The sequence below is a fragment of the Gluconobacter sp. Dm-73 genome (assembly GCF_018256215.1).
GTDB classification, from domain to species: Bacteria; Pseudomonadota; Alphaproteobacteria; order Acetobacterales; family Acetobacteraceae; genus Gluconobacter; species Gluconobacter cadivus.
Genome location: NZ_JAERLW010000010.1, coordinates 1 through 57671, shown reverse-complemented (window position 1 = coordinate 57671; position 57671 = coordinate 1). Strand labels below are relative to the sequence as shown.

The 57671-nt window shown below is 62.0% G+C and carries 51 protein-coding genes and 3 tRNA genes (1 of these 54 running past the window's edge); 30 read left to right on the top strand and 24 right to left on the bottom strand.

The window, feature by feature from the left end:
• A protein-coding gene (gene parE / locus JK176_RS11310; RefSeq protein WP_211587944.1) for a DNA topoisomerase IV subunit B crosses the window boundary here: on the bottom strand, positions 1-1325 show its 5' portion. Its footprint begins 691 nt before the window's first position; only the first 1325 of its 2016 coding nucleotides appear in the window; its start codon is at positions 1323-1325; its stop codon lies off the left edge, out of view.
• An 80-nt stretch (positions 1326-1405) separates the two neighbouring features.
• Positions 1406-1966 carry a hypothetical protein gene (locus JK176_RS11305; protein ID WP_099286058.1) on the bottom strand — a complete coding sequence of 187 codons (561 nt, stop codon included), beginning with the start codon at positions 1964-1966 and terminating at the stop codon, positions 1406-1408.
• A 216-nt stretch (positions 1967-2182) separates the two neighbouring features.
• On the opposite strand from JK176_RS11305, the gene JK176_RS11300 reads away from it, so the two are divergent.
• Positions 2183-2824, top strand: coding sequence for an Ig-like domain-containing protein (locus tag JK176_RS11300; RefSeq protein WP_228125546.1), 642 nt, complete (start codon positions 2183-2185; stop codon positions 2822-2824).
• Positions 2825-2956: 132 nt separating this feature from the next.
• Here JK176_RS11300 and JK176_RS11295 read toward each other — a convergent pair whose 3' ends face one another.
• From JK176_RS11295 to gltX, 9 genes are all read right to left on the bottom strand, one after another.
• Positions 2957-4105, bottom strand: a complete 1149-nt coding sequence (locus JK176_RS11295; protein ID WP_211587943.1) for an OmpA family protein — start codon at positions 4103-4105, stop codon at positions 2957-2959.
• 155 nt (positions 4106-4260) lie between these two features.
• Positions 4261-4602, bottom strand: coding sequence for a DUF1491 family protein (locus JK176_RS11290; protein ID WP_211587942.1), 342 nt, complete (start codon positions 4600-4602; stop codon positions 4261-4263).
• A gap of 25 nt (positions 4603-4627) precedes the next feature.
• On the bottom strand, positions 4628-6364 hold the full coding sequence (locus JK176_RS11285; protein WP_211587941.1) for a S41 family peptidase: 1737 nt from the start codon (positions 6362-6364) through the stop codon (positions 4628-4630).
• 177 nt (positions 6365-6541) lie between these two features.
• On the bottom strand, positions 6542-9238 hold the full coding sequence (gene topA / locus JK176_RS11280) for a type I DNA topoisomerase (protein WP_211587940.1): 2697 nt from the start codon (positions 9236-9238) through the stop codon (positions 6542-6544).
• Positions 9239-9263: 25 nt separating this feature from the next.
• Positions 9264-10448 carry a DNA-processing protein DprA gene (gene dprA, locus JK176_RS11275; protein WP_211587939.1) on the bottom strand — a complete coding sequence of 395 codons (1185 nt, stop codon included), beginning with the start codon at positions 10446-10448 and terminating at the stop codon, positions 9264-9266.
• Between the two features lie 47 nt (positions 10449-10495).
• The gene (gene plsY, locus JK176_RS11270) at positions 10496-11128 is read right to left on the bottom strand and encodes a glycerol-3-phosphate 1-O-acyltransferase PlsY (RefSeq protein WP_211587938.1); all 633 of its coding nucleotides are present in this window, start codon (positions 11126-11128) and stop codon (positions 10496-10498) included.
• Complete coding sequence (locus tag JK176_RS11265) at positions 11125-12411, bottom strand: dihydroorotase family protein (RefSeq protein WP_211587937.1); 1287 nt, start codon at positions 12409-12411, stop codon at positions 11125-11127. The genes plsY and JK176_RS11265 overlap by 4 nt, the downstream gene beginning before the upstream one ends.
• Positions 12408-13349 carry an aspartate carbamoyltransferase catalytic subunit gene (locus tag JK176_RS11260; RefSeq protein ID WP_211587936.1) on the bottom strand — a complete coding sequence of 314 codons (942 nt, stop codon included), beginning with the start codon at positions 13347-13349 and terminating at the stop codon, positions 12408-12410. The genes JK176_RS11265 and JK176_RS11260 overlap by 4 nt, the downstream gene beginning before the upstream one ends.
• Entirely contained in the window at positions 13342-14760 is a 1419-nt protein-coding gene (gene gltX / locus JK176_RS11255) for a glutamate--tRNA ligase (protein ID WP_211587935.1), read from the bottom strand. Before gltX ends, JK176_RS11260 begins: the two co-directional genes overlap by 8 nt.
• A 178-nt stretch (positions 14761-14938) precedes the next feature.
• Here gltX and JK176_RS11250 point away from each other — a divergent pair, with 178 nt between their 5' ends.
• From JK176_RS11250 to JK176_RS11240, 3 genes are all read left to right on the top strand, one after another.
• Positions 14939-15526, top strand: coding sequence for a cupin (locus JK176_RS11250; protein WP_211587934.1), 588 nt, complete (start codon positions 14939-14941; stop codon positions 15524-15526).
• The gene (locus JK176_RS11245; RefSeq protein WP_211587933.1) at positions 15523-16248 is read left to right on the top strand and encodes an NADPH-dependent F420 reductase; all 726 of its coding nucleotides are present in this window, start codon (positions 15523-15525) and stop codon (positions 16246-16248) included. Before JK176_RS11250 ends, JK176_RS11245 begins: the two co-directional genes overlap by 4 nt.
• A gap of 72 nt (positions 16249-16320) precedes the next feature.
• Positions 16321-18522 (top strand): ComEC/Rec2 family competence protein, encoded by a 2202-nt coding sequence (locus tag JK176_RS11240; RefSeq protein ID WP_349291925.1) that lies wholly within the window; start codon positions 16321-16323, stop codon positions 18520-18522.
• A gap of 11 nt (positions 18523-18533) precedes the next feature.
• Here the strand turns inward: JK176_RS11240 and nth are convergent, their stop codons facing one another.
• The gene (nth, locus tag JK176_RS11235; protein ID WP_211587932.1) at positions 18534-19232 is read right to left on the bottom strand and encodes an endonuclease III; all 699 of its coding nucleotides are present in this window, start codon (positions 19230-19232) and stop codon (positions 18534-18536) included.
• 183 nt (positions 19233-19415) lie between these two features.
• Here nth and JK176_RS11230 point away from each other — a divergent pair, with 183 nt between their 5' ends.
• Together JK176_RS11230 and JK176_RS11225 are read left to right on the top strand one after the other, a co-directional pair.
• Positions 19416-21233, top strand: coding sequence for an ABC transporter ATP-binding protein (locus tag JK176_RS11230; RefSeq protein ID WP_249194470.1), 1818 nt, complete (start codon positions 19416-19418; stop codon positions 21231-21233).
• Between the two features lie 133 nt (positions 21234-21366).
• Positions 21367-22746: an amidohydrolase family protein gene (locus JK176_RS11225; protein WP_211587931.1), complete on the top strand. Its 1380-nt coding sequence runs from the start codon at positions 21367-21369 to the stop codon at positions 22744-22746.
• Here the strand turns inward: JK176_RS11225 and JK176_RS11220 are convergent, their stop codons facing one another.
• The 3 genes from JK176_RS11220 to rph form a co-directional block, all read right to left on the bottom strand.
• Positions 22747-23970 carry a cation:proton antiporter gene (locus JK176_RS11220; RefSeq protein ID WP_211587930.1) on the bottom strand — a complete coding sequence of 408 codons (1224 nt, stop codon included), beginning with the start codon at positions 23968-23970 and terminating at the stop codon, positions 22747-22749.
• 173 nt (positions 23971-24143) lie between these two features.
• A complete protein-coding gene (rdgB, locus tag JK176_RS11215; protein WP_211588006.1) occupies positions 24144-24740 on the bottom strand; it encodes an RdgB/HAM1 family non-canonical purine NTP pyrophosphatase in 597 nt (198 codons plus the stop codon).
• Entirely contained in the window at positions 24740-25462 is a 723-nt protein-coding gene (gene rph / locus JK176_RS11210) for a ribonuclease PH (protein WP_211587929.1), read from the bottom strand. The genes rdgB and rph overlap by 1 nt, the downstream gene beginning before the upstream one ends.
• 83 nt (positions 25463-25545) lie before the next feature.
• Here rph and hrcA point away from each other — a divergent pair, with 83 nt between their 5' ends.
• From hrcA to JK176_RS11170, 8 genes are all read left to right on the top strand, one after another.
• The gene (gene hrcA / locus JK176_RS11205; protein WP_194268713.1) at positions 25546-26616 is read left to right on the top strand and encodes a heat-inducible transcriptional repressor HrcA; all 1071 of its coding nucleotides are present in this window, start codon (positions 25546-25548) and stop codon (positions 26614-26616) included.
• A gap of 107 nt (positions 26617-26723) precedes the next feature.
• Positions 26724-29357: a penicillin-binding protein 1A gene (locus JK176_RS11200; RefSeq protein WP_211587928.1), complete on the top strand. Its 2634-nt coding sequence runs from the start codon at positions 26724-26726 to the stop codon at positions 29355-29357.
• Between the two features lie 39 nt (positions 29358-29396).
• Positions 29397-30528, top strand: a protein-coding gene (gene prfB / locus JK176_RS11195) for a peptide chain release factor 2 (RefSeq protein WP_211587927.1) whose coding sequence is annotated in 2 segments (ribosomal slippage) — positions 29397-29465 and positions 29467-30528 — 1131 coding nt in all. Because the reading frame shifts where the segments join, the coding sequence is not laid out codon by codon here.
• Between the two features lie 397 nt (positions 30529-30925).
• Entirely contained in the window at positions 30926-31549 is a 624-nt protein-coding gene (locus tag JK176_RS11190; protein WP_211587926.1) for an energy transducer TonB, read from the top strand.
• A 140-nt stretch (positions 31550-31689) separates the two neighbouring features.
• Complete coding sequence (locus JK176_RS11185; protein ID WP_194262806.1) at positions 31690-32784, top strand: MotA/TolQ/ExbB proton channel family protein; 1095 nt, start codon at positions 31690-31692, stop codon at positions 32782-32784.
• A 4-nt stretch (positions 32785-32788) separates the two neighbouring features.
• Positions 32789-33214: a biopolymer transporter ExbD gene (locus JK176_RS11180; protein ID WP_062028222.1), complete on the top strand. Its 426-nt coding sequence runs from the start codon at positions 32789-32791 to the stop codon at positions 33212-33214.
• A gap of 73 nt (positions 33215-33287) precedes the next feature.
• Complete coding sequence (locus JK176_RS11175) at positions 33288-33722, top strand: biopolymer transporter ExbD (protein WP_099286074.1); 435 nt, start codon at positions 33288-33290, stop codon at positions 33720-33722.
• Positions 33723-33725: 3 nt separating this feature from the next.
• Positions 33726-34967, top strand: a complete 1242-nt coding sequence (locus JK176_RS11170) for a tetratricopeptide repeat protein (protein ID WP_211587925.1) — start codon at positions 33726-33728, stop codon at positions 34965-34967.
• Positions 34968-35019: 52 nt separating this feature from the next.
• Here the strand turns inward: JK176_RS11170 and flgH are convergent, their stop codons facing one another.
• Entirely contained in the window at positions 35020-35766 is a 747-nt protein-coding gene (flgH, locus tag JK176_RS11165; RefSeq protein WP_194262808.1) for a flagellar basal body L-ring protein FlgH, read from the bottom strand.
• 284 nt (positions 35767-36050) lie between these two features.
• Between flgH and JK176_RS11160 the strand changes: the two genes are divergently transcribed.
• From JK176_RS11160 to JK176_RS11150, 3 genes are read left to right on the top strand one after another with little or no spacing between them, the layout of a single operon-like run.
• Positions 36051-36959, top strand: a complete 909-nt coding sequence (locus JK176_RS11160; protein WP_249194462.1) for a GDP-mannose 4,6-dehydratase — start codon at positions 36051-36053, stop codon at positions 36957-36959.
• Positions 36960-37012: 53 nt separating this feature from the next.
• Complete coding sequence (locus JK176_RS11155; protein ID WP_249194461.1) at positions 37013-37195, top strand: DUF4089 domain-containing protein; 183 nt, start codon at positions 37013-37015, stop codon at positions 37193-37195.
• Complete coding sequence (locus tag JK176_RS11150) at positions 37192-38526, top strand: AtzE family amidohydrolase (RefSeq protein ID WP_211587924.1); 1335 nt, start codon at positions 37192-37194, stop codon at positions 38524-38526. Before JK176_RS11155 ends, JK176_RS11150 begins: the two co-directional genes overlap by 4 nt.
• A 1-nt stretch (position 38527) precedes the next feature.
• Here JK176_RS11150 and JK176_RS11145 read toward each other — a convergent pair whose 3' ends face one another.
• Genes JK176_RS11145 through JK176_RS11135 form a run of 3 tightly spaced genes read right to left on the bottom strand, consistent with a single transcriptional unit; the run spans position 38528 to position 42271 of the window.
• The gene (locus JK176_RS11145; protein ID WP_211587923.1) at positions 38528-39790 is read right to left on the bottom strand and encodes a cation:dicarboxylate symporter family transporter; all 1263 of its coding nucleotides are present in this window, start codon (positions 39788-39790) and stop codon (positions 38528-38530) included.
• On the bottom strand, positions 39784-41349 hold the full coding sequence (locus tag JK176_RS11140) for a gamma-glutamyltransferase family protein (protein ID WP_283091979.1): 1566 nt from the start codon (positions 41347-41349) through the stop codon (positions 39784-39786). Before JK176_RS11140 ends, JK176_RS11145 begins: the two co-directional genes overlap by 7 nt.
• Before the next feature lie 37 nt (positions 41350-41386).
• Positions 41387-42271, bottom strand: coding sequence for a LysR family transcriptional regulator (locus JK176_RS11135; protein WP_211587922.1), 885 nt, complete (start codon positions 42269-42271; stop codon positions 41387-41389).
• 102 nt (positions 42272-42373) lie between these two features.
• Between JK176_RS11135 and JK176_RS11130 the strand changes: the two genes are divergently transcribed.
• Together JK176_RS11130 and JK176_RS11125 are read left to right on the top strand one after the other, a co-directional pair.
• Positions 42374-43609, top strand: coding sequence for an allantoate amidohydrolase (locus JK176_RS11130; protein ID WP_211587921.1), 1236 nt, complete (start codon positions 42374-42376; stop codon positions 43607-43609).
• Positions 43606-44838 carry an alanine--glyoxylate aminotransferase family protein gene (locus tag JK176_RS11125; protein WP_211587920.1) on the top strand — a complete coding sequence of 411 codons (1233 nt, stop codon included), beginning with the start codon at positions 43606-43608 and terminating at the stop codon, positions 44836-44838. The genes JK176_RS11130 and JK176_RS11125 overlap by 4 nt, the downstream gene beginning before the upstream one ends.
• Before the next feature lie 34 nt (positions 44839-44872).
• Here JK176_RS11125 and JK176_RS11120 read toward each other — a convergent pair whose 3' ends face one another.
• Entirely contained in the window at positions 44873-45058 is a 186-nt protein-coding gene (locus JK176_RS11120; RefSeq protein WP_194262814.1) for a hypothetical protein, read from the bottom strand.
• Between the two features lie 171 nt (positions 45059-45229).
• Between JK176_RS11120 and JK176_RS11115 the strand changes: the two genes are divergently transcribed.
• The 5 genes from JK176_RS11115 to JK176_RS11095 all read left to right on the top strand — a co-directional run bounded on the left by JK176_RS11115 (position 45230) and on the right by JK176_RS11095 (position 50330).
• Positions 45230-46156, top strand: a complete 927-nt coding sequence (locus tag JK176_RS11115) for a glyoxylate/hydroxypyruvate reductase A (protein ID WP_211587919.1) — start codon at positions 45230-45232, stop codon at positions 46154-46156.
• Between the two features lie 79 nt (positions 46157-46235).
• Positions 46236-46311, top strand: a tRNA-Thr gene (locus JK176_RS11110).
• A gap of 234 nt (positions 46312-46545) precedes the next feature.
• The gene (locus tag JK176_RS11105; RefSeq protein WP_194262816.1) at positions 46546-48030 is read left to right on the top strand and encodes a paraquat-inducible protein A; all 1485 of its coding nucleotides are present in this window, start codon (positions 46546-46548) and stop codon (positions 48028-48030) included.
• Positions 48027-49709, top strand: a complete 1683-nt coding sequence (locus JK176_RS11100) for an MlaD family protein (RefSeq protein WP_194262817.1) — start codon at positions 48027-48029, stop codon at positions 49707-49709. Before JK176_RS11105 ends, JK176_RS11100 begins: the two co-directional genes overlap by 4 nt.
• Positions 49710-49712: 3 nt before the next feature.
• On the top strand, positions 49713-50330 hold the full coding sequence (locus JK176_RS11095; protein ID WP_211587918.1) for a membrane integrity-associated transporter subunit PqiC: 618 nt from the start codon (positions 49713-49715) through the stop codon (positions 50328-50330).
• Positions 50331-50413: 83 nt separating this feature from the next.
• On the opposite strand, the gene nusG is transcribed toward JK176_RS11095, so the two are convergent.
• The 3 genes from nusG to JK176_RS11080 form a co-directional block, all read right to left on the bottom strand.
• Positions 50414-50944, bottom strand: coding sequence for a transcription termination/antitermination protein NusG (nusG, locus tag JK176_RS11090; RefSeq protein WP_062028195.1), 531 nt, complete (start codon positions 50942-50944; stop codon positions 50414-50416).
• A 9-nt stretch (positions 50945-50953) separates the two neighbouring features.
• The gene (gene secE / locus JK176_RS11085) at positions 50954-51208 is read right to left on the bottom strand and encodes a preprotein translocase subunit SecE (RefSeq protein ID WP_249194460.1); all 255 of its coding nucleotides are present in this window, start codon (positions 51206-51208) and stop codon (positions 50954-50956) included.
• Between the two features lie 62 nt (positions 51209-51270).
• Positions 51271-51347 (bottom strand) — tRNA-Trp (locus JK176_RS11080).
• Positions 51348-51518: 171 nt separating this feature from the next.
• Between JK176_RS11080 and JK176_RS11075 the strand changes: the two genes are divergently transcribed.
• Positions 51519-51592, top strand: a tRNA-Gly gene (locus JK176_RS11075).
• Positions 51593-51619: 27 nt separating this feature from the next.
• Here JK176_RS11075 and JK176_RS11070 read toward each other — a convergent pair.
• Positions 51620-52156, bottom strand: coding sequence for a hypothetical protein (locus JK176_RS11070; RefSeq protein ID WP_211587916.1), 537 nt, complete (start codon positions 52154-52156; stop codon positions 51620-51622).
• Positions 52157-52486: 330 nt separating this feature from the next.
• Between JK176_RS11070 and atpH the strand changes: the two genes are divergently transcribed.
• From atpH to atpC, 5 genes are read left to right on the top strand one after another with little or no spacing between them, the layout of a single operon-like run.
• Positions 52487-53059, top strand: a complete 573-nt coding sequence (gene atpH / locus JK176_RS11065; RefSeq protein WP_086648570.1) for an ATP synthase F1 subunit delta — start codon at positions 52487-52489, stop codon at positions 53057-53059.
• A complete protein-coding gene (atpA, locus tag JK176_RS11060; protein WP_062028188.1) occupies positions 53059-54594 on the top strand; it encodes a F0F1 ATP synthase subunit alpha in 1536 nt (511 codons plus the stop codon). Before atpH ends, atpA begins: the two co-directional genes overlap by 1 nt.
• A gap of 9 nt (positions 54595-54603) precedes the next feature.
• On the top strand, positions 54604-55494 hold the full coding sequence (locus tag JK176_RS11055) for a F0F1 ATP synthase subunit gamma (RefSeq protein WP_194268727.1): 891 nt from the start codon (positions 54604-54606) through the stop codon (positions 55492-55494).
• A 22-nt stretch (positions 55495-55516) separates the two neighbouring features.
• A complete protein-coding gene (atpD, locus tag JK176_RS11050; protein WP_099286092.1) occupies positions 55517-56980 on the top strand; it encodes a F0F1 ATP synthase subunit beta in 1464 nt (487 codons plus the stop codon).
• 4 nt (positions 56981-56984) lie between these two features.
• Positions 56985-57401 (top strand): ATP synthase F1 subunit epsilon, encoded by a 417-nt coding sequence (atpC, locus tag JK176_RS11045; protein WP_211587915.1) that lies wholly within the window; start codon positions 56985-56987, stop codon positions 57399-57401.
• Positions 57402-57671: the final 270 nt, after the last annotated feature.

Here is a 57671-nt window from a genome sequence, read left to right as displayed (position 1 = left end):
GTCAGCTTGCCGGGAAGGCGCAGCTTGCGTGTGGCGCTTTTGCGGGCCGTGTCCTTGACTTCACGGCGGCGCAGACGCTCTTCCGCGCGTTCCACCATAAAGGCCAGCAGGCTGTCCGCCTGTTGCGGATTCCCGCCCAGCCAGTGATCCACGCGGTCGCGCAGCGCCCCTTCGACCAGTCGCGATGCCTCCTGAGAGGTCAGTTTGTCTTTGGTCTGGCCCTGAAACTGCGGATCGCGAATGAAGACCGAGAGCTTGGCGGCCACGGAGCCGAGAACGTCTTCCGCCGAAATGGCGGCGGCCCGCTTGACCTTGCGCTGATCGCCCCAGGCACGCAGGCCCTTGACCAGCGCGGCCCGGAATCCGGCCTCATGCGTGCCGCCCTGAGGCGTGGGAATCGTGTTGCAGAACGAGGACAGCGTTGCCGTCCCGCTCTCAAGGAACGCCACGGCCCATTCCACGCGCCCGCCCGTGCGTCCGTCTGAGGCGATCGGCAGATCCACATCTCCCGCCCAGAGCGGTGTCAGCAGATCCGGATCAGGCCCGAGTTCCGCTGAAAGCGCATCTTCCAGTCCGTTGGGGAATTGGATGGTAGCTTCAACCGGCGTCTCGTCGCCCGCTTTGATGAGGGATGCTTCGCATTTCCACTGGATCGTTACCCCCCGGAACAGCGCCGCTTTGGAGCAACACATCCGGTAGAGCCGGGCAGGGGAGAAATGATGGTTGCCGAAGATTTCCGGATCGGGCGTAAAGCGTACCGTCGTACCGCGCCGGTTGGGCGCGTTGCCGACTTCCGCCAGCGGTGCCAGCGAGACACCGCGCACGAAATCCTGCCGGTACAGTGTTCTGTCCCGCGCGACCTCGACTTCCAGCTTTTCGGACAGCGCATTGACGACCGAACTGCCCACGCCGTGCAGGCCGCCGGACGTGTCATAGGCCTTGCCCGAGAATTTTCCGCCCGCATGCAGCGTGGTGAAAATCACTTCAAGCGCGGATTTGTCGGGAAATTTCGGGTGAGGGTCGGTCGGGATGCCACGGCCGTTGTCGCGCACCATGAGCGTGCGCGGGCCTTCCAGCCGCACGTCGATGGTGGTGGCATGACCCGCCACCGCTTCGTCCATCGCATTGTCGAGGATTTCGGAGGCGAGATGGTGATACGCGGTATCATCCGTGCCGCCGATATACATGCCCGGACGGCGCCGGACGGGCTCAAGCCCTTCCAGCACCTCGATGTCGTGGGCACCATATTCCGTATCGACCGGCCCCTTGCGGGATGTTCCGGCCTTGGGTTTGCCTGTCTTGCCTGACTCGAACAGATCGCTCATGTCTGCGTTGTCGCCGCCCCGCTAAGGAACGTCAAGCAAACGCTTCGAGGCAGGGAGAGCAACGGCTTCAGAACAGGGTCTCAGGCGCGGTTCGTGCGGCGTGTTGCGGCCTTTTTTGTCACGCCCTTGCGAGAGTGGCGGTCCACAGTTGCCGGGGCTTCGCAGCTCTCATAGGAAGCAGGCTGGGCCACATCCTTGGCTTCGGCGTAATGGGCCAGATCGGCAGAGCTTTCGAGAGCATTGATTTCGTCGAACATTGCTTCGCGCTGCTGGCAGAACACCGTGCCGGATTTCAGGCCACCGAGCGACTGGATGTCGGCAAGCTGCGTGATGTAGTCGTCATGCTCGACCTGCGCGCGACGGCCATAGGTCGTGCGGAAATAGCTGTTCAGGCGCTCGTCTGCATTCAGCAGGGCAGGGCGGAACTTGTTGACGAAGGCATTGTAGCGGTCCTGCGCCTTGCACGACAGCGCCGTCACCATCAGTTCGGACTTCAGTCCGGCCACATCGAAAGCCTCGTGGGCGGGCGAATTGCCGCAGTCCGCAGCGCGGGCGGACAGGGGATGAACGGCAGCAAGCGTAGCGCAGGAAAGCCCCACAGCAAGCAGGCCCTTGACGGAACGACGGAAGATCGACGGCATTGACAGACTCCACAAGGCCGGATCGACCGGCCACAACCACTGGAACAGACTACCCGCGGTCGACCCCCGGCGAAAGCTGATTCTGCGTCTGAGGAACGTGCGGCAAGCCCTTCATCTGAAACATGATTTCATGGCAGAAAAGGGGCGTGACGGCCTTCAGGGGCAATTTATCGGCCCTGTGGCACAAAATACCGTCAAAATGGCTGGAGCACTCGGATGCAGCCTTTCGCCCCGTGCCGTCCTGCTCTACATGCGAACGTCTGTCTGCTGCGGAAACGCGGCCTGTCCTGTCACGATGCGTTGGAGTTGACCGTGCGTCTGCGAGGTTCTGCCATTACCCTGGGTTCGGCACTGGCCGTGTCCCTGCTTCTCTCCGGCTGTGCCCAGCAGCCGATCGTTCAGCGTTCCGTGGCTCCGAATCCTTTCGGCTACCAGCGGACATCCGCCGTCTGCCACGTCTCGTCCGTCAAGAAGGCTGCCGATGGCACGATGAGTGTGGACATGACGGTCCGCAGCGATGACGGCCTGTGCTCCATCGCCATCCAGCAGCCGCTGGGAGGCAATTATGCCTCTTTCGGTGTCAATCCTCCGCCGTCACACGGCAAGGCCTTCCTCTACAATTATGACGGCAAGACCTATGTGGATTACACGCCCGCTACGGCTTATGCCGGAACGGATTCGTTCACGGCCGAACTGATCCCAGGGAATGGCCAGAAGCGCGAGCATCTGACGATTCACGCTACGGTCGATGCAACCGGTGTGGTCGTCGCAAAGCCGCCCGCAGTCGTTGCCCCCACACCGGCCAAGGCTACGGCCAAGAAGGCGCCTGTCCGTCACACGACGCACCGCAAGAAATAAGACCCATTCCAGTCATGGACAGGGCGGAGAGGCTTCTCTCCGCCCTTTTTTGTGCCTAACAGACACAAAAAAAAACGGCGGCTCCAAAGGAAACCGCCGGTAGACCGGAAAGGCTGGGCTTGTCCGTAGCTCTTACTTGAAATCGATTTCCACGCGCCGGTTCTGCGGCTCGCGTGTATTGGCTGCCGTGACCACCAGCGGATGGCTCTCGCCGAAACCCTGTGTCGCGATCATTCCCGCCGCTACGCCATCCCGCACCAGCTCTTCCTTGACGGCACTTGCACGACGCTGGGACAGCGCCATGTTGTAGGCTTCGCCACGCTGGCCCGGATGCGCTGCCGAACTGTCGGTATAACCGCTGACCTCGATATGCGTGACCTGAACGGACGTGGAGTTGCGCGCTGCTGCCGCGACCACGGCTTTTGCCCGTGCGCTCAGCGTGGCCGAATCCCAGTCGAAGAATACCAGATAGGTCCGGGTCGGTGCAGGGCCCGGGATCGGCATTGGCGCTTCAACTGGCTTCGGCGGCGGCGGAGCTGGATTGAACTCGTAGCGTAGACCCAGCATCAGCGAGTGGTTGAAGTCTGTCCGGGTGTCGCGGTTGCCGCTGGATACGCCGAATTCCTTCGTCTTGTCCCAGCCGCCATAGATGCCGGTGGCCGTGGCATGATGTCCGTTCGGCCCCATCAGCGTGTAGAATCGGTATTCCGCGGTAGCCGACAGACCCACGACCCACGGAACAGGGAAGGAGAGACCGAAAATACCCTGATAGGCAAAGTTCCCAGCCGTGCCGCCGACATGCTGGTCAAAGGCGCCGTTCGGAGCATGAACATAGGTGTTCATCGCCTGCCAGCCATAGCCGATACCCGCGCCGAAATACGGGAAGACCCAGGACTTGCCGATATCCATGTCAAACAGCGCATTGGCCATGACGCCATAGCCCTGCTGACGCCCGCCGACAGAGGACGGGAACGTGCTGGAGCGGAACTGCTGCAAGCGGTTGTTGCGGTAGTTGCCTTCGACCTCGACGCGGAAGCCGTTTCCGAGGCCATAGCCCAAGCTGCCGATTCCGGTTACGCCCGCCTGATAGTGGTCACGCCCGCTCGGGAAGACAGGCGACAGACGGACTGTCTGGTCCTGATTGAAGCTCGCACCGCCTTCACCGGCAACATACAGTCCTTTGACGGGCTGTGCGGTTGCGGCACCCATGACGAGCATCGAAACGCCTGCAGTGAACCCGGCACGGGTTAGCCAGGTCCTGACAACGGATCGGTGCGTCATGTCCATTTTTCTCCAACCAGCCAAATCTGCCAACCTTACCGTGTGTGTTCTTGCCGAAAGCTCGGACGATGGCAACGCATCACACAGCATAATGCCGCATCATGCAGTTTTCTTTATGGCAGGTTCGCCATGTGCTGTGTCTTCACTCCCACAGTTTACGCCTCTTCGTCCAGATCGAGCCTGCGCGATCCGAGGGTCCGCTCGATGGGCAGGGAGACGTCGCGCATCTCAAGCTCAACGATCCACAGATCGGGATCATACTGTTTCTGCCGTTCCAGATAGGCGTCTACACTGGCGGTATCGCTCGCATCCACGCGGGTCCAGCCTGATCCGTCTTCCCGCAATACACCGGTCCCGCCAGACCGGTCCGTCAGGACGATCAGGACCGCACCGGCATCCTCGTCTCCTTTTTTCAGAACCATGGCCGAGGTTCCGTCCGAAGAAATACGGCGCAGGACAGCCCGTACCCAAAGTCCCGTTTTCAATCGTGCGCCCATAACCGTTTCCGTTCGTCCTGCAAGGTTAGTGGAGAGGCGCGCTGTTCTCGTCGGGAACAGACTCCAGAGCCGCCTTATAGGCGGCAGGGGAAGACAGCAGCGCCTTTGCTGCGTCCATGTCGGCATCCGAGCCGATGGCGGCCGGACAGTGCTTGCGGATCTCGAGGATTTTCGCGACCGGGACCGGATAGCGGGCGGCTCGGGCGGTCTGCACGGCCTCGCCCTGAAGGCTGTTTCCCGCTTTCAGGGCGGAAAGCTGTGCCTGAAGCGCGTCCGCTCCAAGCGACGTGCAGATCTGCGGCATCACACCCAGCCCCTGGATCGGCCAGCCCAGTGGGGCCTGATTGCGACTCCACGTCACGAACAGTTCGCCGCCATTCGGCATCTGCCCGATCACCTGAACGAGCCCCTTGCCCAGCGTTTCGCTCCCGATCACGACGGCGCGCCGGTGATCGGCCAGTGCGGACGCCAAAATCTCGGCAGCGCTCGCCGTGCGTCCGTCCACGAGAACCACCACGGGCGTTCCGTTGGTCATGTCCCCGCCCTGAACGGCCCAGATATGGTTGGCCAGAGGGTTCCGGCCCTGCGTGGTCACGGCGACGCCATGATCGAGCAGGAGGGCCGCAGTCGTTACGGCCTGTTGCAGGACGCCCCCGCGATCGCCGCGCAGATCGAGGATGATGCCCGCAGCCTTGCCTTTCCCCGGAGGCGGGGCAGGGGCGTCCGGGGTCGGCTCGTCCACGACCTGATCGATATACTGGCTGATTTCCTCGGCTGTCTGGGTCGAGAAGGACGTGACGCGCAGAACGGTGAAGGGACCATCGGTGGACGCAAACACGGTTTCGGGCGGAACCTGAACCCGTTGCAGTTTGAAGGTCGTGGGTCGGTGTCCCTTTGCGGCGATTCCCAGCGTAACGGCGCTGTGTTCGTCACCTTCCAGCCACTCCTGAACGGTTGCGGCATCCTGACCATGCGTGGAGCGTCCATTGATCGACACCAGATGTTCGCCCGTATCGATGCCTGCTTCCCATGCGGGACCGTTGGCGTTGACGGCTGTAATTACGATGTTCCGTCCGCTCTGCCCGAGGCTCAGTCCGACCGTGCCGGTGCTGCCCGTGCGCCGCGTCCGGTCCGACGTGGCGGGAGAGGGGCCGAGATAGCGGGAATACGGGTCGAGATGATTGAACAGCTCGTCGAAGAAGCCCTGCAACAGCGCGTCTGATCCGGCATCCCGCAAGGTAGAGGAATGCTGCCAGGCCGCCTGCATGGCCGCCGTGACCAGATCCGCCCATGCGGAGTGGCTGTTCGTTGAGGGCAGAGCGCGGCTGAACAGGACGGTCTGGCCCTGAAGGACGCTCAGTGTCGCGGTGGATGGTGTATCGGCAGGTTTTTCAGCCGCGACGGCCGTTTCGGACGTATGGACGACGGCAGGGGCTGCGGCCGAGGGCGTGATCGTGACAGACAGGGTCGGGTCGATGGCCGTCAGACCACCCAGTCCCCAGACGCAGAAATCCCGCGCGGAATGGGCCTCCAGCGTTCGCGGCTCCAGAAAGCCGAGCGCTGCGACCAGAACGTCCCGCGTGATGGGAGCCGAAAAAACGGGAGGTGCGGGCGGGGGCGGAGCGGCTGTAGGCGTTGCGGGAGGCGGGGCATTGCCGGTCGGTGTCTGGGCTTTTGCGGTGCCGCTCTGAACTGCGAGAACCATGAGGCAGAACGCCAGACACAGCGCCATACGACATGCCGCCTTGCGGCTGCGCGGCATGAAAAAGGTCACAGGGCGGGCGACATGACGCAAGACGGGGTCCTTGGAGACGGGACGGCAAAAAACGGCTGCTCCCGTAACGCGACCACGCCACAAACTTCAGCCACGGTAAAGACTTGCCAGATCAAATCTGGGGTCGGCAGTGCCATCTGGCAACACTGCCGAGCCGATCTGTTTTCAGTCTTCCGACGACGTGTCGGAGACAGTCTTACGCTTCCGCGGCGTTGTGGTTTTCGTCTTTGTGGCGGATTTGGCCGGGATACGCTTCGTTACCGTCTTCGGAGCGGCCTCATCCCCTTCCGCAGAAGCAACGGCTTTCTTGGCCTTTGTGGCCTTCGGAGCTGCTTTTTTCGCCGAAGTTTTTTTTGCGCCACCTTTCAGTGGTTTGCCCTTTTCCGCCAGAAGCGCCACGGCCTCATCGAGCGTGACCTCCTCCATATCCTGCCCCTTCGGCAGGTTGGCGATCAGCTGACCATGCTGGGCATAGGGTCCGAACCGTCCCTTGCGGATCATGACCGGTTCGCCGTCTTTTGGATGGGCTCCCAGATTTCGGATGGACGCCAGCTTTTTGGCCAGCGAATCCACAGCCCGGTTCAGCCCGACCGTCAGAACATCGTCGTCTTTGTCGAGCGTGCCGTAGATCGCACCCATCTTCACATATGGCCCGAACCGTCCCAGACCGGCCTCGATCTTCTCGCCCGTTTCAGGGTGAAGCCCGACCAGACGCGGCAGGGACAGCAGCCCCAGCGCCTGTTCCATGGTCATGGTGTTGCCGTCGATTCCCTTGGGAATGGTCGTCCGCTTGGGTTTGGCTTTCTTGTCCTCGGGATTGGGTTCGCCGCGCTGGATATACAGCCCGTACGGCCCGCGACGGATCGAGATGTCCTCGCCGGTATCCGGGTCCTGACCCAGAATTTTCGGACCGTCATTCAGCCCTTCGGTGTCGCCTTCTTCGGCCACCAGACGGCGTGTGAACTGGCAGGTCGGATAGTTCGAACAGCCGATGAAGGCGCCGAACTTGCCAAGCCGCAGGCCCAGCCGCCCGGTTCCGCAGGATGTGCAGACGCGCGGATCGCCACCATCGGGGCGGGGAGGGAAGAAATGTGGCGCGAGGTCTTCGTCCAGAGCGTCGATGACGTCCGAGATTTTCAGATCTTTGGTTTGTGCCACCGCCGCCGAGAAATCATGCCAGAACGCGGCCATCACATCATGCCAGTCCGCGCGGCCGCCCGAAATGTCGTCAAGCTGCTCTTCAAGCGAGGCCGTGAAGCCCGAATCCACATAGCGCTCGAAGAAGGACGTCAGGAACGCCGTGACCAGCCGTCCACGGTCCTCGGGGATGAAGCGCCGGGCATCCAGCCGCACGTAATTGCGGTCCCGCAGCACGCCCAGAATGGAGGCATAGGTCGAGGGACGGCCAATGCCGATCTCTTCCATTTTCTTGACGAGCGAGGCTTCCGAATAGCGCGGGGGGGGCTGGGTGAAATGCTGTTCGGCCTCCACGGCGCCGGTAGTCAGGCGGTCGCCTTCCTTCATCGGAGGCAGGAGCTTGCCGTCTTCGTCTTCGACCTTGGTGTCGTCCCGGCCTTCGATATAGAGCTTGAGGAAACCGTCGAATGCGATGGTCGATCCCGTGGCGCGCAGAAGCGTCTGACCGCTGGCATCGGCGAGCGTCACCGCGACCTGATCCAGTTCCGCGGACTGCATCTGCGAGGCGACGGAGCGCTTCCAGATCAGTTCGTACAGCTTCTTCTGATCGGGCGTCAGCGCATGGCCGACCTGCTGGGGCGTCAGGAAGACGTCCGTCGGACGGATGGCCTCATGGGCCTCCTGCGCGTTCTTGGCCTTGGTGGAATAGGCGCGCGGGAAATCCGGCACATAGTCGTCGCCGAACGTCTCGCCGATATGCCCGCGGATGGAGCCAATGGCTTCTTTCGCCATCGTCACGCCGTCGGTTCGCATATAGGTGATCAGCCCGGTTGTTTCGCCGCGCAGATCCACGCCTTCATAAAGCTGCTGGGCCGTACGCATCGTCGTCTGCGCGCTCATGCCGAGCTTGCGGGACGCCTCCTGCTGGAGAGTTGATGTCGTGAATGGCGGGGGCGGATTGCGCTTGGTGCGCTTGCGCTCGACGGAGCGGACCGTGAACTGGCCGCCCAGAACCGTATCGCGCGCTCCGAACGCCAGTTGTTCATTGTTCAGATCGAACTGGTCGAGCTTTTCGCCCTTCAGATGGGTCAGGCGAGCCTGAAAGGCGGCCTTGCCGGGTGTCGTGAAGCCGCCAGTGACGGTCCAGTATTCCTTGGGGCGGAAAACCTCGATTTCGGCTTCGCGCTCACAGATCAGACGCAGTGCGACGGACTGCACGCGCCCGGCACTCCGGCTGCCCGGCAGCTTGCGCCACAGGACGGGGGAGAGCGTGAAGCCCACCAGATAGTCCAGCGCACGGCGGGCGAGATAGGCGTCGATCAGCGGGCGGTCCAGCTCGCGCGGAGCCGCCATCGCTGCCGTAACAGCCGATTTGGTGATTTCGTTGAAGGTGACGCGATGGACGTCCACGTTCTTCAGAAGCTTTTTTTCTTCCAGAACGCTGCGGACATGCCACGAAATCGCTTCGCCTTCGCGATCCGGGTCAGTGGCGAGATAGAGGTTTTTCGCCCCCTTCAGCGCCTTGGTGATGGCCGAGATCTGCTTTGCGCCACGTTCGTCCGTTTGCCAACTCATGGCAAAGTTCTCGTCGGGGCGCACGCTCCCGTCTTTGGGCGGCAGATCCCGCACATGTCCGAATGAAGCGAGCACGGTATATCCGCTTCCCAGATACTTGTTGATCGTCTTGGCCTTTGCCGGGCTCTCGACCACCACAACGTCCGTCATCGCCACTCCGGTATTCCGCGTCACTTCAGTTCGGCAGCAACGCCACGCGTCCGCCGGGCACAAACTCCACGACCCCGCCAAGCTCAAGCTCGGCCAGCGTCGCAAGCACTGCCGACACGGAGAACTGGCAGCGGCGCACCACATCGTCAACTGCTACAGGCGTCACGGAGAGAAGAGACCGCACGCTTTGCTGTACCAGATCGGGGTCGATCCAGCCGGTGTCGGGGAGGTCGCCCCATGCGAGCGAAGGTTCGGAAAAGCCGGTCAAAGGCGGGTTGTGGCGCGCTGGACGCTGCCACGGCGCGGGTTCGCGTTCTGGAAGCTCCGTCGGCAGGGCCTGAAGAATATCGGCGATATTTTCTGTCAGGGTCGCCTGACCGGTTTTCAGCAGATGATTGCCGCCCCGTGACCGCGGATCGAGCGGCGAACCTGGCACGACCAGAAGCTCGCGGTTGTAGGACTGGGCGAGATCCGCCGTAATCATTGTACCAGAGTCTAGCGCTGCCTCAATGATCAAACATCCCGACGAAATCCCGGCGATCAGGCGGTTGCGTCGCGGGAAATGGCGGGCCTGCGGGGCGGTTCCGAGCAATGCTTCCGTCACCAGACAACCTTTTTCAGCAATCTGCTGCTGAAGGGATGCATTCTCCGGCGGATAGGCATGATCCAGCCCTCCTGCGATCGCACCGACCGTCAGGCCGGGATACAGTGCGGCGGCGTGTGCTGCCGAGTCGATACCCCGCGCCAGACCGGAAACCACGCAGATTCCGGCATGGGCCATTTCGGCCGAAAGGCTCTCTGCAATCCGGATTCCCGCAGCCGAGGCATTGCGCGCACCTACCACCCCTACAGACCGCATCGACAGCTTCCGGACATCCCCGAGCGCGAACAGCACCGGTGGCGCATCCGGCACATGGGACAGGAGTAGCGGATAGTCCGCATCCCCCCGGACCAGCATTTTCCCGCCCAGTTTTTCAAGGCGTTCCAGTTCGTCCGTCATGCGAGAAACGGACGGAATGGCAGGGTCGTCCCGCCGCCCTGCTTTACGCATGCGTCCGGGCAGTGCTGCCAGAGCGGCTCCCGCGCTGCCATATTGCGTCATCAGTCGCGCAAAGTTGATCGGACCGACGCCCGTCGTCTGCGACAGACGCAGCATGTCGATTCGGTCTGCGGCAGAGATGACGGGAGAGGCGGCTGCGGAATCTGTCATAAGGTCTTTCTCCTTAAGACAGATTCCTTAATAGGCGCTTAAAAATATTAGGAACGGGGCGCCTGATCCACGTTCACGCGCGGCTCCTGTCCCGTCAGAAGGCGCGCAATATTGCTCCAGTGACGCGCCCAGATCAGCAGCGAGATGAGCAGCGTCGCCACCGGGATGGGGGAGTGCAACGCGCGTCCTGACAGCAGCACCATCAACATCGGCGCGAGCAGAAACGCCGCCAGAGCCCCGGCTGAGGAAATCCGGCTCAGGCGTGCGACCAGCAACCAGACCACACAGCAGCCCAGCCCGACCGGCCAGGACAGGACCCAGATCGTTCCGAGCCCTGTCGCAACGCCCTTCCCGCCCCTGAAGCCGAGCCAGACCGGAAAGCAGTGCCCGATAACGACAGCGACGGTCGCCACGGCCATGGTCATGTCGCCCGCGCCGGGGAAGAAAAACCGTGCGATCAGGACAGCCGCAGCTCCCTTAAGCGCATCCAGCAGCAGCGTGGCCGCCGCCAGACCGCGTCGTCCCGTGCGCAGGACGTTGGTTGCGCCGATATTGCCCGAACCGATCTTGCGGATGTCGCCGCCGCCTGAAAGCGCTGTCAGCAGCAGCCCGAACGGGATGCTTCCGATGACGTAGGACACGAGAAACAGCAGAATGAGCTGTGCCTGAAAGCCGCTCACGAGCGTGCCTCCGCCAGCCCGTCAGCCGTGAAGACTTCCACGCCGCGCTTGAAGGTCCGCAGGACACGGCCTTTCAGATTCCGGCCGTCAAACGGTGTGTTCTGTGCGCGTCCCGGCAGGTCTCCGGCGACTACGGTCCACGAGCCTTCCGGATCGAACAGGCACAGATCGGCATCGCTCCCGACTGCCAGCGTCCCGGCTTCAAGGCCCAGCAGGGCAGCCGGAGCGGAGGTCAGCAGACGCAGCGCATCCACAAGCGGCAGCCCCGCGCCGAGCGTGACGCCCAGCAGCGTGACCAGTCCGGTGCCGCCAGCACGGGCCTGCGCGAAAGGCAGCCGCTTGTCATCCGCATCTGCCGGGGCATGGTCGGAGGCCACGGCGTCAATCGTTCCGTCTGCCAGCGCGGCACAGACGGCCTGCCGGTCCGCGTCGTTCCGCAGGGGCGGCGAGAGTTTCGCGTAGGTGCGGAAGTCGCCGATATCGTCTTCGGTCATGGCGAAATAGGGCGGTGCCGTATCGCAGGTCACGCGTACGCCCCGGCTTTTGGCCGCACGGATCAGGTCCAGCCCCTCTGCCGTCGAGACATGCGCGAAATGCAGCCGTGCCCCGGTCATGGCCGCCAGACGCAGATCGCGGGCGATCATGATGGCTTCGGCTTCCGCCGGAACCTGCGGCAGGCCCATCCGCACCGCGCGTGCTCCGGCCGTGGCACAGGCCCCTTTGGCCAGAGACGGATCTTCCGGATGCTGTACCACGATGGCGTCGAGGAAGCGCGAATAGGATAGCAGGTTACGCATCTGTTTGGCGTCTGAAATCGCGCGGGTCCCGTCCGTGAACGCGACGGCTCCGGCGTTGCGCAGGAGCCCAAGTTCGGCCATTTCGCCGCCCTCGCAGCTGCGCGTCAGTGCGCCGTAAGGATGGATCGAGACCATACCCGTCTCTTCGCCCCGGACCCGCAGCAGATGCACGAGGGCCGGGTTGTCGATCGGGGGAGAGGTGTTGGGCAGGACCGCCATGGTCGTGATGCCACCTGCGATGGCAGCCCGCGCCCCGGAAGACACGCTCTCACGGTATTCCGAACCCGGCTCTCCGAGTGCGACGCGCATGTCCACCAGACCGGGACACAGCACGGCCCCTGCGCCATCAATGACCCGCGCGCCTTCGGGAACCGACCCGTCTTCGCAGGCGACAATCTTTCCCTGACGCACCACAAGTCGTCCGATTTCGTCCCGGCCCGAAGCGGGGTCGATCAGGCGGACATTTTCAAAAACGATATCAGTCATACCGGCATCCGTGCCCGGGACAGACGGTCCAGAACCGCCATCCGCACAGCCACGCCCATCTCAACCTGTTCGGAAATCACGCTCTGATCCGAATCCGCCACATCCGAGGCGATTTCGACGCCACGGTTCATCGGTCCCGGATGCATGACGAGCGCGCCCGGCTTTGCTAGCCTCAGACGGCGGCGATCCAGCCCGAAGAAATGGAAATATTCCCGCGCACTCGGCACCAGACCGGCCCCCATGCGCTCCTTCTGAAGCCGCAGGGACATGACGACATCCGCGCCATCCAGCGCCTTGTCCATGTCGGAATACATCTCCACATTCCCCAGGCTGGCCATGGCTCCCGGAAGCAGCGTCGGTGGGCCGACCAGCCGCACTCGGTTTCCGAATGCCGTCAGCAGATGGATGTTGGAGCGTGCCACCCGGCTGTGCCCGACATCGCCGCAGATGGCGACCGTGAGGCCCTCAAGGCGGCCGAAATGCCGGCGGATGGTCAGGGCATCCAGCAGCGCCTGTGTCGGATGTTCATGCGTGCCGTCGCCCGCATTGACGACGCTGGCTTCGACTTTCTGCGACAGCAGTGCCGGTGCGCCGGACTGCGCGTGGCGGATGACCAGGAGGTCGCAGCGCATGGCGTTCAGCGTCGCTGCCGTATCCAGAAGCGTCTCGCCCTTGTTCACCGAACTCGTGGCGACGGACATGTTGATGACGTCCGCGCCAAGCCGCTTTCCTGCGAGTTCGAAACTCGTGCGGGTGCGGGTGCTGTCTTCGTAAAACAGATTGATGACCGTCCGCCCCCGCAGCGCATCACGCGGCGCGGAGCGCGAGCGGCTCAGCAGCGCGTAGCTCTCCGCCAGATCGAGGAACGGCACGAGCTGTTCGGCCGACAGCCCCTCGATTCCCAGGAGATGCCGGGGGACGGAGGGCCGCTCAGCCATCGTTGGATGCAGAAGCAAGAACGGCTGCGATGCGGGCCAGAGCTTCGTCCTGTCCCAGCGCCGCGAGTGTCAGGTCAATACCCGGAGACGTCGTGGAGCCGGTCATGGCCGCGCGCAGCGGCTGGGCCACGGAGCCGAGCTTGATCTCGTGCTTTTCGGCATAGGCGCGCAGAGTGGCGTCGATCGCTTCGGGCGTGAAGTCCTTGAGAGCAGCCAGATCCCTGCCAACGCCTTCGAGAACCTTGCGTCCGTCCTCGCCGAGCAGCTTTTCAGCCTTGGGTGTGAAGGTCAGGGGCAGGGTGAAGCCTGCGAAAGCGGCATTGTCCGCCAGTTCCACGAGCGTTTTGGCGCGTTCCTTGAGGCCCGGCATCATCGCAAGGATGCGCGCGCGGGTCTTGTCATCCGTCACAACGCCGTCGCGGCCTGCAAGACGCTGCATGACGTCGTTTGTCAGACGCGCATCATCGGCGACGCGCATCCAGATTCCGTTCAGATGCGCCAGCTTGACGTAATCCATGCGGGACGGGGAGCGGCCCACGCCATCCAGATCGAAGAGCTTGATCTGTTCCTCGCGGGACAGGACTTCGGCATCGCCATGACCCCAGCCCAGACGCAGCAGGTAGTTGCACAGAGCTTCCGGCAGATAGCCTTCCTCGCGGAAATCCACGACCGACTGTGCGCCATGTCGCTTGGACAGCTTGGCGCCGTCGGGGCCGTGGATCAGCGGCAGATGTGCGAAATGCGGTAGGTTCCAGCCCATGGCGCGATAGATCATGGCCTGACGGAAGGTGTTCGTCAGATGATCGTCACCGCGCATGACATGGGTGATGTCCATATCGTGATCGTCCACGACCACGGCATGCAGATAGGTCGGCGTGCCGTCCGAACGCAGCAGGATCAGGTCGTCCATTTCGGAATTCGCGACCCGGACTTCGCCCTGCACCAGATCCTTGATGATCGTCTCGCCGTCACGCGGGGCCTTCAGACGAACGACATACGGCGCGCCAGCGGGCGCTTCGGACGGATCGCGGTCGCGCCATGTGCCGTCGTAACGGGGCGGGCGCTTCTCGGCCATGGCCTTCTCACGCATGGCGGTCAGCTCTTCGGGGGTGCAGAAGCACTTGTAGGCCTGACCCTTTTCCAGAAGCTCAAGTGCCACTTCCGTATGGCGGTCCTGCCGGGCGGACTGGAAAACCGGTTCCGCATCCGCCTTGATTCCCATCCAGGCCAGACCGTCAAAGATCACGTCCACGGCTTTTTGAGTGGAGCGTTCCTTGTCGGTGTCCTCGATCCTCAGAAGGAATTCGCCGCCGTGATGACGGGCAAAGAGGAAATTGAACAGGGCGGCGCGGGCGTTGCCGACATGCAGCAGACCCGTCGGGGAGGGGGCAAATCGCGTACGGATGGTCATGCCGCCGTCATATCATGCTCTGACCCGCGCTTCCATCCGCCTGCGCCAGTGGGGCTGCGGTGCTCCGTCACGAGCCCGCGCTTTACAAAAAGCTAAGGTTCTTCAAGCGCGTGTGATTTCCAGACGCCTCCCGAAGCGGCCTATTGTGACGTTCAATAGTCCGGGTGGTGCCTTTCCAATGAACAGACGCGATTTTAATGCCCTGCTGGCAGGGCTGGGTCTGACCTTCGGAGAGGGGAAGATCCATCACGCCAGCGCCACGACCTCCCGTGTGGATATCTTTACGCTGCGCGCCAATGACTGGGTTCCGAACAATCCGGAGCTTCCTGTCATCGTCTATCGCAATGCGCTCGAAGCCGGGCCGGATCGCGAGGCGGTGTATGAAGACCTGTTCAGCCGGAACGGCTGGCCGCCGCAGTGGCGCAACGGTGTCTATCCGTTTCATCACTATCACAGCCTGGGTCATGAAGTTCTGGGCTTTTCCAACGGTTCCGCACGCCTGATGCTGGGAGGGCCGAACGCCCGGACGGTCGAGGTGCGCGGTGGCGACATCGCCGTGCTTCCGGCCGGAACGGGGCACTGCAATCTCGGATCGGACACGGAGTTCACCGTCATCGGCGCCTATCCACCTAACCAGTCTTTCGACATTCTCCGCGCCGCACCTACGGCGGAGCAGAGTGCCCGTATTCACGGCCTGTCCTTCCCGAAAACCGATCCGGTTCAGGGTGCAGCAGGTGTTCTCGCACGGGAGTGGCACCCATCATGACGGGTTTTCCTCTCAGGCGCCGTCCTTTCCTCGCAGCACTCGCGGGGCTGGCCACGGTCAGCAGCGCCAATGCGGTCGAGGCGACGAGCCAGAAAATGCGGATCGGCATTATCGGCACAGGTCATGTCGGCACGACGCTGGCGGAGCTCTGGGTTCATGCGGGTTATCCCGTCATGGTGTCGTCGCGCTCCCTGAGCGAGGCGCAGTCTCTGGCCACATCGCTGGGCCCGCTCGCCACGGCCGGAACCCCGGCGCAGGCGGCGGCCTATGGCGATGTGGTGGTGCTGGCCGTCCCCTATGGTGCTATTCCGCAGCTCGGCCCGCAGCTCAGCCGGACGTTGTTGGACAAGGTTCTGCTTGATCCGTCCAATCCCTATCCCTGGCGGGATGGGGCGATTGCGGACACGGCGCAGCGGGACGGGGCAGGGGTGACGACACAGCGTTATTTCCCTTCGGCGCATGTGGTGCGGGCCTTCAACTCCATCGACATGACCACGCTGCGTTCCGAGGCGCATCGCGCTTCGCCGCTTCTGGCGGTTCCGGTGGCGGGAGATGATGCGCAGGCTGTCTCGCAGGTGACGACGCTGGTGAGGGCGGCCGGATTCGACCCTGTCGTGACCGGCAATCTTGCAACCGCAAGGCTGTTTCAGCCGGGGAGCACCGGGTTTGAACTGGAGCGGGATGCCGCGGGTCTGAAACAGGTGCTGCATCTTCCGCAGTAGATTGGGCCGCAGGAGGCGCTGACCTTAATCGGGGAGGCGCGTCCTGCGGGAAAATCCGTTACGGTTCTGTTTGTGAAGAAAGAACCCCTTTCCGTCCCGGACCTCGATCCGCGCGAACTACTGGAGCGCGAAGAAGGCCTCGACCTTGTGCCGAAGCTGCCTTCGCCCCTGATCCGGTCTGTTCTGGATCAGGGGCGGCAGATGATCTGCTGGCTTCCGGTGGCAGTCGGGCTGGGGGCCGTGTTCTATCTCGTCCTGCCGTTTGAGCCTTCCATCCTGTCTGTTGTGTTTGGCACTCTTTCGATGGGGCTGTCAGGGGCCGCGTGCCTCTGGTGGGGCTGGCAGCGGCTGTTTCCGCGTTTGCTGGGGTTTACGCTGCTTGCTTTGGCAAGCGGTTGTGGCGATCTGGCTCTTCAGGCCCGGATGCAGCCGCCCATGCCGGTGTTGCCGACCCATGCCACCGTTCTGACGGGCCGCGTACAGTCGCTGGAAATCCTGCCGCCCCGGAATGATGACGAAGATGATGGGCATCGCATCACTCTGGCCGATGCCGTGTTCGACACGCCCGTCGATGCAGGAATGGCTCCGTTACGGCGCACGCTGCATCTTCGCCTGCGGGACGATGACGATCTGTTGCCCGAGCCGGGAAGCACGATCAGCCTGCGTGCTATGTTGCGACCGCCGCCACCGCCGTCATGGCCCGGCGGACGCGATCTTCAGCGCGAGGCATGGTTTTCGGGACTGGCGGGAAGCGGTTATGCGCTGGGGCCGGTTAGTCTTTCAGGCGCAGCGGTCCGGGTTTCATGGATCGAGAGTTTGCGAGAGTCTGTTGCGTTCCGCACTGCGGCTGTGCTGCCTGACCAGACCGCAGCCATTGCGGCCACGCTTCTGGCCGGTGAAGCCGGGGGCATTGACCAGCAGACGCGGGAAGCATTTTCCGCATCCGGGCTGGCGCATCTTCTGGCCGTTGCAGGGCTGCATCTGGGGCTTGTGATGGCGGCTGTGATCGTGACGTTGCGCTGTGGTCTGGCATCGATTGAATATGTTGCTCTGCGCTTGCCCTGTCGGCAGATCGCCGCCGTTTGCGGGCTGCTGACCGGGGCGGGCTATGTGCTGTTGACGGGCGCGCATCTACCCAGCCTGCGGGCGCTGGGCATGGCGAGCCTCATGACGCTGGCTATTGTGACCGGGCGGCGCGTTCTGTCCATGCGGTCTTTGTCCATCGTGGCGCTGCTGATCCTGCTGGTTTCGCCGGTGTCGGTTGTGGATGTGTCGTTCCAGATGTCTTTCGCCGCCGTGATGGGGCTGATTGCGGGCTATGGCGCACTGCGCGAACCGCTCATGCGTCTGCGCGGGGAAGGGCAGTGGTATCGGGTTGCCGCGTCTTATGGCGCGGCCCTGACGGTGACGAGCCTTCTCGCCGGGTTGGCGACGTTGCCCGTCAGCATGGCGCATTTCGGGGCGTTTCAGCCATGGTTCGTGCTGGCCAATCTTGCGGCCGTGCCGCTGGCGGCTGTCTGGATCATGCCGGTTGGGCTTCTGGCGCTTGTTGCCATGCCGTTTCATGCCGAAGCGCCGTTTCTGAAACTCATGGGTGTGGGCATCCGCATCGTACAGGTGCTGGCGGAGCGGGTGGCGGCGTTTCCGATGGCGCATCAGCCTGTTCCGGCCATGCCGGGCTGGGGGCTGCTGCTTGTGATGCTTGGGCTCTGCTTCCTGTGTCTGTGGAAAGGCCGGATTGCTCTTGCCGGTCTGCTGCCGGTGGTGATCGGGGTGGCGTCGATCTGGCTGGCCCCGAAGCCTGATATTTTCGTGTCGGCGGATGCGGGGCTGATGGCGGTGCATCGCCCGGATGTGCTTCTGGTTGGTCCGCATTCCGGTCTGGAAGAACGCACGCTGGAAGACTGGCAGCAGGCTCTGGCGCTTCCGGTGGCGACTCTGCCGCCGGAGTGTCTGATCGGTTTGTGCCGGATCAGCATTGGCGCGCAGACTGTGCTGCTGCGTCCGCATGATTTATCGGACGGTGCTCATCTCCCGACGGTGCAGCAATGTGACGGGGTGAGCCTATTCATCAGCGCCTCTCCCGCTCGCAAAGGCTGCGCGGATGTGCCGTTCATTGACCGGTTTTCGGTCTGGCGCGACGGGGCTTATGCCGTGTTCGCCGGACACAGTCTCACGATTGTTTCGGACCGGAGCTGGCGGGGGAACCGGCTCTGGGTTCCGCCTGTGGGTTGGCACGGCATGCCCAATCTGCCGCTGGCGCAGTCCGAGTAAAGTCGGAGTTTTCAGGCCGTGGCTGTTTTGCGTGCGGACGGGGCCACCATGCGTTTGTCCGGATACAGACACCATGTCGTGGCCGGGCAGCGCCAGCATTCGGGCGCGCGGGCCTTGCAGACATAGCGCCCGTGCAGGATCAGCCAGTGATGTGCGGGGCGGAGCATGTCCTTCGGGATGCGGGCGACCAGCCCGTCCTCGACCTGTCGCACGGTTTTGCCGGGAGCCAGACCGGTGCGGTTACCGATGCGGAAGATGTGGGTATCGACCGCCATCGTGTCCGCGCCGAATGCAACATTCATTACGACATTCGCCGTCTTGCGCCCCACACCGGCCAGCGCTTCGAGCGAAGCACGGTCGGATGGTACCTGTCCTGCGTGACGCTCCAGCAACTGATGGCAGAGCAGGTCCACATTATGTGCTTTCGCCCGCCACAGGCCGATGGTGCGGATGTGTCGCGCAATGCCCTCTTCGCCGATGGCTGCCATGGAGGTTGGGTCGGGGGCTTCCTCGAACAGGCCTTTGGTCGCTTTGTTGACGGATTTGTCCGTCGCTTGTGCTGAGAGCACGACGCTTACCAGAAGTTCGAACGGATTGCGGAACACCAGTTCGCTTTCCGCATCGGGATTGGCTTCGGCCAGTGCCGTGATGAAGGCTTTGGCGGCCGCCTTGCTCATGGCCCGCTTGGCGGTTGCGGGGGCATCGGTCATGACGGGCACTCCAAGAGGGTGTGAGGCTGGGGGTGTGTTGCGTCTGGTCCGGACACACAGCAAGATACGGCAAAGTTCTGAAAACTCCATGCCATTACACCGTGGCCTGTTCTGCATGACATCGCAGACCGGCAGACGGCGGAGCGCCCTGTGCCTGATACCGTGTCCGATACCCCTCTTCCCATGAGTCGCCAGCAACAGGAGGGCCGCAAGCAGGAGGTGTCCTTCACGGACGTCCTGTCTTTCGTCTGTAGCCGCTGGTGTGACCATCCCCTTCTGCTGGCCAAGACCCTCGGCGGCGTTGCCCTCGCCACGCTGGCCGATGTCTGCACGCCGGTTCTCGCAGGCCGTCTGGTGGAGGATATTTCCCGCCATGCCGCTGGCCCGGCTGTGGAGAAAACCTCGGAACTGCTGCATTTGCGCGATGATGCGGGGCTGATGGTCGCGGGGCTGATCGTCCTCGGGCTGATCGGGCTGTTCGGACGGCGCTCCTCCTTCATCGGGATTTCGCATCTCACGCTTGCCATCATGCACCGCGTTGCCAATCAGGCGTTCGATCGGGTGCAGCGGTTCTCGACGGATTGGCATGCCAACAACTTCGCGGGTTCGACCGTCCGCAAGCTGACGCGTGGGATCTGGGCGATTGATACGCTGGACGACACGCTCCTGCTTCTGATCGCGCCGGAAGTGCTGGTTCTGGGCGGGACGACGGCGGTTCTGATGGTCCGCTCGCCGCTGATGGGGTCGGTTCTGGCGGTTTCGGTGGTGCTGTTCGCTATGCTCTCCATCCTGCTGACCTTGCGCTATGTCGCGCCCACCGCCCGTGCGTCCAATGAATGGGACACGAAAATGGGTGCGGCCATGGCGGATGCCGTGACCTGCAATCCGGTGGTCAAGGCATTCGGTGCGGAAAACCGCGAGGACGACCGGCTCGACAGCATCATCCGGGGCTGGCGTCAGCGGACCCTGAAAACCTGGGTCCGGGGCACGAATAGCGCCAATCTTCAGGCTCTGGCCTCGCTCGCCATGCGGATGCTGCTGATCGGGCTGGCCGTCTGGTTGTGGTGGGGAGGGAACGCTGGTCCGGGGGATGTGGCGTATGTTCTGACCATGATGTTCCTGGTGCAGGGGTATCTGCGCGATCTGGGGCAGCAGGTCAGTCAGGTGCAGCGCTCGGTGAATGAGATGGAGGAACTCGTGGCGATTTTCCGCCGTGATCCTGCCATTCAGGACGCAGACGATGCCCAGAAGGCGCGTTTCACGACAGGGGCGATCCACTTCGAGCATGTGGACTTCCAGTATCCGGGGCAGGTCAAGCCGCTCTATCAGGATCTGAGCATCGACATCGCGCCCGGCTCCCGCGTGGCGCTTGTCGGGCCGAGCGGATCGGGTAAGACGACCCTGACCAAGCTGCTTCAGCGTCTTTATGACGTGAACGGCGGGCGTATTGTGGTGGACGGGCAGGATATCGCGCATGTCACGCAGGAGTCCCTGCGCGCGCATATCGCGATTGTTCCGCAGGAACCGGTGCTGTTTCATCGCACGCTTGCGGAAAACATCGCCTATGCTCGCCCCGATGCGAGCCGCGCCGAGATCGAAGATGCCGCCCGTCTGGCCAACGCAGCGCCGTTCATCGAGCGGCTGCCCGAGGGTTACGAAACCATGGTCGGAGAGCGCGGCGTGAAGCTTTCGGGCGGTGAGCGCCAGCGTGTTGCCATCGCCCGCGCCTTTCTGGCCGATGCGCCCATTCTGATTTTCGACGAAGCGACGTCCAGTCTCGATTCCGAGTCCGAATCCCTTGTGCAGGATGCGATGCGTCGCCTGATGCAGAACCGGACCGTCATCGTTGTGGCGCATCGTCTCTCGACCGTCATGGAACTGGACCGCATCCTCGTGTTCAGTCAGGGCGCGCTGAAAGAAGACGGAACGCACGCCGAACTGATTACGCGCGAGGGCGGGATTTACCGCCGCCTGTTCGAGCTTCAGTCGCTTGAGGGCTGAGGCCGGAAGGAAAGGGTCTGCGTTTCGGCATCTTTCCCGGTCTGGGGGCGTTTCGTCCTTCATGGACGTTTCCGCCCGGAGCACAGGATGCCCGATAAAGAAGCTCGGCGGGAGCCACATAGGAGACCGCCGCATGACCATCCGTTCCGTCTTCACCGCCCTGCTGCTCGCAACGCCTGCCGCTTTCAGTATCGGAAATGCGCTGGCAGAGCCGGTCGCATTCGAGCATGCGCGGCTGATTGACGGGACCGGGGCATCGGCGCAGCCGGACGCTACGGTGGTCATCGACAATGGTGTGATTCTTTCGGTCGGCATCCCGGCTCCCGCCGACGCGCGGCATGTGGACCTGACGGGCAAGACGCTGATGCCCGCTCTTATCAGCGATCACAGCCATGTCGGCCTCGTGAAAGGCACGGGGGCCAGCCGCGACAACTATACCCGCGCCAATATTCTCGCGGCCATGAAGCAGTATTCCGACTATGGTGTCCTGACCGTCACGGCGCTGGGTCTGAACCGCTCTCCGCTGTTCGATACGCTGCGTCAGGAGCAGCATGAGGGTCGCAATCCGGGGGCGGATCTGTATGGCGTGGATCAGGGGATTGGCGCGCCGGATGGTGTGCCACCGGCGGCCATGGTCAAGGGCGTTGGTCCCGATCAGGTCTTCCGTCCGACCACGCCGGAAGAGGCCCGCAAGGACGTGGACCAGATGATTGCGGAACATACGGATCTGGTGAAGCTCTGGGTGGACGATTTCCGCAATGACGTCCCGGACGGCAAGACCTATCCCATGCTGCCGCCCGCCATCTATGAAGCCGTCATCGACGAAGCGCATCAGCATGGCACGCGGGTTGCGGTCCATATTCACGATCTCGCCGTCGCCAAGGCCATCGTGGCGGCAAAAGCCGATATTCTCGCGCATGGCGTGCGGGACCAGCCGGTGGATCACGATCTGATCGCGGCGATGCTCCGTCAGGGCACATGGTATATTGCGACGCTGGATCTGGACGAAGCCAATTATCTTTATGCCGAACAGCCGGAGCTGCTCTCCAATCCGTTCGTTCTGGCGGGCATGGACCCGGCCCTGCGCCGTCAGTTCACGGATCCGAAATGGTGCGCGGCGACACTGGCCAAGCCTCTGACCAAGGCCTCGCACTATGCCCTGTCGGTGAATCAGAAGAACCTCGCCGTGCTGTATCGGGCAGGGGTGAAGGTTGGTTTTGGGACGGATTCCGGGGCCGCACCGACCCGTATTCCCGGCTTTGCCGAGCATCGTGAGCTGTATCTGACGGTGCAGGCCGGGCTGTCCCCCGTGCAGGCCATCAGTCTGGCCACGGGCAATGCCGCGGCCCTGCTGCATCTGTCAGACCGTGGCGTGATTGCTCCGGGCCGCCGGGCGGATCTTCTGGTTGTGGATGGCAATGCGGATGAAAACATCGCCGCCGTGGACCAGATTGATCAAGTCTGGCAGCGGGGCGCGCTTGTCAGCCACGGCCCCGTGCGTTCGAAGGATTGATTATGCCGCAGTCTCGGGGCGCGAACGTCCCGAGACGAGCCGGAACATCGGCCCGGTCAGCGTCGTGGAAATCACGGCCAGAACCATCAGCGAGGCGAAGGCAAATTCCGAAATCATGCCATGCGCATGCAGGATGGTTGCCGCCACGATTTCCATCAGCCCCTTGCACTGTAACAGGGAGCCGATACCCAGCGCCTGACGGTTCGTCAGGCCCGGAGCGGGCGGGAAAATCCAGACGGCGAGGATTTTCGTGACGATCGCAATGACGACCAGCAGCAGGGAGGCCAGAACGGATGGCCATGTCAGCGCATCGCCGTCGATCCGCAATCCGCTATGGCCAAAGAACATCGGTGCCAGCCAGATCAGCGAGAATGTCCCCACAGCTTCGACCGGCAGGCGACGGACCCAGCGCGGCGGCATAAGCGCACCTGCGAAATAGGCGCCGATCAGTTCATGCAGCCCCAGTTCGTGGCTCGCCCAGGACCCGGCGGCCAGATAGGCCGGAACAGCGGCCCAGATCACCCAGATCGGCGGGTTCTTCAGGTTTCGCGTGGCCCAGCTGCTCAGGAGCGCCATGCCGACCAGAAGCAGGACGGCCAGTCCTTCAAATCCGGTCCAGCCATGCAGCGCATCCGATCCGCGTGCCGCGAACTGGAGGATGGCCAGCCCGATCCAGAGGGCCGCATCGTCCACGACCGCGAGTTTGAGGGCAAGCTGTCCGACGGGGCGGTACACAGGCTCCAGTTCGCGCACGATGCCGATCAGAACCGGCAGCGCACTGACGGAAATGCACAGCCCGATCGACATGGCGCCGATCCAGCCATCCCCGTGCGGGGCCTGCCAGCCGTGCAGGGGCAGGAAGAACAGTTTGACCAGAATGGTCCCGATGACGAACGGAACGCCCAGCGCCACGAGCGCTCCGCCCAGCAGGCGACCCAGCGTTGGGGAAGGGAGGTTTTCGGCTTCGGGGGAATGGGTGGGGTTCTGCCACATTTCCAGTCCGGCGGTGAACGCCAGAACCAGAACGGCCAGCCAGCCGATATAATCGCCGTAAAGCGAAGGAATACCGACTTTTGACGCTGGAAAATGCAGGACCGCCAGAACAATGCCCACCAGAATGGGCAGAATGGCAATGGGAATGGAACGCCTGAGCAGTTGCCACAGTCCCCACGGAACGAGGACAAATATAAATGCATCCGCAAACAGTGCTGTCACATTCCCCATGACGATCCCTTTTTTGTTTCAGGTCCGGTCAGGGTAACATGGATCAAAAAAATTAGGGTAATTTTTTATTTCCATGTAATAAATAATTCTATGTTTCTGTTTTCAAAGAACTGTTTTTGAAAGGAATGAAAACCCGGAGTTTTATTTTGGAAAAGACCGGGTTTTTCCAGTCATCAGGCGATGAAGTTCTTCAGGAATTGCTCCAGCGCCCGGCCGCGATGACTGATGGCATTTTTCTCGGCTTCGGTCATTTCCGCAAAGGTCCGGTTTCCGCCTTCCGGCACGAACATCGGATCATAACCGTGTCCATGATCGCCGCGTGGGGGCCAGACGACCGTGCCGTGACATTCGCCCTGCACGGTCCGCGTTTCGCCATCCGGCCAGGCCAGGCACAGGGCTGCGACGAAAAAGGCCCGGTGATCGGCACTGTCGCCCATCTCCCGATGCACGCGGTCCATTGCGATCTGCATGTCTTTGGTCGGGCCGCCCCAGCGTGCGGAATAGACGCCCGGGCGATTGTCCAGCGCCGCGACGCAGAAGCCGGAATCATCGGCCAGCGCGGGCAGTCCGGAGGCCTTGGCCGCGGCCAGGGCCTTGATGGCGGCGTTGCCGGTGAAGGTCTCTTCCGTCTCTTCGGGTTCCGGGAGGTTCAGTTCGGCGGCCGAGATGACGGTGATCCCGCTCTCGGCCAGCAAGGTGGAGAATTCGCGCAGCTTGCCGGCATTATGGCTGGCCAGAACGATTTTTGAGCCTCGGGACAGTGTCCGCATCATGCAGTCTCCAGGACGTGATTCTGGGCGTCGAACAGTCGGGTCGTGCCGAGCTTTGCCAGTCGAAGGAGTTCGAAAAATTCGCTCTCCTGAAACGGCTTGTCCTCGGCGGTACCCTGAATTTCGATGATGCCACCATCCGCCGTCAGGACGAAATTCGTATCGGCCTGCGCGCTGCTGTCTTCGATATAGTCCAGATCCAGCACGGCTCCGGCATCCGTCAGCCCGCATGAGACTGCTGCGACCTGAGCTGTGAGGGCTTGGGAGCGCTTGATTGTCTTCAGCGCGATCGCCAATGCCACCCAGGCGCCTGTGATGGAGGCGCAGCGCGTGCCGCCATCCGCGTTCAGGACGTCGCAGTCGAGCGTGATGGTTCGCTCTCCCAGCTTTTTCAGATCCACACAGGCCCGGAGCGACCGTGCGATCAGCCGCTGGATTTCCTGAGTGCGACCGGACTGCGTGCCTTTGGCCGCCTCGCGCTGGCCGCGATTGTGGGTCGCCCTGGGGAGCATTCCGTATTCGGCCGTGATCCAGCCCTGTCCCCTGTTGCGCAGGAACGCCGGAACACGCTCCTCGACCGTGGCCGTGCACAGGACTTCCGTGCCGCCCACGCGGATGAGCGCGGAGCCTTCGGCATGGCGGGCAAAGCCCGTTTCGATTGAAACAATACGGTTTTCGTCCGGCGCACGCCCGGAGGGACGCTTGCGTGCGGTGTCAGTCATGTCAAAAAAGATCCCGTGGAAGAATATGTCCCGCCTCTAGCGCGTTTGACGCAGACCCATCCAGCCCCGACAGTGGGTTTACCATGATGCGACCACAGCCTCCCTTGTTCCGCCCTTCCATCCCGATGCCGCACGGTCTGGGAGATCGTGAAGCCGCGATTTTGCGTGAAATCGTCGAGGAATATGTCGAAACGGGTGAGCCCATCGGCAGCCAGACGCTGGCCCAGCGCCTGCAACCGGCGCTGTCTTCGGCCACGATCCGCAATGTCATGGCAGATCTGGCGCGGGCCGGGCTGCTGTTCAGCCCGCATGTTTCAGCCGGGCGTCTGCCGACCGAAAAGGGCGTGCGCCTGTTTGTGGATGGCCTGCTCCAGTTTGGCGCGCTGACGGAGGAAGACCGCGCTAGCATCGACAGTCGGCTCGATATTCACGGGCGATCCTATCAGGACATTCTGTCCGAAGCGTCGTCCCTGCTTTCGGGTCTGTCTTCCGCTGCCGGGCTGGTGCTCGCGCCGAAATCGGATGCCGCGCTCAAGCATATCGAGTTCGTAGCACTTGGTCCGGGGCGGGTTCTGGTCATTCTGGTGGGTTCGGACGGGCAGGTCGAGAACCGCATTATCGAGACTCCGCCCGGCGTGCCGCCTTCCGCTCTCGTCGAAGCCGGGAACTATCTGAACGCTCGCCTTGGAGACCTGACGCTCGGCACATTGCGCGAGCGGGTCCGGAGCGAAATGGATGCCAGCCGCCATGAACTCGACGCCCTGACGGCCAGTGTGATCGAAAGCGGCCTTGCGACATGGGACGCCGACGGGGGGACGCTGTTCGTGAAAGGGCAGGGGAAGCTGCTGGCCGACATCACGGAAATCGAGCGCCTGACGACGATCCGCATGCTGTTCGATCATCTGGAAACGCAGGAGACCATGCTCCAGCTTCTGCAATTGGCCGATGCGTCCGAAGGGGTGCGGATCTATATCGGGCGTGAAAGCGGGATGTTCGGCATGTCGGGCGTGTCCATGATCGTGGCGCCTGCCCGCAACGAAGCCCAGAAAATCGTGGGTGCGATCGGCGTGATCGGCCCGACCCGTCTGAATTACGGGCGGATCGTGCCTGTTGTGGACTACACCGCGCGGATGGTTGGCCGTTTGCTTGGCTGAAGGCTGCTGAACGTTTCGGAATAATGGTCCGGGGGTTACGCCTCTTTCATGAAATGACCTTTTTAGACGGGGCGACGGAAGGGGCGGAATAATGCTATGCAGGGTGCATGACGCGACGCTCTCTCCGCTCCCGTAACCCTCAAGGTCCGGGCGCCACGCCACCACGCCCTCCCCGTTTTCGCCGCTACCGGCAGTCCCTGGCGATCATCGCCGGTGTGGGGCTTGTGGGCGTGGCCGGGGCGGGCATTCTGGGCTGGACGACCTATGCCAAGCTGGTGGCGGATCTGCCCAGCGTGGACAGCCTGCGCGCCTATCAGCCGCCGACGGTCAGCCGCATCTATGCTGCCGATGACCGTCTGATGGCCGAACTGGCGAACGAACGCCGGATCTTCGTGCCGATCAACGCCATCCCCGAGCGTGTGAAGAATGCCTTCATCGCGACGGAAGATCATAATTTCTATACGCATGGCGGCGTGGATTTCATGGCGATCGGCCGTGCGGGCCTGACGGACATTTTCGCGCGTCATGGCCGCCGTCCGCTGGGAGCTTCGACCATCACCCAGCAGGTGGCGAAGGTCATGCTGCTCAACAGCAACGTCGTGAGCCTTGATCGCAAGATCAAGGAAGCCCTGCTTGCCATGAAGATGGAGCAGGTGCTGTCCAAGGACAAGATTCTCGAAATCTACCTGAACGGCATCTATCTCGGGAACGGCGCTTATGGTGTCGCCGCGGCCGCGCAGAGCTATTTCAACAAGCCGCTCGACCAGCTTGATGATGCCGAAGCCGCCTCTCTGGCAGCACTTCCCAAATCGCCCACGAACTATAACCCGTTCCTGCATCCGCAGGCCGCAATGGGTCGTCGCAATCTTGTGCTGGACCTGATGGTCGAGGCAGGCGTTCTGACCCGTGAGCAGGCCGATCAGGAAAAGCAGGAGCCGCTGGTCCCGCAGCAGAAGCAGCGTTTTGGGCCTCTGCCGGATTCCGAATGGTTCGGTGAGGAGGTCCGCCGTCAGTTGATCGCCCAGTACGGGCAGGAGCGGGCGGCTCAGGGTGGTCTGGAAGTCCATACCAGCCTCGACCACAGTCTTCAGGTCACCGAGACGCGGCTGCTGCATGAAGGGCTGATGAATTACGACCGCGCCCATAGTGGCTGGCGGGGGGCGTTGCGCACCCTGTCGGACATTCAGGATGATGGCTGGGAGAGCGCGCTCGATCATGTCACGCCGCCCGGCGGGATGCTGCGCGAGTGGCGTCTGGCGGTCGTGCTGCCGGGTGGCACGCATGTCGGCTGGATCGAGGAAGGCAGCGCCCGTAAAGGCGCGCTTCTTGCGAGTGATATCGCCTGGGCGCGGCGGGCGCATCCGCTGCGTGCCGGGGATGTCATCATGATCGAACCGCAGGAAGGCGGTTCGGCGGCATTGCGCCAGATCCCGCAGGTCGAAGGGGCGGCGGTGACGCTGGATGTGCATACGGGCCGCGTTCTGGCGATGGTCGGTGGCTGGTCGTTCCATGAAAGCCAGTTCAACCGGGCCACGCAGGCGCTGCGTCAGCCGGGATCGTCCTTCAAACCCTTCGTCTATCTGGCCGCAATGGAACAGGGAATTTCCCCGTCCGAGCGTTTCGACGATTCGCCCATTTCCTATGGCGACTGGCATCCGCAGAACTACGAGCATGACAACTGGGGGCCGACGACGCTGCATGACGCGCTGCGCGAAAGCCGCAACCTCGTCACGATCCGTGTCGCCGCCCATCTCGGCATGAAAGCGGTCGCGGATACGGCCATCCGCGCCGGGCTTGTGGCGCAGATGCCGCATGTTCTGCCCGCAGCACTAGGCGCCGTCGAAACCACCGTCATGCGCGAGGCTGCGGCCTACGCCACGATCGCCAATGGTGGCCATATTGTCACGCCGACTCTTGTGGACGACATTCAGGACCGCTCCGGGAGCGTGCTGTGGCAGGCAGGGGGGCTGAAGCTCGGCACTGCCATGCAGGCTCCGCCCAGCGAACAGCCTGCTCCCACGGACAGAACACCGGCCGATGGTACGACACCGCCCGCCGCGCCGGTTGCCCCGGTCCCGGCCACGCCCGTACCCGGTAGCGTGTCTGTCCCGTCCCTGACCGACACACGCCCTACGTTGGCCAGCGAACAGAGCACGTTCCAGATCGTGAAGATGATGCAGGACGTGATCGCCCGGGGCACCGGCCGTATGGCGGGTGTTGGCATCGACCGTCCCATCGCGGGCAAGACCGGGACCAGTCAGGACTTCCATGACGCCTGGTTTGCCGGATTCTCGCCCGATATCGTCACGGTGGTCTGGGTCGGTTTCGATACACCCCAGACGCTGGGTCGCAATTCGGATGGTGGCCGCATTGCCGGGCCGATTTGGAACAAGATCATGAAGGTCGCTCTGGCCAGCCGTCCGAAGCTCGACTTCCGCGTGCCGGACGGGATTACGCTGGCCAGCTACGACACGGGGCGCATTTCGGCTGTCGATGGCTTCAAGACCGATCAGGTTCCGGGTGCGTCCGTTGAGCTGCATGGCTTTGGCGCTGGTACGGAAGCCCTGACTGCCGCCGATACGGGCGCGGACAGCGTGATTTCGGATTCTGAAAGCGGCATGGCCCAAATGCCGGACCAGCCCGGAGGCGGCACGCCCGGAACCGGGTCGTCCGCAGTGCCGGGACAGGCCCAGAAACCTGCTCCGTCCGATGGTGACATTGGCGTGGGCGGCCTATACTAAGGCCACCAGAACAGACCCCCCTTATGAGTGGAGGACACTATGTCGGCCGAAACCGAGGCCCTTTCCGTCCAGATCAAGCAGTCGGTGGCACTGCTGAGGAGGCATCTTTGACTGGGATGTCGCAACAACACGCCTCGCGGAACTGAACCACCGCGTTGAAGACCCCGACCTTTGGAACGACGCAGAAGCCGCCCAGAAGCTGATGCGCGAGCGCACGACGCTTGCCAACCAGATCGAAGGCGTCCAGCAGATCGAAGCTGAGGTCGAAGGCACGCTCGAACTGGTCGAACTGGCGGAGATGGAAGGGGATGACAGTCTCGTTCAAGATGCCGCTCAGACCCTGCGTGCCATCGCCGAGGACGTCCGCAAGCGCGAAATCGAAAGCCTGCTCTCGGGCGAGGCGGACAGCAATGACTGTTACGTCGAGGTGAATGCGGGCGCGGGTGGTACGGAGGCCCAGGACTGGGCCGAGATGCTCTTGCGCATGTACACGCGCTGGGCCGAGCAGCATGGCTACAAGGTCACGTTCATCGAAGGCAGTGAAGGCGAGCAGGCTGGCATCAAGTCCGCGACCATTCAGGTGAGCGGTGCGAACGCCTATGGCTGGCTCAAGACCGAGGCGGGTGTGCATCGTCTGGTCCGGATCTCGCCATTCGATGCGGCGGCCCGTCGTCAGACGTCGTTCGCGTCTGTGTGGGTCTATCCGGTCGTGGATGATTCGATCGAGATCGAGATCAACGATTCGGATTTGCGCGTCGATACGTTCCGGGCCTCGGGCGCGGGTGGACAGCACGTCAACAAAACGGATTCGGCCATCCGGATCACCCATATCCCGACCGGGATCGTGGTGGCCTGCCAGACCGACCGTTCTCAGCATCGCAACCGCGCCAAGGCGATGGAAATGCTGCGCGCCCGGATGTACGAGGCGGAATTGCAGAAGCGCGAAGCCGCTGCCGCCCAGACGGAAGCCTCCAAAACCGATATCGGCTGGGGACACCAGATCCGGTCCTACGTTCTGGCGCCCTATCAGCTCGTCAAGGACTTGCGGACGGGTGTGGAGAAGGGAAATCCGGGCGCGGTGCTCGATGGCGCTCTGGACGACTTCATGTCGGCCTCACTGGCGCAGAGCGTGGGGGCGACCCGATCGGAAGCCAGCGCCTCGGCCCAGTAAATCCTGTTACGTTTAAGCCCTGTCGGCTTTCAGACGGATTCGCTCAGGCGCCGGAACAGAAAAACTGTTTCGGCGCCTTTTTTCTTTAATCTGTCATAACGCGGTGAAGTGACGTTACGTTCTCAGGATTCTGGGGAATATTTTTATTTGCCCGGACAGGGCGCAAAGCGCAGAATATGTCCACAATATGAAAAAATCGTTTCGATAAGAGCAATCACCGGCTTGACAGCATGGGGGTTAGACTGCCCAATCAGCATATCGGGTATGTTCTCACGGCATATGACGCATTCCTATGCGTCTGCAGCGGGAAAGCCTGATGGCAACACAGAAATCGGGGCACCGCACCCGGCAGATGTGGACCAACGCCGGTGTCAGTGAGGGGTAAGAAGGTTTCGACATGAAGAGCTACGCCGCACAGCAGCGCAAGCCGACAGACTACATTGTCGCGATCGTCGTGGCCGTGCTGGCTATGGGCGCTGTGATCTATGCGCTTATGAGTGGTGCTGTGAGCAAGCTGGTCCAGGAAAAGCCGCCTATCAAGACGGAAGTGATCAAGGAACAGCCCAAGCCACCGCCGCCGTATATTCCGCCGCCGAAGATTTCCGTGCCGCCGCCGCCCAAGGCGATCCAGCGTGTCACTCACGCCAAGCCGCCGCATCCGGTACCGCCCAGCCCGACCCCCTCGCCGGAGCCCGTTCCGTCTCCGCCGCAGGGACCGCCAGCTGACGCAGTGCCAGATCATCAGGCAGGCGCGCGGCCGATCAACGGTGCACAGGCTGTCTATCCGGACGAGGCGATGGAAGAAAACCGCGAAGGTCATGTGACCGCATCGTGTGACATTCTTCCGACAGGCAAGACGGCGAACTGTACCATTACCAGTTCGAGCGGTGGCCATGAGTTCGTGGAAAGTGCGCTCGACTTCCTTCGTCGGGCCCGTTACCAGCCCGCCGTTGTCAATGGCGTTCCGGTAACAGAGCATCACCACGTCCTGCACATCGACTTTACGATGGGCGACGACTGATCTTTCGACTGCCGTCAAACAGAATTGCCCTGTTAGGATTTCCAGTCCCTGACAGGGCTCAGAAAAGGGCCGGTCTCCATATGGCCGACACCCCATTAAAAGCTCCGGAAACGGGCATCGATAACGAGGATATGGAGTTCATGACCAGACTGTTCCGCCTTCCTGCCCTTGCCGTTCCGACGAAGGCGCGTGCCGTCCGGGCCAGCGCGCTGGCTCTGACGCTGGCCCTGGCTTCCGGTGCAGTTGCACCGGCCGTCGCTTTCGCCCAGCCGGCTCCTGCCGACCAGAGCGCTCCTGCAGCCGCTCCGGTTGACCCCTCTACCAACCCGGCACCCCCGGCAACGTCCGCCGATCCGGCTGGCGCTCCTGGGGCAGCTGCTCCGAATGATGCGGGTGCACCTGCTGCGCCTGCTGACAGTGCCGCTCCGGCAACGGCTCCGGCCGACCAGTCTCCCGCAGCGGCTGCAACGCCGGGCGAGAGCGCAACCGCGACGCCGGAAGCTCCTGCTCCGCAGGGTAACCCGTATGGCCTCGGCGCTCTGTGGGCCAATGGTGATGCGATTGCCCGTGGCGTTCTGATCATCATGGTGATCATGTCCGCTGGTACCTGGATCATCATGGTCATGAAATTCCTGGAGCAGGGCCGTCTGTTTGCCGCCTCCAAGGAAGCTGCCCGCGAGTTCTGGACCAAGCCGTCCGTTCAGCAGGGTGCTGCTGCCCTGAAGGCGTCTTCTCCGTTCCGCTACATCGCAGAAACGGGCATCGTTGCCGCCGAGCACCATGAAGGCTCCATGCGTGACTCGATCGACCTGCCGTCCTGGACCGAAATGTCCATCTCGCGCTCGGTCGACACCATCAACACCCGTATGCAGGGCGGCCTCGCCTTCCTCGGTACGGTGGGTTCCACGTCGCCGTTCGTCGGTCTGTTCGGTACGGTCTGGGGTATCTATCACGCCCTGACGGCCATCGGCATCTCCGGTCAGGCGTCTATCGACAAGGTTGCAGGCCCGGTTGGTGAGTCCCTCATCATGACGGCTATCGGTCTTGCCACTGCTGTTCCGGCCGTGTTGGGTTACAACCTGCTCGTTCGTCGCAACAAGGGTGCCATGGATCGCGTTCGCAACTTCGCGGCCGACATCCAGTCCGTCCTGATCGGCGGCTTCCGTCACGGCGTCAGCCCGGAACAGGGCAGCATGGCCGTTCCGACCACCATCACCACCAGCGAGCGGATCTGATCCTATGGGAATGAACGTCGGAGGAGGCGGCGGTGACGACGAGGTGGTGTCGGCAATCAACACCACCCCCCTCGTCGACGTCATGCTGGTGCTGCTGATCATCTTTCTGATCACCATCCCGGTCGCCACACACTCGGTGAAGGTCAAGCTGCCGGTCGATGCGAATACGCCTACCCAGACCAGGAAGGGCAACATCGTTCTGGCAGTGAATTCAAACGGCCAGGTGTTCTGGGACACGACGCCGGTTGCGAACCACACTGACCTGCTGAACCGTCTCGTCGAGGTGGCAAAGCAGAAGCCCCAGCCGCAGATCCAGATCCGCGGTGATCAGGCTGCCAAGTATCTGGCAGTCGGCCAGGTGGTCGCGACCTGCCAGGAAGCTGGTATCGCCCACGTGGACTTCATTACCGAGCAGCCTCACTCGAACTGAGGTCGTGTCGGGTCGTTCCGGACAGGGCGGCCCCGACAAAGCTTTCACGTCACCTTTTTGGAGAACCGCCGTCATGGGCATGAGCGTCGGATCTGACAGCACGCACGAAGACGAAGGCATTGTCGATATCAACACCACGCCGTTGATCGACGTGATGCTGGTGCTGCTGATCATGCTGATCATCACCATTCCGCTTCAGACACACTCGGTGGCGATCGATCTGCCTCAGGGCAATCCTCCCCCATCGACCGAACAACCCAAACTCGTGACCGTCAGCATCGGCTACGACAACAGCATTTCCTGGAACAACGAGCCGATTACGTCCGAGGCGTCTCTTCAGGCTCATTTTCAGGCCGCTGCCGCAATGCCGGACCAGCCTGAAATGCATATCCACCCGGATCGTCTTGCGGACTACAAGACCGTGGCCCATGTTATGGCAGACGCACAGCGTCTTGGCATGACCAAGCTTGGAATTGTTGGTCTGGATCAGTTCATGGAAGGACAGTAATTCGTGTCTTTGTCCCTTTACCGCCGTCTGAGCGCCCGTAATCTTCTGCTGGCCGGTGTCTTTGGTATCGCCGCGTTTGCTGGCTCCGCCCATGCCGATGACGTTCTCGGTCAGGCTGTTGGCAAGGATCTGCAGCAGGCCCAGAGTGCTCTGGCTTCCAAAAACTATGCCAAGGCCATGGAAGCCGTCGATGCCGCAGACGCGGTCAAGGGCAAGACCGATTATGAAACCTACACCACGGCCCAGATGCGCGCCGCGATCGCCGCACAGTCCGGGAATACGGACGCGGCAATCAAGGCCTATGACGTTCTGATCAACAGCCCGCGTACGCCGAAGGCCGCGAAGGGTCAGATGTTGATGGCGCAGGCCACCATGGCTTACAGCGCCAAGCAGTACGCCCGCGCTATTCCGGCGACCGAGCGCTATCTGAAGGAATATGGCGCCGACCCGCGCATGCAGACCATGCTGATCCAGTGCTACTATCTGCAGCAGGACTGGAAAGGTACGGCCAAGGCCGCGCAGGAGCAGGTGGACGCCACGATCAAGGCTGGCAAGGTTCCGGCCGAAAATCAGCTTCAGATGCTGGCGACGGCCTATACGAACCTGAAGGATGCGGACGCCAAGACGCATGCCTATGTTCTTCTAGCCAAGTATTATTCGAAGCCTGATTACTGGTCGATGCTGATCCATGATCTGGTCGCGAATCCGAATCTCTCGCCGCCGCTCATTTTCTATGTCGAGCGCCTGCGTCTGGCGACGGGTGTGCTGAAGGATCCGTCCGATTATCAGGACATGGCCGAGCGTGCAGTGCAGATGGGCCTGCCCCAGCTTGCGCTGAACCTGCTCAATCAGGGTTATGCGAATCACTCGCTTGGTAACGGCCCCACCGCCGCTGCTGATGCGAAGTTCCATGCATTCGTTGCCCAGCAGGCTGCCACGAACCGGAGCCAGCTTGCTGCTGCTGTGACGCAGGCGGCCTCTGCGCCAAATGCAGGACCGGCTCTGACTGCTGGCTACAATCAGGTTCTGAATGGGCAGGTTGATGCCGGTCTGGCCCTGATGAAGACGGGTCTGGGGAAGAATCCGCGTTACCCCGATCTGGCTCAGGTTGAATACGGTATGGCGCAGATGGATGGTGGCCAGAAGGCCGAAGCCATCAAAACGTTTGAGGCTGTTTCTGGAAACGGAGCGGCTCGTGACGTGGCAGAACTCTGGTCGCTGCTGCTCTCGCGTCCTGCGAAGTAAGACAGTCTTTCGATTCACAAAAAAGCCGGGGCTCTCCCCGGCTTTTTTGTGTTCAGAACGGCAGGACCGTGTCCATGAACTGCTGCCCGTAACGTGGTGTCTGAAGCTGCGTGAGGGTTCCGCGTCCACCGTAGGAGATCCGTGCTTCGGCCATCCGGTCATGTGTGACGGTATTATCTGCCGTGATGTCCTGCGGGCGGACAATGCCGCTCACGCCCAGTTCGCGTAGCTCGCTGTTGACCCGGACTTCCTGTTTTCCCATCACGACAAAATTGCCGTTGGGCAGGACCTGAGTGATGGTTCCGGCCAGACGCAGGGTAACAGTTTCGTTGCGGGTGATTTTCCCGGTCGCGCTGGAATCGCTGCTACTGGCCGTATTCAGGCTGTTTGCACCGGTGATCGAACTGATGATCTTGCCCTTGATGCCGAAAAGGTTGGGAATGCCGAACTTTTCGTCAGCAGCCCTGTCAGCCGTCGTTCCGTTGTTGAAAGCGGCGTTGTCGGTGATGTCCACGATGATCGTGACGAGATCCCCGACCTGAGAGGCCCGCTGATCCTTGAAGAAGGCTTTGCTTCCGGAGCGCCACAGGCTGGCCGCTTCGTCAGGAGGCGGCTGAAGAGGGGGCATCGGCATGCTGACCGGACGGTAGGAGGCGGCAAGCGTCGGATTTGTGATGGATGTCATACGAGGTGGTCGCCCGATTTCGGACATCTGGGCAAGGGAATTGCAGGCTGACAGGACAGGCAAGAGGCCAAGCAGCCCCAGAGTACGCACAGAATGTCGAAAAGGATGCCGCATGGGGAAGTTGAGATCCGTCAGTTCCGTAGGGTCTCAAGCAAACACGTTAGCGGTAAAAAACCTGTTAAGACGCCCGCATTCTTGCGCGTTTAAAGGCGCGTTGAACGTGACTGATCAACCATTGCGTCGCTTACTTTCCCTTGCCCTGTTCGCGGATGTGACCGAAAAGAGTCCGGTCTGGGATGGCATTTGGTCAGTCTGGGCCATTCTGCCGGGAGAACGCCCCATGCCGACTGTTTCTGCCTTTTCTGTTGCGGGCCGTTCGTTCGCTTATGGCTCCTGACATGGGGTTGCGGATTCTGCTGACGGGTGGGCAGGGATTTGTTGGGCAGCACCTCAAAGCCCGGCTTCTGGACCGACTGCCCGGGCATGTGCTGCTGGAAGATTCGATGGATATTCGGGATCGGGCTGCGGTCGAACGTTTTGTCCGTAGTGAAAAGCCCGATGCCTGTCTGCATCTGGCGGCCGTCTCTTCGGTGGCGCGCGCCGAGGCTGAGGACGCATGGACTGTCAATCTGGACGGAACGCTCATTCTGGCCGAGACATTTGAGACTTATGCTCCGCAGGCCAGCTTTGTGTTCGTCTCAACGGCCGAGATCTATGGCACGAGTTTCTCGTCAGGGCAGCCGCTCGATGAAACAGCCGTTATTGCGCCGGTCAATGCCTATGCGTCTAGCAAGGCGGCGGCGGATCTGGCGATAGGCAATCTGAGTCAGGAGGGGTTGCACGGTGTGCGTCTTCGCTCCTTCACGCAGGCCGGAACGGCGCAGGATGAAGCTGCGATTCTGCCGTTTCTTGCGGCGCAGGTGGCGCGGATTGAGGCTGGCCAGCAGGTTCCGGTCGTTACCGTTGGACAACTGGATGCCGGGTTTGACGTTACCGATGTGCGCGATGCGTGTGATGCCTATATTGCGGCGCTCGTTCCGCCCCGTCCGCTTCCCAATGGGACGGTTTTGAACATCTGCTCAGGCGTGACGCGGACCGTTCGTTCGATGGCGGAGGATCTTCTGGACGTTGCGGGTGTTTCGGCGACGCTCAGGGAAGACCCGACGCTTGCTTCGCCGTCCGGTCTGGCGTCCATGCAGGGTAATCCGGCTTCTGCGCGTGAGGCACTGGACTGGTCCGCACGGACTCCGTGGAGCGAGACTTTGATCACGGTTCTTAATGACTGGCGTTATCGCATCACACTCTGAAAGCCCGTAATGCAATCGACAAAGACCATTTTCTTCGCAAAACCGGAGTTCGTATGATGACAGATCCCCATGACACTGAAATCACGCTGCTCGCCACCGCGAACGGGCTGGTCATTCCGGTCGAGTTCCATGCAGGCGTGCGCAGCAATCTGGATCTTCTGCGCAGTTATGGTGCGCTGATCGAAGGGCTGGAACTGCCTGATCGCCTTGAACCTGCATTCCGGTACGAGCCATGAGCGGCCTTCAGCAGCGCACCGTCGCGCTCGCCGCCAGCGTTCGCAAGGGCGAGATTTCCGCCCGAGAACTCGCGCTGAAGGTTCTGGCCGATATCGAAAGCCGGGACGGGACCTATGGCTGCGCCACGCGCCTTCTGATGCAGCGTGCGCTGGAAGCGGCCGATCGGGTGGACCGTCTGGTGCTTCAGGGGCAGGACCCCGGACCGCTCGCGGGTGTGCCTTTCGGCATTAAGGATCTGTTCGATGTCCGCGGAGAGATCACGACGGCGGGGTCCAAGGTTCTCGCCAATGATCCGCCCGCCACGCAGGATGCGGTTCTGGTCGCGCATATGATCGCAGCCGGGGCCATCCCCGTTGCCCTGACGAACATGGACGAATTCGCCTACGGATTCGCCACGATCAATGCGCATTACGGCAATACCCGCAATCCGCATGCGCCGGACCGCCTGGCGGGAGGCTCCTCAGGCGGGTCGGCGGCGGGTGTGGCGGCGCGGCTGTTTTCCATCGGGCTGGGGTCCGATACGAATGGCTCGATCCGCGTTCCGTCCTCGCTCTGCGGTATCTGGGGGCTGCGCGCGACGCAGGGGCTCCTGTCGACCGAGGGCAGTTATCCGTTCGTGCCGAGTCTCGATACGGTCGGGCCGTTTGCGGACAGTGCAGGTGGGCTGAAGGCCTGTTTTGAGGCTCTCAGCGCCAAGGCGCTTCCGGCTGTGGAGGCAGGCAGCCTGCGGATTGCCCGGCTTGGCGGCTGGTTCGGTGAAAACATGTCTCCCCCGATGCAGACGGCCATCGACAAACTCTCGATGGGGCTGGGGGCGACGGATGTGGTTGAACTGCCGGAGGTGGCGCGGGCGCGGGCGGCGGCTTTTGTTATCAGTGCGTCCGAAGGGGCGGGGCAGCATCTTACCCGTTTGCGGACACGGGCTGCGGAATACGATCCTGCCGTGCGTGACCGCCTGCTGGCCGGTGCGCTTCTGCCATCCACGCTCGTCTTTCAGGCCCATCGTCTGCGGCACTGGTTCCGGGACCGGATGCACGAAGCGTTTGCAAAGACCGACATCCTGCTGGCTCCGGCGCTTGTCGGAGAAGCGCCGCGCTTCGATCAGCCTGAAATCGAGATCGGCGGCAGGATGGTCTCCGCCCGCGCCAATCTGGGACTGTATACGCAGCCGCTGACGCTGGCTGGGTTCCCGGTTCTGACGGTTCCGATGGCGGTTCCGGGCCTGCCGCTCGGCGCGCAGTTCATCGCGCGTCCGGGGCGGGAAGACCAGCTTTTCGCGCTGGCGGAAAAGCTGGAAGCGGACGGGCTGGCCGAAGCCCGTCTGATCTGACTCAGGGCTGTTTCAGCGCCTCGGCCATTCTTGCGTGGTCGAGGCGCTTTTCCCACGCAGCGATCAGGACCGGGGCCACGCAGTTACCGGCGAAATTGCCGACAGCCCGGGCGATTCCCACGAACCAGTCCACGGCCAGAAGCATCACGAGGCTGCCGGGTGGAATGGAAGGAACGCTGGCTAATGTCGCCGCCAGAACGACGATCGCAAAACCCGGAATGCCGTGCGCGCCTTTGGATGTGATCAGGGCGGTCACCAGCAGGGTTGTGATCTGCCAGAACGTCAGATGCGTCCCAGTCGCATTGGCCAGAAAAATGATGCCCAGCCCCAGGTAGATCGACAGCGCATCCAGATTGAGCGAATAGCCCGCAGGCACCACGATTCCGACGACCTGCCGCTCGACGCCCAGTTTTTCGAGCTTGGTCATGAGGCTGGGCAGAACGGCATCGGACGCCGTGGTGGTAGCGACGATCAGCAGTTCTTCACGGAAATACCGTGCAAATCGCAAAGGGTTTACGCCTGCGAGCCGAAGGCCCCCGCCCAGTGCGCAGACGACAAATGCGCCGACCAGCAGGAAGTACAGGACTGTAAATCCGGCCAGATGCCCAATCGTTCCGAGGCCATATCGTGCCGTCGTGGTCACCATTGCCCCGAAGACGCCGAGTGGAGCCACGCGGATGATGAGGCCCATCATGCGTGAAAACAGGTCGGACACGCTTTCGATCAGTCGGACCAGCGGCAGGCCCCGCTCTCCCATGCTGCTCAGGCAGCATCCGACAAGAATCGCGAAGACCAGAATCTGAAGAACATTACCCTGCGCAAACGCATCGGCCGGGGTGTGGGGGATGAGTGAGAGCAGGAAGCCGCTAAAGCCTTCCGCACGCAGATTTTGGGCATGACCTCCATAGGAGGCGATCATCCGGGCGTCGCTCGCTGTGGGAACGAAGCCCACGCCCTGTCCGATTCCCAACCCCATCGCCACCATGACCGCCACGACAAGCGCCACGGTGGTCATGAGTTCGAAATAGAGCATCGCGCATCCGCCAAGACGCCCCACTGTCTTCAGGGAGCCCGCACCCAGAATGCCGAGTGTTACGATGCAGAACAGTAGCGGCCCGACCGCCATGATGATGAGGCGCATGAACAGCGCTGTCATCCAGCCCACGTCATCTACCAGAAAAGGGAAGAACAGTCCGGCGCCAAGTCCCAGAACGGTCGCCAGAACGACCTGCGCGAACAGGCTTTCCGCAAAAGACTTCACCATGCTGCGACGGCTCCGTCGCTCCGGGGGTCAGTTGCGCCCTCGAGCCGTCCATTTTCATGACGGACCAGCGCACCGGCATGACCCATGATGATGGACTGTTCTTCAAGCGCCTCGACGACATGCCCGGCCGTTTCAAGCTGCGACATCACATCCGGGCTGAAACCCGGCTCCACCTTGAGCGACAGGCTCTCTTCTCCCCATGTTCGTCCGAGCAGCCAGCGGGGTCGGCGGATGGTCTCCTGAAGCGGAACGCCGTGGCGGACGTGGCGGCTGAAGACTGCGGCCTGTGTCTGGGGCTGCCCTTCGCCACCCATGGTGCCGTAAACCATGGTCCGTCCGTCGCGGAGCCGGGCCGCGGCCGGGTTGAGCGTATGAAAGGGCTTGGCGCCGGGACGCAGGATGTTCCAGCCCGAATGGGCCAGACGGAAGGACGAGCCCCGGTTCTGCCAGAACAGTCCGCTCTGCGGCAGCATCACGCCGGAGCCGAATTCGAAATACAGGCTCTGGATCATGCTGACGGCCACGCCATTGCGGTCGATTGCGCCCATCCATGTCGTGTCGCCCCATTGCGTTTGTTCCGTCCAGGGCATGGCATGGGTCATGGACATCCGGGCTGTCATCGCCTCCAGCCGTGTCGGATCGGCGAGCAGGCTCCGCGCCAGCGCCTCGGAATGCTCACTGCCATCCGTATAATGGTTGCGATAGAGAAACGCCTGTTTGGTCGCCTCGACCAGCCCGTGGATGTGCGAAAAGCTCTCCGGCCCGTCGTCGCGGCTCAGATGATCCGAGAGCGCAAGGATCAGAAGCGATGCCACGCCCTGTGTGGGAGGCGCAGTGTTGTAGAGGGTGCCATCGCTCGTCTGGGCCTGAAGCGGTTCCTTGACCTCCGCGCGATGCGCCAGCAGGTCCAGCGACCGGACCGGGCTGCCCGCCGCCGCCAGATCCGCCGCCAGACTGCGGGCGAGCGGGCCGTTATAGAAGCTCCGCAAGCCGTCCCGGTTGAGCATCCGCAGCGTCTGGGCCAGTTCCGGCGATTTGCGGATGCTTCCTGCCGTCCAGGGTTTGCCTTCGGGAAAGCAGACCCGCGCCAGTGTCGGGTCTGACATCAGTTCGTGCTGTTTCTGCGCGAGCAGGGCGCCCTCGCTTTCGGAAACCACCCGGCCATGTTCGGCGTAATGGATGGCGTCGCGCAGCAGCCGGTCCAGCGGCAGGGGATCGCGCAGTTCGGCGCTCAGTTCCAGCGCGGTTTCCCAGCCCGAGACTGTACCCGCAACCGTATTGGCCGCAAGGCCGCCGCGCCAGGGAATGACGGTGTGCCCGGCTTCGGTATAGATCGTATGTTCGGCGCCCATCGCCAGCGCTCCGCAGGCGTCAATCGCCACGGTGCGGCCGTCCGGATGGCAGATCAGCCAGAACGCATCGCCGCCCAGCCCCGTCATGTGCGGATACACCACGGCCAGCGTGGATGCCGTGGCGACGACGGCCTCAATGGCCGTGCCGCCTTCGCGCAGGACATCCAGCCCCGCCTGACTGGCCAGATGGTGCGGCGACGTCACCATTCCGCCAAGAGCGTTGGGTGTGAGCATGGTTTCGTCCTTAAACTGGGAGGAGTTCGGGCTGAAGGCGCGGGACATGCGCGCATAGCGTCCGGATCAGCAGGTCTTCGGGGCCCTGCGCGGTTTGATGGCGGGTGGAGGCGATGAATTCCACCTGAGGCATGTCCGGCAGAAGGCCCGGCGCGCAATGCGGCAGATGCTCCACATTTCGCAGAAACGCGGGCTGCGGCGTCACGCCATATCCCGCCCGGACGGCGGCTAAAAGCGCTCCGAGACTCCCGCTGGTAAAGGCCAGATGCCACGCTCTTCCGCTCTTGTTGAGCGTCTCGATCGCCAGTCTGCGCGTTACGCTGCCATCGGGAAATGTGACGAGCGGAATGGACTTTTCTGCCGGAAATTCGGTGCCAGCGGGCGCGTACCAGCGCATGTCCTCGGTCCAGAGTTTCTGGCCGCGCGTCTCGCTTGTGCGTCGCATCCCGCACCAGACATCCAGTTCTCCCTGTTCCAGAAGATGCGCCAGATGCGCCGACAGCCCCACGGTCAGCGTGATCTGAAGGGAGGGGTGGGAGGCGCGGAAGGTGCCGAGAATTTCGGGAAAGCGTGTCAGGAGCAGGTCTTCCGTCACACCCAGCCGGATCGTCCCGCGCGGCGCTTCCTGCCGGAAGCGGGACAGGATGCTGTCCTCACATTGCAGAAGCTGTCGGGCCAGACCGATCAGCGCCATGCCGTCTGCGGTCAGACGCACGCTTTTGGTGCTGCGGGCCAGCAGGCGCGTGCCAAGCTGCTCCTCCAGCCGGCTGACATGCTGGCTGATGGTGGACTGGCTCACCCCCTGGCTCTGCGCGGCTGACGTGAAATGCAGCGTCTCCGCGACGGCGAGAAAGGATTGCAGATGGAACGGATCGAGATGCATCTGATCTTTCATGCCAATATGTGTGACCATATTTATTGGCAGGTCAACTTGATCTGATTCCGTTATGAGCGCAAAGTTCCCCCGCTTGACCCATCACCCCGGACAGGAGCCCTCATGACAGCCCACGGAGCCCGCGCCGTCGAGCGGTGCCGTCTTCTCGCGGATGGTCCGTTCAGCGAGACGCCGGGCAGTCTGTTCCGATTCTGGCTCGGTCCTGCCTATCAGCGCACGCTTGCGCAGGTCGCAGAATGGATGGAAGAGGCCGGTCTCAGCACCCGTCTGGATGCTGCCGGCAGCCTTGTCGGGCGCTACGAGGGGCTTGTGCCGGGTGCTCCGGCCCTGATGATCGGTTCGCATCTCGATACTGTCCGTAATGGCGGTGCGTTTGATGGCAATCTGGGTGTCATGCTGGGGATCGAACTTGTTTCCGCCCTGAAGGAAGAGGGCACTCGCCTGCCATTCGCCATTGAGGTCATGGGGTTCGGAGACGAGGAGGGGTCCCGTTTTGCAGCTCCCATGATCTGTTCCCGCGCCATGGCCGGGCTGATTGAATCCATTCCCGAAGGCATGACGGATGCGTCCGGCGTGACCATGGCCGAAGCCATGATCCGTTATGGTCTCGACCCGGCGCGCCTGAGTGAAGCTGCCCGTCGGCCGGATGAGCTGATCGCTTATATTGAGCCTCATATCGAACAGGGTCCGGCCATTGAGAGTGTGGACGGAGAAATCGGTGTCGTCACCGCCATTGCCGCCCAGACCCGCCACCGGGTGACCGTCACCGGCCAGTCCGATCATGCGGGTACGACGCCCATGAGCATGCGTCAGGACGCCCTGACGGCGGTGGCTGAAATGATTCTCGCTGTTGAACGTCATGGCCGCTCCGGAGGCGCCACGCAGGTTGCCACGGTCGGGCAGGTTGAGGTCGTGCCCAATACCTCGAATGTTATTCCGGGCGAAGTTCGCTTCTCGCTCGACATGCGGGCTGAAACCGACGCGGCTCGGGATGCGATGGTGGGCGCCATTCGCGCAGATCTGCACGCCATCGCCGCCAGCCGGGGCGTCGGCATCACGTTCGACACGCCGCAAGTCCTGCCTGCCGCTGCCTGTGCGCCCGAACTGGTGGAGCGCCTGTCCCGGGCCGTGACGACCGTGACCGGCCGTCCGGCCCAGCGCGTTCTCAGCGGTGCGGGGCATGATGCCATGGCCATGGTCGATTTGTGCCCGATGGGCATGTTGTTCATCCGCAGCCCCGGCGGCCTCAGCCATCACCCCGATGAAACCGTTCGTGTGGGAGACGTTGAGCTCGCCCACCGCGCCCTGCTTGCCTTCGTCAAGGAGTTTCAGTCATGAGCCAGCTTGCATCTTACGCACAGCTTGATCCGCCGTCCCGTCTGCTGATGGGGGCGGGGCCGACCAACGTCCATCCGCGCATCCTGCGCGCCATGTCCTATGACGTGATCGGCCAGATGGATCCGGAAATGACCGCTTATATGGACGAGGTCATGGCCCTGTATCGCGAGGTCTTCCGCACGAAGAACCACTGGACGCTGCTTGTGAACGGCTCGGCCCGGTCGGCTATTGAAGCCGCTCTGGTGTCGCTGGTCTCGCCGGGCATGAAGGTCGTCATTCCGCGTTTTGGTCGTTTTGGCCTGCTGCTGACGGAAATCGTCCATCGCTGCGGCGGTATCCCGTGTACGGTGGATGTGGAATGGGGGGAGGTCGTCGATCCGGCTCGCATTGAGGCCGCCGTCATTGAGCATAACCCGGGTCTGGTCGCCTGTGTGCATGGCGACACGTCCACCACGACTGCCCAGCCGCTCGAAGAGATCGGCCGGATCTGCCGCAAGCATGACGTGCTGTTCTATGTGGACGCTACGGCAACCCTCGGCGGCATGACGTTCGAGACCGATGCCTGGAATATCGACGTTGCCACGGCAGGGCTTCAGAAATGCCTGAACGGTCCTCCGGGTTCCGCGCCGATCACGCTGTCGGACCGTGCTGTTGCTGCCATTCTCAAGCGCCGTCACGATGAAGCCGGGATTGCCACCGGTCAGGAACAGGGAAGTGGTCCGGTCATCCAGTCGAATTATTTCGATCTGGCGATGCTGATGAACTACTGGTCTCCGGCCCGGATGAACCATCATACCGAAGCGACCTCCATGCTTTATGCCGCGCGTGAGACGGCGCGTCTGGTTGTGGAAGAGGGCGTGGAGGCCCGTGTTGCGCGTCATGTCAGGGCAGGGCGCGCCATGGTTGCCGGGCTGCGGGCCATGGGGCTGAAGGTCTATGGCGACGACACCACCCGTATGAGCAATGTTACCGGCGTCTGGGTGCCGGACGGTGTGGACAATGCCCGCATCCGCGAACTGATGCGCGACGATTTTGGCATCGAGATCGTCTCGTCCTTTGGACCGCTGACCGGGAAGATCTGGCGCATCGGGGCCATGGGTCTCAACGCCCGCAAGGACAAGGTGCTCCTTACGCTGGCCGCGCTCGATTCTGTTCTGGCCGGCGAGGGCGTAACGCTCAACCGTGGCGCCGGCGTGGATGCTGCCCGTGCTGCCTGGGATGCGGCCTGAGCAGTTTTCGGGCCGGGGACTCTATCCGGAAGCTCTATTTCGGATGGTTCTTCCGGCCTGAACCACTTTTCTTTCCGCCACCGTCTTCCTTATTGACCGTGGCCCAAGCGCGGCGTTCCGCTTCCTTTTCGGAGATGCCGCGCTTTTCGTAGCTCTCCTCGATATGCTCCGCTTTGCGCTTCTGTTTGTCGGTATAGGCTGACTTATCCCCACGAGGCATGATCCTGCCCTCCTGCATGAGATCCAGCCTCCTCTACGTCCGAACCCGACCCGCGTTCCCCGGGGCTTTGTCCCTACACAAACAGGTGTAAGGGCAGGAGTGCGGGCTTGATCCGAAGCCCTCATGGCGCGAGCATCTCCGAACTTCATTGCCGCCCGGAGAACATGCAGAATGTCGCTCGTCTTTCATCATACGCCCGAACGTGCCGCAGTCTGGCGAGAGAAATTCGCTCGTGTCCGGCCGGATATCCCGTTTCATGTCTGGCCTGAAACCGGCCCGAAAGAAGATGTCCGCTATCTTGCGGCCTGGCAGACGCCGGACGATCTCGGCGCGCTTTTTCCCAATCTGGAAGTCCTGTTCTCGCTGGGCGCAGGGATCGATCAGCTCAATCTGGCCAATATTCCCCCCGGCGTGCAGATCATCCGCATGGTGGAGAACAGTCTGGTTGAGGGCATGATCGAATATGTTCTGTGGGCGGTGTTTTCCTTCCATCGGGACATGTTCCGCTACGCGCGCCAGCAGCGCGAGCATGTCTGGAACGGTTCGCACAACCGTCCTGCGAAGCTCTATCGCGTTGGCGTCATGGGGATGGGAGAACTGGGGAGCCCGGTTCTGGAGAAGCTCGTCTCTTTCGGATACGAATGCCGGGGCTGGAGCCGCAGCCGCCGGGAGGTCGCGGGCGTGACATCCTTTGCGGGAGAAGCGGAGCTGGGCGAGTTTCTGGCACAGACCGACATTCTGGTCTGCCTTGTCCCGCTGACGGAGGCCACGCGCGGCATCCTCAACCGCGACCTTTTTGAAAAACTGCCGAAAGGCGCGTGCGTCATCAACTGCGGACGCGGTGGTCATCTGGTACAGGACGATCTGATCCCGGCGCTCGATAGCGGACAGCTGTCACAGGCGGTTCTCGATGTCGCCACGCCCGAACCGCTGCCGCCCGAACATCCGTTCTGGGATCATCCGCGCATTTTCCTGACCCCCCATATCGCCAGCGCCGCGCAGTCGGACAGCGCGGCCGAGGTCGTTCTGGCCAATTTGCGACGCTACGAAGCGGGCGAGTCCATGACCGGCGTTATCGACACAGGACGGGGTTACTGAAGATGAGGGCCGGTTTTTGCATTTTCCGGCTTGCCAACCCTCAAGGGCTCGGTTAGAACGCGCCCACCTTGATGGGTGCGCCGGTGTAGCTCAGCTGGTAGAGCACGTCATTCGTAATGATGGGGTCGGGAGTTCGAATCTCTTCACCGGCACCATCAAGGTCTTTCTGAAAATCCGACTATGATATTCCGTGTTCCGTCTGTCGGACACGGTGCGGCCTCATGGTCCGGATCTTCACATTTTTTCAAAACATTGCCGATAAAATCCGCGTCCTCTGGGCAATATGCCTGTAATGGGACTACGGTGAGTGTCGATATCCCGATGCAGAGGACTGCCCGGAGGAGGGCAGACTGTCAAAAGACGGCTCCCTGCGCTAGGTTAGGAGCCCGATGTCTGACCGTTTCCATAAACGGCTGTGGCGTAACGCCGTCAGCTTCTCCCGCAGTCAGGAGCCTCACGCCTCCATCCACGCGGTGGAGGGTCTGCGCGAATGCCCGACCTGCGGCCTTTTTCAGCATGTCCCGCGTCTCAAGCCCGGCCATCTGGCGGAGTGTCTGCGCTGTGGCTGTCAGCTTGCCCGCCGCCGCAAGACGTCCCTGATTGGCGCTCCGGCGGCTTTCTGCCTCACCTCCGCCGCACTCTACGCCGCTCTTCTCATCAGCCCTCTCATGACGCTGAATGTTTATGGGCGGGAAAATACCGTTTCCCTCATGAGTGGGCCGATCGAACTCGGACATCAGGGCTATGGTATGATCGGCGTGCTCGTCGCGCTTGTGACGGTGATCATGCCCGGGGTCATTATCGCACTGATGGCGGCCATCCTGTATGGAGCCTCCCGCCCGCAGATGCCCGACTGGACCCCGCGTCTGCTCACCTGGTACGACCGCCTGCGCGGCTGGTCGATGGTGGAAGTCTATGTGCTGGGCGTGCTCGTGGCCTACACGAAGCTCGTCGACCTCGCGCTCGTCATTCTTCAGCCCGGCGTCTATCTTCTGGGGGGGCTGATGCTGAGTATGGCCGCCGTGGATTCGACGTTCGATGCCGAACGGATCTGGCGCAGCCGGGACATCCGCCCCACCGTTGAAGGCCATCACGGGCATCGTCTGGACGTTGCGCATCTGGATGCCCGCAACGGCGTTATTCCGCCCGTGGAAAACATGCTCTCCTGCCATGCCTGCGATCTGGTTCTGGCGTTTGATCACGCCGTGCCGCAGGAGCAGGACATGGGCGACTGCCCGCGTTGCGGACAGATCCTGCGTCGCCGCAAACCGCAGAGCCTGATCTCTGGTACATGCCTGCTGGTGGCGGGGATCGTGTTCTACCTGCCCGCCAATATTCTGCCGGTCATGACTTACACAAAGGTAGGGCAGGGCGCGCCCAGCACCATCATCAGCGGTGTGATCGAGTTGTGGCAGGCGGGAATGATCCCGCTTTCCCTGCTGGTGCTCTTTGCCAGTATCACTGTGCCGGTTCTCAAGATCGTGGCCCTGACCATCATGATCATCGGCACCCGGTTCCGTTCCCGCTGGCATCTGCGCAACCTCTCGAAGCTGTACCGGCTCGTCGTCATCATCGGCCGCTGGTCGATGATCGATGTTTTCATGATTTCCATCCTCGTCGCCGTTGTGCATTTCGGCTTTCTGGCGAATGTCACGGCCGATCCGGGGATGGTATGCTTTGCTCTGGTCGTGATTCTGACCATTTTCGCAGCAGAGCTTTTCGATCCCCGCAGTATGTGGGATGCAGCCGGTCTCAACGGCGTGGTTGCCCCTCCTCTGGCGGATGGGACGCCTCCTGAGACAGAGTCTCCGACCGAGTCCGTTCCGCAACTGCCTTCTTCTGACCCAAACGACATGGAGCCTGAACGCGCGTGAGCGATTCCCGAAACAACCGGGGGGAGCAGCCGGTCTCGCCCAAGGAAGCCCCGGTGCGCCGCACCCGCTTCTCCCTCATTCTGCTGATTCCCGTGGTGGCCATTCTCATCGCCGGATGGCTGGCGTGGGAGCATTTTGCCACGCGCGGTCCCGAAATCACCATCACGTTTGAAACGGCGGATGGCCTGACGCCCGGCCAGACGCAGGTAAAGAACAAGGCCGTAACACTCGGTACGGTGCAGGACATTACCTTGAGCGACGACATGAAGCATGTCGACGTGACGGTGCAGATGAACGCCAACAGCGCCCATATCCTCACCGATCACACCCGTTTCTGGGTCGTGCGTCCGCGGATCAACGGTGCCAGCATCACCGGCCTCGATACGCTGTTCTCCGGTGCCTATATTGCTCTGGACCCTGGAACGGATGATGGCCACTACCAGAAGTTCTTCAAGGGACTGGAATCACCGCCCGGCGTCCGATCCGACCAGCCGGGTGAGACGTTCTGGCTGGTGTCGCCTTCGCTAGGCTCGCTTGGTCCGGGGTCGCCGGTCTTCTTCCGCGATCTCCAGGTGGGCGAGGTGCTTGGCTACACGATGCCGCCGGGTGGCAGAGGGCCGATCGTCATTCAGGCCTTCGTCAAGGCACCCTACGACCACTATCTGCGGACGGACAGCCGTTTCTGGAACGTCTCGGGCGTTCAGGTGGGACTTGGTGCGGGCGGGTTGAAGGTCCAGCTCAAATCGCTTCAGGCTCTGTTCTCTGGCGGCATTGCCTTTGGTCTGCCGGAACAACGCCTTGCCATTGATCTGCCCACTGCCCCCGCCAATTCCGTCTTCAAGCTCTATGCCAGCGAAGCCGATGCCGATAACGCCCGTTATCACAAGCGTCTGCGGGTCGTGACGTATATCAACTCTTCCGTCAAAGGTCTGACGAACGGCAGTCAGGTAACGATGTTTGGCCTCCAGATCGGCACGGTTACGGATGTCCGACTCCTCCTGCAGGGACCGACGAAGCTGCCCCGTGTCCGCGTGGATATGGAGCTTGAGCCAGAGCGCATGCTTTCGAACTGGGATGAGCGGCTTGAGAACAGCAGGGATGCGCCTGTTGAAAAATATCTTCAGGCTTTCGTAGCCGAAGGGATGCGCGCCTCGGTCCAGAGCGCCAGCTTCCTGACTGGCGAATCGATGATCGCCCTGCAATTCGTCAAGAGTGCGCCCGTTACCACCCTGACCTATGAAGGCGATGTCGCCGTTCTCCCAAGTCAGGCGGGCGGTATGGACGGGATTATGGAATCCGTCTCCACCATCACTGACAAGATCGCGGCAATGCCGCTGACCGAAATCGGTGGGCATGTGAACGATCTTCTGGCGCATGCGGATGGTCGTCTGAACAGTCCTGAAGTGACGCAGTCACTCGCGGCCCTGCGAGACTCGCTTCAGAACCTGAACAAGCTGACGAAAACCGCCAACCAGAACCTGCCGGAACTGATGAAGAGCCTTCAGACCACAATGAACAGCGCGCAATCGGTGCTGGGGTCTTATGGCGGCGACACGGATTTCCACCGCAGCCTTCAGGGCATGATCGTCCAGCTGACCCAGATGTCACGGTCTCTGCGTTTCCTCACGGATTATCTGGATCACCACCCCTCTGCTCTCATTACCGGCCGCAGGAACTGAGCCATGACACAGTCTTCGACGCCCCGCCTTCGTCTCCTGTCCCTGATGGGTGCTCTGGGGATGAGCGGCCTTCTTGCAGCATGCAGCAGCGACCCGACGCTCTATACGCTCGCACCCGTGCCAGGAGTGGCGCAGGCGGGCGGTCCTGTCGTGGTCGAGGTCCGGACGCCTGTTGTGAGCACACGGCTGGATCGTGACACGATCGTCAGAGCCAATGAGGATTACCAGACGCGTCTCGCAACCGGTACAAGCTGGAGCGAGCCGCTTTCGGATATGGTCGGTCAGACGCTGACAAGTGATCTGGCCCAGCGTCTGCCGGGCACGACTGTTTTTGCCGAGAATGATGCGGTGAGCACGACTCCGTCAGCCTATGTCGAACTGACCGTTCGTAATTTCGAAGCCGATTCGGCAGGACATGCGCTCGTGACGGGCACGCTGTCAGTTCACCCGGCAGGGAAGATGATTGGTCCTGTGCTGACATCGCCTGTCGTCTGGCAATCGCAGGATGCGGTGGCGTCCAGTACGACAAAGCTGACCGCAGCCCTGAGTCAGGGAGTTGCCGCGATTGCCGATCAGGCCGCCGAAAAGCTGCGTCTCCTTCCGCCCCCGGTCACGAACTGATGGGGTTTAGCAGAAGGTACAAACAAAAAAGGCTCCCGGAATGGGAGCCTTTTTTGTTGGAAGAACCGACAGACTGAAAAGCGTTAGAGCTTTTCAACCTGCGTGAAGTCGAGGTCCACAGGGGTCGAGCGACCGAAGATGGACACGCTGACTTTGAGGCGCTGACGCTCGTCGTCGACGTCTTCGATCATGCCGGTGAAGGATGTGAACGGACCATCGGCCACGCGGATCTGCTCGCCAATCTCGAAAGACAGGCTGGAACGGGGGCGCTCGACGCCTTCCTGAGCCTGCTTCATGATTCGGTCGGCTTCGGCTGCCGTGATGGGGGTCGGACGGTTGCGGGTTCCGAGGAAGCCCGTGACCTTGGGGGTGTCCTTGACGAGATGCCAGGCTTCGTCCGTCAGCTCCATCTTGACGAGGACATAGCCCGGGAAGAACTTACGCTCCGCATTGACCTTACGGCCGCGGCGCATTTCCGTCACGTCTTCGGAAGGGACGAGGATCTGTTCGAAATGGTCCGAAAGGCCCTTCTGCGCCGCCTGTTCCTGAATGTGACTCGCGATTTTTTTCTCGAATCCGGAATAGACGTGAACAACATACCAACGCTTCGCCATGGTGCGAACCTAGCCTCCGACGCCAAAAAGTCCGCGGACGCCAAAGCCGATCAGCTGGTCCACGATGAAGAAGAAGATGCAGGTCACGGTGACCATGACCAGCACGGCACCTGACGTGATCAGGGTGTTGCGACGGGTCGGCCACGTGACGCGCTTCGCTTCGGCGCGGACGTCACGGACGTAAGCGACCAGATTGAAGCCGGATCCGTTCTTTTGAGGCGCTGTTTTCCGCGACTCGTCTTTCGGGGTACTGACCGACACCATCGTCCTCGAATCAAGTGAAAGTCCCGCTCCCGGTGTCGGGGGGGACATCCGGCGAGAAGGAGTGGCAGGGGCGGAGGGTCTCGAACTCTCAACCTCCGGTTTTGGAGACCGGCGCTCTAGCCAATTGAGCTACACCCCTATCGTCGTGCAAGGCGTCTTGTGAACGTCATGCCAGCGACAGTGGTCGCAAAAGAGAATGTTCAGGACTGAAAGTCAAGTGCCCTGAAGATCTTTGTTGTGGAATTTCCATTTTGGATTTTCCCCTCTTGCGGGCTCGACAGGAGATGGAGTAAGGACACTCCCAATCCGAGCGGGCGTAGCATAGTGGTAATGCAGTAGCCTTCCAAGCTTCTTAGGAGGGTTCGATTCCCTTCGCCCGCTCCAGATTTCCAGAAAATTCAGTTCCTGTCCTCACTGCCACTGGCAGGGCGTATGCGACGGTGTTGCGTCTCCGAACTGGAGAACCTGAAGCGCCACGGCCGCATCGCCAACATTTCCGGACAGATGGCCTTTGGGATCCGAGCCGTGAGCAATCGGCGCCGCGTCTTCATTGAGCAGGATGTCTCCCGGATTCAGTTCGACGCTGGTCCCGTCCATGGCCTTGACGAAATAGATTCCTGAAAGCGGCACGATCCACTGCACCCGATGACTTTCGCTCCATCCTCCCTTCCAGTGTGGAGGCTGAACGCGCAGGGTCACGGTTGCCGGTCCGTCATGGGGGCTGCTGAGCATGATTTTGTTGCCATCAGGCGTGAGAGAATCTTCATGGAAGGTCGACATCTTGCATTTGGTCAGATGCGTGGTTCCCTGCGGATCGGTCCAGTTGTCCCAATAGGAGATGGTGGGGAAGGAGGGTTTGTCCTCAATGGGGGTCGCATGAGCCACTGGACCCAGGACGGGAACGGACAGGGCGCCGAGCAGGAGAAAAAGGCGCTTCTGGATAGACATCGAATCTCCATATGTTTTTTATTGGGGAGGGCGTGACGGGGCAGAAGAAAATCTGCCGGAAAGCCGCTGTGAAACGCCCGTCATGCCAGTTCGGCAGCATAAAACGCAAACCCGCGTCACGATCCTTCCGCCTAAGGGGGCTATTTGCGATCCTCTTGGTTGCGCAGGGCTGGGACAGCGTGCTAGAGGCGGCGCCAAGTGGAGGACCGGGTTTCAGACGAATCCTGCGCGGGGACGTCTATGCCCGGTCCGGACAGTTTTGATGCAAGGGACCGGATAAGCCGGTTCCGGCCGCACTCTGCGGCGGATTTAGTGAGACGGAACACGCGTGTGACGGTGACACAGGTGCCGCAGGTTGGACAGACAGGGGGCTTGGCCCAGCGCTACGCCCGTGCGCTTTATGATCTCGCTTCGGAGCAGGGAAATCTTCCCGACGTTCTGGGTGAAGTGAAGGCGCTGCGTACCGCCATTTCCGAAAGCGACGACCTGCGGAAATTCCTGGCTGACGCCCGGATGGACATCCGCCAGGGTCAGACGGTTTCGAATGTCCTGATGTCGAAGCTCGGCTTTGGAGACGTCCTGCGCCGGTTCGTCGGCGTCATCGCCGAAAACCGCCGTCTGCCTGATCTCGCATCCATTCTGGACGGTGTTCTGGCGCTTGATTCCGCCCTGCGTGGCGAAGTCGTGGCCGAAGTCCGCTCCGCACAGCCTCTTAACGACACGCAGCGCAGCCAGCTTCAGGCCCGACTGGCCGAAGCCGGTTACAGCCGCGTGTCCATGACCGAACATACGGACGCTGCCCTCCTTGGTGGCATGACCGTACGGATCGGTTCCACACTCTTTGATACTTCGATCGCCGGGCGCCTGACCCGCCTGCAGAACGCCATGAAGGGAGCCGCGTGATGGATATCCGTCCCGCCGAGATTTCGGACATCCTCAAGCAGCAGATCGCGTCTTTCGACCAGGTCGAGACCGTTTCCGAAACGGGAACGGTCCTGTCCATCGGCGACGGCATCGCCCGCGTCTACGGCCTGAACAACGTCATGGCCGGTGAAATGGTCGAGTTCGAAGGAACCGGCCTCAAGGGTATGGCCCTGAACCTCGAAGCCGACAATGTCGGTGTGGTTCTGTTCGGCGACGGTGACGGCATCCGCGAGGGCGACACCGTCCTGCGTACGAAGTCCGTGGTTGAAGTTCCGGTCGGCAAGGGCCTGCTCGGACGCGTGGTTGACGGTCTGGGTAACCCGATCGACGGCCGTGGCCCGCTGACGGACGTTGAATACCGCCGCGCCGAAGTGAAAGCTCCGGGCATCATGCCGCGCCAGTCGGTCAGTGAGCCGATGCAGACCGGCATCAAGGCCATCGACGCTCTCGTTCCCATCGGACGTGGCCAGCGTGAGCTGATCATTGGTGACCGCCAGACGGGCAAGACCGCGATCCTGATCGACACCATTGTCGCCCAGAAGCCGGTCAATGCCGAAGGTGATCCGAAGAAGTCCCTGTACTGCATCTATGTCGCTATCGGCCAGAAGCGTTCCACGGTGGCCAATCTGGTCCGTACGCTGACCGAGCATGGCGCGATGGAATACTCCATCGTTGTTGCCGCTACAGCCTCCGATGCGGCTCCGATGCAGTATCTCGCACCGTACACGGCCTGCGCCATGGGTGAGTACTTCCGTGACAACGGCATGCACGCTCTCGTCTGCTACGACGATCTGTCCAAGCAGGCTGTGGCTTATCGTCAGATGTCCCTGCTGCTGCGTCGTCCGCCGGCACGTGAAGCGTTCCCGGGTGACGTGTTCTACCTGCACTCCCGTCTTCTGGAACGTGCGGCCAAGATGTCCGACGCCAATGGCGGCGGCTCCCTGACGGCCCTGCCGGTCATTGAGACACAGGCTGGTGATACGGCTGCCTACATCCCGACCAACGTGATCTCCATCACCGATGGCCAGATCTTCCTTGAGACGGACCTGTTCTACAAGGGCATCCGTCCGGCCGTGAACGTCGGTGGCTCCGTGTCCCGCGTGGGTTCTGCAGCCCAGATCAAGGCGATGAAGCAGGTTGCCGGCAAGATCAAGCTGGAGCTGGCGCAGTATCGTGAAATGGCTGCGTTCTCGCAGTTCGCTTCCGATCTGGATGCCGCAACCCGCAAGCAGCTTGATCGTGGTGCCCGTCTGGTCGAGCTGCTGAAGCAGCCCGAGACGTCCCCGCTGCCCGTCGAAGAGCAGGTTGTTGTTCTTTACGCCGGTACGCGTGGCTACGTTGATCCGATCGCCGTGGACAAGGTTGTGGCCTACGAAGCCGCTCTCCTGTCCGAGCTGCGCGGTGCGGGCTCTGACATCCTGACGGCCATTCGCAATGACCGCCAGATCAAGCCGGAGACGGAAGGCAAGCTCAAGGAGCTGCTCGAAGCATTCGGCAAGCGCTTTTCGGCCTGAGGATAGCCCATGGCTTCGCTGAAGGAACTGCGTGGACGGATCACGGGCGTCAAATCGACGCGCAAGATCACGAACGCGATGAAAATGGTCGCAGCCTCCAAGCTGCGACGCGCCCAGATGCAGGCCGAAGCGGCTCGCCCCTATGCCGACGCCATGCGTCGCATGATGGCAGAGCTGGCGACGGCGACCCGGGGTGAGGACGCGACAAGCCTGCCGCGCCTTCTCGCGGGAACGGGCAAGGACCAGACCCATCTCGTGGTGGTGCTGACCTCTGACCGTGGCCTTGCTGGCGGCTTCAACGCCAATATCGTCCGCAGTGCCCGTCAGCTGGTCGATACGCTGGTATCGGAAGGCAAGACGGTCCGCATCCTGCCGGTCGGTCGCAAGGGGGCAGATATCCTCGTGCGTCACTATCCGGACATGATCGTTGATCGCCTGGCCGGAACCGAAGGCAAGGATGTCGGGTTCGACAAGGCTACCGACATCGGAAGCCGGATCGTGACCCTTCTGGAAGCGGGCGACATCGACCGCTGCACGCTGGTCTATAACCGCTTCCTCAATGCCATGACGCAGGTTCCGGTCCAGGCACCTCTGGTTCCGCTCGCGGTTCCCGAGAACGACAATGCCGCTCCGGATGCCGATACGGCCCAGTACGAATTCGAGCCGGACGAGACGACGCTTCTGACGCAGCTTCTGCCGCGCAACCTTCAGGTCCAGATCTTCTCGGCCCTGCTGGAAAGTGCTGCTGGCGAGCAGGGTGCGCGCATGACCGCGATGGACAATGCCAGCCGCAATGCCAGCAAGGCCATCGACCGTCTGTCGCAGAAGTACAACCGTACGCGTCAGGCTAACATCACCAACGATCTGATCGAAATCATCTCCGGCGCAGAAGCCGTTTGAGATCACGCAGGAGACGAATCCGATGTCCGAAACCCTTACCCCTTCTGCCGGAGCTGCCAACAACGTGGTCGGCCGCGTCACCCAGGTGCGCGGTCCCGTCGTGGACGTGCAGTTCGAAGGCGATCTTCCCTTCATCCTGAACGCCCTGCATGTCCAGAACGGCGATCACACGCTGGTTCTGGAAGTTGCGCAGGAAATCGGCGAGCGTCAGGTCCGCTGCATCGCCATGGACACGACCGACGGTCTGGTCCGTGGCGCCGAAGTCCGTGACACGGGCACGCAGATCATGGTGCCGGTTGGCCCGGCAACGCTCGGTCGTATCCTGAACGTCGTTGGTGAGCCCATCGACGAGCGTGGCCCGATTAGCAGCGAACTGCGCTTCCCGATCCACCGCCCGGCTCCGGCTTTCGAAGATCAGGCCGCTGCGTCCGAGATCCTCGTGACCGGCATCAAGGTCGTCGATCTGCTCTGCCCGTACCTCAAGGGTGGTAAGATCGGTCTGTTCGGTGGCGCCGGCGTTGGCAAAACGGTCATCATTCAGGAACTCATCAACAACATCGCGAAAGCCCATGGCGGCGTGTCCGTCTTCGCCGGTGTCGGTGAGCGTACGCGTGAAGGTAACGACCTGTATTTCGAAATGCAGGACGCAGGCGTCATCAAAATCGCCGAAGATGGCTCGACCGAGGGTTCCAAGGTTGCACTGGTCTATGGCCAGATGAACGAGCCGCCGGGGGCCCGTTCGCGCGTCGCCCTGACGGGTCTGTCGCTTGCCGAATATTTCCGTGACGAAGAAGGCCAGGACGTCCTGTTCTTCGTGGACAACATCTTCCGCTTCACGCAGGCCGGTTCTGAAGTTTCCGCCCTTCTGGGCCGTATCCCCTCCGCAGTGGGTTACCAGCCGACGCTGGCCACCGAGATGGGCGCCCTGCAGGAGCGTATTACCTCTACGAAGAAGGGCTCCATCACGTCCGTTCAGGCCGTGTATGTCCCTGCTGACGATCTGACCGATCCCGCACCTGCCGCGACCTTCGCCCATCTTGATGCCACGACGGTTCTGAACCGTTCGATCGCGGAAATGGGCATCTATCCGGCTGTTGATCCGCTGGATTCGACGTCCCGTTCGCTCGATCCGAAGATCGTTGGTGAAGAGCACTATCAGGTCGCCCGTCAGGTCCAGCAGACCCTCCAGACCTACAAGGGTCTGCAGGATATTATTGCGATCCTTGGCATGGACGAACTGTCCGAAGACGACAAGAAGATCGTTGGTCGCGCCCGTCGCATCCAGCGCTTCCTGTCCCAGCCGTTCCATGTGGCCGAAGTCTTCACGGGCGCCCCGGGCAAGCTGGTGTCGCTGGAAGATACGATCCGTTCCTTCAAGGCTGTCGTGGCTGGTGAGTACGATCACCTGCCGGAAGGTGCTTTCTACATGGTCGGTGATATCGACGAGGCCATCGCGAAGGCCGAGAAGATGAAGCAGGAGGCCTGATCCGATGCCGCTTCGCATCGAGATTGTCAGCCCGGAAAAGCGCCTTGTCGAACGTGATGTCGACATGGCCGTGGTCCCGGGCATGGAAGGCGATATTGCAGCCATGCCGGACCGCGCACCGCTGATGCTTCAGCTGCGGGGCGGCGTTGTGGCCCTTTATCAGGGCGACAAGATCGTGGACCGTTACTTCGTGACGGGTGGATTCGCCGATATGGGTGCAGATCACTGCACTATTCTGGCGGACTCCGCGCAACTCATGAGCGAGCTGTCCATAGACGAGGCGAAGGCCCGTCTGCGGGATCTGGAAAGCCGTTGGGCCGAAATCGGTCCGAACGACGTCGACATGCACGATCAGATCAGCCGCGAGCTTCAGTCGGTTCGTGCCGAACTGGAAGCTGTTCAGGATCGCAGCTCGGCCTGAACGTTTCGTTCAGATCGAGTGTAAAAAAAACCCGCTTCATCGGAAGGTGAAGCGGGTTTTTCTTTGCCGTTTTTTCTTATCTGAGATCTATCATTGGCGTTATGGGGCGGATTTCAGCGCGTTTCCCATATGTCATGCGCCTCGACAGGATGTCCTGAAGAGGGAAACAAAGCACCTGAATCCAAAAAAGTCAGAAAAAAGCGCCGTAAAGGCGCTTTTTTCATGTTTTCTTCATTTCGGATTCTCAATGGATTATGGGGATAAGTGGTT

Bases quoted from the DNA above. Each gene is read 5' to 3' on its own strand.
- JK176_RS11305 (WP_099286058.1), bottom strand. From the start codon at position 1,966: ATGCCGTCGATCTTCCGTCGTTCCGTCAAGGGCCTGCTTGCTGTGGGG.
- JK176_RS11300 (WP_228125546.1), top strand. From the start codon at position 2,183: ATGCAGCCTTTCGCCCCGTGCCGTCCTGCTCTACATGCGAACGTCTGT.
- JK176_RS11295 (WP_211587943.1), bottom strand. From the start codon at position 4,105: ATGACGCACCGATCCGTTGTCAGGACCTGGCTAACCCGTGCCGGGTTC.
- JK176_RS11290 (WP_211587942.1), bottom strand. From the start codon at position 4,602: ATGGGCGCACGATTGAAAACGGGACTTTGGGTACGGGCTGTCCTGCGC.
- JK176_RS11285 (WP_211587941.1), bottom strand. From the start codon at position 6,364: ATGCCGCGCAGCCGCAAGGCGGCATGTCGTATGGCGCTGTGTCTGGCG.
- topA (WP_211587940.1), bottom strand. From the start codon at position 9,238: ATGACGGACGTTGTGGTGGTCGAGAGCCCGGCAAAGGCCAAGACGATC.
- dprA (WP_211587939.1), bottom strand. From the start codon at position 10,448: ATGACAGATTCCGCAGCCGCCTCTCCCGTCATCTCTGCCGCAGACCGA.
- JK176_RS11265 (WP_211587937.1), bottom strand. From the start codon at position 12,411: ATGACTGATATCGTTTTTGAAAATGTCCGCCTGATCGACCCCGCTTCG.
- JK176_RS11260 (WP_211587936.1), bottom strand. From the start codon at position 13,349: ATGGCTGAGCGGCCCTCCGTCCCCCGGCATCTCCTGGGAATCGAGGGG.
- gltX (WP_211587935.1), bottom strand. From the start codon at position 14,760: ATGACCATCCGTACGCGATTTGCCCCCTCCCCGACGGGTCTGCTGCAT.
- JK176_RS11250 (WP_211587934.1), top strand. From the start codon at position 14,939: ATGAACAGACGCGATTTTAATGCCCTGCTGGCAGGGCTGGGTCTGACC.
- JK176_RS11245 (WP_211587933.1), top strand. From the start codon at position 15,523: ATGACGGGTTTTCCTCTCAGGCGCCGTCCTTTCCTCGCAGCACTCGCG.
- nth (WP_211587932.1), bottom strand. From the start codon at position 19,232: ATGACCGATGCCCCCGCAACCGCCAAGCGGGCCATGAGCAAGGCGGCC.
- JK176_RS11230 (WP_249194470.1), top strand. From the start codon at position 19,416: ATGAGTCGCCAGCAACAGGAGGGCCGCAAGCAGGAGGTGTCCTTCACG.
- JK176_RS11225 (WP_211587931.1), top strand. From the start codon at position 21,367: ATGACCATCCGTTCCGTCTTCACCGCCCTGCTGCTCGCAACGCCTGCC.
- JK176_RS11220 (WP_211587930.1), bottom strand. From the start codon at position 23,970: ATGGGGAATGTGACAGCACTGTTTGCGGATGCATTTATATTTGTCCTC.
- rdgB (WP_211588006.1), bottom strand. From the start codon at position 24,740: ATGCGGACACTGTCCCGAGGCTCAAAAATCGTTCTGGCCAGCCATAAT.
- rph (WP_211587929.1), bottom strand. From the start codon at position 25,462: ATGACTGACACCGCACGCAAGCGTCCCTCCGGGCGTGCGCCGGACGAA.
- hrcA (WP_194268713.1), top strand. From the start codon at position 25,546: ATGATGCGACCACAGCCTCCCTTGTTCCGCCCTTCCATCCCGATGCCG.
- JK176_RS11200 (WP_211587928.1), top strand. From the start codon at position 26,724: ATGACGCGACGCTCTCTCCGCTCCCGTAACCCTCAAGGTCCGGGCGCC.
- JK176_RS11190 (WP_211587926.1), top strand. From the start codon at position 30,926: ATGAAGAGCTACGCCGCACAGCAGCGCAAGCCGACAGACTACATTGTC.
- JK176_RS11185 (WP_194262806.1), top strand. From the start codon at position 31,690: ATGACCAGACTGTTCCGCCTTCCTGCCCTTGCCGTTCCGACGAAGGCG.
- JK176_RS11180 (WP_062028222.1), top strand. From the start codon at position 32,789: ATGGGAATGAACGTCGGAGGAGGCGGCGGTGACGACGAGGTGGTGTCG.
- JK176_RS11175 (WP_099286074.1), top strand. From the start codon at position 33,288: ATGGGCATGAGCGTCGGATCTGACAGCACGCACGAAGACGAAGGCATT.
- flgH (WP_194262808.1), bottom strand. From the start codon at position 35,766: ATGCGGCATCCTTTTCGACATTCTGTGCGTACTCTGGGGCTGCTTGGC.
- JK176_RS11160 (WP_249194462.1), top strand. From the start codon at position 36,051: ATGGGGTTGCGGATTCTGCTGACGGGTGGGCAGGGATTTGTTGGGCAG.
- JK176_RS11155 (WP_249194461.1), top strand. From the start codon at position 37,013: ATGATGACAGATCCCCATGACACTGAAATCACGCTGCTCGCCACCGCG.
- JK176_RS11150 (WP_211587924.1), top strand. From the start codon at position 37,192: ATGAGCGGCCTTCAGCAGCGCACCGTCGCGCTCGCCGCCAGCGTTCGC.
- JK176_RS11145 (WP_211587923.1), bottom strand. From the start codon at position 39,790: ATGGTGAAGTCTTTTGCGGAAAGCCTGTTCGCGCAGGTCGTTCTGGCG.
- JK176_RS11140 (WP_283091979.1), bottom strand. From the start codon at position 41,349: ATGGTGACGTCGCCGCACCATCTGGCCAGTCAGGCGGGGCTGGATGTC.
- JK176_RS11135 (WP_211587922.1), bottom strand. From the start codon at position 42,271: ATGAAAGATCAGATGCATCTCGATCCGTTCCATCTGCAATCCTTTCTC.
- JK176_RS11130 (WP_211587921.1), top strand. From the start codon at position 42,374: ATGACAGCCCACGGAGCCCGCGCCGTCGAGCGGTGCCGTCTTCTCGCG.
- JK176_RS11125 (WP_211587920.1), top strand. From the start codon at position 43,606: ATGAGCCAGCTTGCATCTTACGCACAGCTTGATCCGCCGTCCCGTCTG.
- JK176_RS11120 (WP_194262814.1), bottom strand. From the start codon at position 45,058: ATGCCTCGTGGGGATAAGTCAGCCTATACCGACAAACAGAAGCGCAAA.
- JK176_RS11115 (WP_211587919.1), top strand. From the start codon at position 45,230: ATGTCGCTCGTCTTTCATCATACGCCCGAACGTGCCGCAGTCTGGCGA.
- JK176_RS11105 (WP_194262816.1), top strand. From the start codon at position 46,546: ATGTCTGACCGTTTCCATAAACGGCTGTGGCGTAACGCCGTCAGCTTC.
- JK176_RS11095 (WP_211587918.1), top strand. From the start codon at position 49,713: ATGACACAGTCTTCGACGCCCCGCCTTCGTCTCCTGTCCCTGATGGGT.
- nusG (WP_062028195.1), bottom strand. From the start codon at position 50,944: ATGGCGAAGCGTTGGTATGTTGTTCACGTCTATTCCGGATTCGAGAAA.
- secE (WP_249194460.1), bottom strand. From the start codon at position 51,208: ATGGTGTCGGTCAGTACCCCGAAAGACGAGTCGCGGAAAACAGCGCCT.
- JK176_RS11070 (WP_211587916.1), bottom strand. From the start codon at position 52,156: ATGTCTATCCAGAAGCGCCTTTTTCTCCTGCTCGGCGCCCTGTCCGTT.
- atpA (WP_062028188.1), top strand. From the start codon at position 53,059: ATGGATATCCGTCCCGCCGAGATTTCGGACATCCTCAAGCAGCAGATC.
- JK176_RS11055 (WP_194268727.1), top strand. From the start codon at position 54,604: ATGGCTTCGCTGAAGGAACTGCGTGGACGGATCACGGGCGTCAAATCG.
- atpD (WP_099286092.1), top strand. From the start codon at position 55,517: ATGTCCGAAACCCTTACCCCTTCTGCCGGAGCTGCCAACAACGTGGTC.
- atpC (WP_211587915.1), top strand. From the start codon at position 56,985: ATGCCGCTTCGCATCGAGATTGTCAGCCCGGAAAAGCGCCTTGTCGAA.